This is a genomic window from Pseudoalteromonas sp. '520P1 No. 423' (genome assembly GCF_001269985.1).
Taxonomy (GTDB): Bacteria; Pseudomonadota; Gammaproteobacteria; order Enterobacterales; family Alteromonadaceae; genus Pseudoalteromonas.
Genome location: NZ_BBZB01000001.1, coordinates 2941248 through 2998918, shown reverse-complemented (window position 1 = coordinate 2998918; position 57671 = coordinate 2941248). Strand labels below are relative to the sequence as shown.

General features: G+C 35.5%; 44 protein-coding genes and 2 pseudogenes. 25 read left to right on the top strand and 21 right to left on the bottom strand.

The window, feature by feature from the left end; translation table 11 throughout:
* Positions 1 to 55: 55 nt before the first annotated feature.
* Positions 56 to 637 carry a Fe-Mn family superoxide dismutase gene (locus PSA_RS13660; RefSeq protein ID WP_042148763.1) on the bottom strand — a complete coding sequence of 194 codons (582 nt, stop codon included), beginning with the start codon at positions 635 to 637 and terminating at the stop codon, positions 56 to 58.
* Positions 638 to 826: 189 nt separating this feature from the next.
* Here PSA_RS13660 and PSA_RS13655 point away from each other — a divergent pair, with 189 nt between their 5' ends.
* From PSA_RS13655 to PSA_RS13645, 3 genes are all read left to right on the top strand, one after another.
* A complete protein-coding gene (locus tag PSA_RS13655) occupies positions 827 to 1171 on the top strand; it encodes a Grx4 family monothiol glutaredoxin (protein ID WP_042148766.1) in 345 nt (114 codons plus the stop codon).
* A 537-nt stretch (positions 1172 to 1708) separates the two neighbouring features.
* The gene (gltB, locus tag PSA_RS13650) at positions 1709 to 6166 is read left to right on the top strand and encodes a glutamate synthase large subunit (RefSeq protein ID WP_042148767.1); all 4458 of its coding nucleotides are present in this window, start codon (positions 1709 to 1711) and stop codon (positions 6164 to 6166) included.
* A gap of 10 nt (positions 6167 to 6176) precedes the next feature.
* On the top strand, positions 6177 to 7592 hold the full coding sequence (locus PSA_RS13645; RefSeq protein ID WP_042148770.1) for an FAD-dependent oxidoreductase: 1416 nt from the start codon (positions 6177 to 6179) through the stop codon (positions 7590 to 7592).
* A gap of 89 nt (positions 7593 to 7681) precedes the next feature.
* Here PSA_RS13645 and PSA_RS13640 read toward each other — a convergent pair whose 3' ends face one another.
* Positions 7682 to 8236, bottom strand: a complete 555-nt coding sequence (locus PSA_RS13640; protein ID WP_042148773.1) for a hypothetical protein — start codon at positions 8234 to 8236, stop codon at positions 7682 to 7684.
* Positions 8237 to 8293: 57 nt separating this feature from the next.
* Positions 8294 to 9175: an NAD(+) kinase gene (gene nadK / locus PSA_RS13635; RefSeq protein ID WP_042148775.1), complete on the bottom strand. Its 882-nt coding sequence runs from the start codon at positions 9173 to 9175 to the stop codon at positions 8294 to 8296.
* A 106-nt stretch (positions 9176 to 9281) separates the two neighbouring features.
* Between nadK and PSA_RS13630 the strand changes: the two genes are divergently transcribed.
* Positions 9282 to 10232 carry an HrcA family transcriptional regulator gene (locus tag PSA_RS13630; protein WP_042148779.1) on the top strand — a complete coding sequence of 317 codons (951 nt, stop codon included), beginning with the start codon at positions 9282 to 9284 and terminating at the stop codon, positions 10230 to 10232.
* A gap of 108 nt (positions 10233 to 10340) precedes the next feature.
* Positions 10341 to 10952: a nucleotide exchange factor GrpE gene (gene grpE / locus PSA_RS13625; RefSeq protein WP_042148782.1), complete on the top strand. Its 612-nt coding sequence runs from the start codon at positions 10341 to 10343 to the stop codon at positions 10950 to 10952.
* A 71-nt stretch (positions 10953 to 11023) separates the two neighbouring features.
* Here grpE and PSA_RS13620 read toward each other — a convergent pair whose 3' ends face one another.
* Complete coding sequence (locus PSA_RS13620; protein WP_042148784.1) at positions 11024 to 12220, bottom strand: multidrug effflux MFS transporter; 1197 nt, start codon at positions 12218 to 12220, stop codon at positions 11024 to 11026.
* 504 nt (positions 12221 to 12724) lie between these two features.
* On the opposite strand from PSA_RS13620, the gene PSA_RS27230 reads away from it, so the two are divergent.
* The 3 genes and pseudogenes from PSA_RS27230 to PSA_RS13610 all read left to right on the top strand — a co-directional run bounded on the left by PSA_RS27230 (position 12725) and on the right by PSA_RS13610 (position 13970).
* Positions 12725 to 12823 carry a transposase gene (locus PSA_RS27230; RefSeq protein ID WP_197276825.1) on the top strand — a complete coding sequence of 33 codons (99 nt, stop codon included), beginning with the start codon at positions 12725 to 12727 and terminating at the stop codon, positions 12821 to 12823.
* Between the two features lie 13 nt (positions 12824 to 12836).
* A pseudogene (tnpA, locus tag PSA_RS27225) lies at positions 12837 to 13117 on the top strand (IS200/IS605 family transposase).
* 55 nt (positions 13118 to 13172) lie between these two features.
* Positions 13173 to 13970, top strand: a pseudogene (locus PSA_RS13610) (M48 family metallopeptidase).
* 813 nt (positions 13971 to 14783) lie between these two features.
* Here PSA_RS13610 and PSA_RS13605 read toward each other — a convergent pair.
* The gene (locus tag PSA_RS13605) at positions 14784 to 16100 is read right to left on the bottom strand and encodes a Na+/H+ antiporter NhaC family protein (protein WP_042148788.1); all 1317 of its coding nucleotides are present in this window, start codon (positions 16098 to 16100) and stop codon (positions 14784 to 14786) included.
* Between the two features lie 278 nt (positions 16101 to 16378).
* On the opposite strand from PSA_RS13605, the gene dapB reads away from it, so the two are divergent.
* From dapB to PSA_RS13570, 7 genes are all read left to right on the top strand, one after another.
* Positions 16379 to 17179, top strand: a complete 801-nt coding sequence (dapB, locus tag PSA_RS13600; RefSeq protein WP_042148791.1) for a 4-hydroxy-tetrahydrodipicolinate reductase — start codon at positions 16379 to 16381, stop codon at positions 17177 to 17179.
* A 204-nt stretch (positions 17180 to 17383) separates the two neighbouring features.
* Positions 17384 to 18514 (top strand): glutamine-hydrolyzing carbamoyl-phosphate synthase small subunit, encoded by a 1131-nt coding sequence (gene carA, locus PSA_RS13595; RefSeq protein ID WP_042148794.1) that lies wholly within the window; start codon positions 17384 to 17386, stop codon positions 18512 to 18514.
* A 35-nt stretch (positions 18515 to 18549) separates the two neighbouring features.
* Positions 18550 to 21768, top strand: a complete 3219-nt coding sequence (gene carB / locus PSA_RS13590) for a carbamoyl-phosphate synthase large subunit (protein WP_042148796.1) — start codon at positions 18550 to 18552, stop codon at positions 21766 to 21768.
* A 107-nt stretch (positions 21769 to 21875) separates the two neighbouring features.
* Positions 21876 to 22352 carry a transcription elongation factor GreA gene (gene greA / locus PSA_RS13585; RefSeq protein WP_042148798.1) on the top strand — a complete coding sequence of 159 codons (477 nt, stop codon included), beginning with the start codon at positions 21876 to 21878 and terminating at the stop codon, positions 22350 to 22352.
* A gap of 244 nt (positions 22353 to 22596) precedes the next feature.
* Entirely contained in the window at positions 22597 to 23832 is a 1236-nt protein-coding gene (locus tag PSA_RS13580; RefSeq protein ID WP_042148801.1) for a tetratricopeptide repeat protein, read from the top strand.
* Between the two features lie 107 nt (positions 23833 to 23939).
* A complete protein-coding gene (locus PSA_RS13575) occupies positions 23940 to 24809 on the top strand; it encodes a LysR family transcriptional regulator (RefSeq protein WP_042148804.1) in 870 nt (289 codons plus the stop codon).
* A 160-nt stretch (positions 24810 to 24969) separates the two neighbouring features.
* Positions 24970 to 26478, top strand: coding sequence for a leucyl aminopeptidase (locus tag PSA_RS13570; RefSeq protein WP_042148809.1), 1509 nt, complete (start codon positions 24970 to 24972; stop codon positions 26476 to 26478).
* A gap of 69 nt (positions 26479 to 26547) precedes the next feature.
* Here the strand turns inward: PSA_RS13570 and PSA_RS13565 are convergent, their stop codons facing one another.
* The 3 genes from PSA_RS13565 to PSA_RS13555 form a co-directional block, all read right to left on the bottom strand.
* Complete coding sequence (locus PSA_RS13565) at positions 26548 to 29703, bottom strand: efflux RND transporter permease subunit (protein WP_042148812.1); 3156 nt, start codon at positions 29701 to 29703, stop codon at positions 26548 to 26550.
* Between the two features lie 3 nt (positions 29704 to 29706).
* Positions 29707 to 30906 carry an efflux RND transporter periplasmic adaptor subunit gene (locus tag PSA_RS13560; protein ID WP_042148815.1) on the bottom strand — a complete coding sequence of 400 codons (1200 nt, stop codon included), beginning with the start codon at positions 30904 to 30906 and terminating at the stop codon, positions 29707 to 29709.
* A gap of 291 nt (positions 30907 to 31197) precedes the next feature.
* Entirely contained in the window at positions 31198 to 31764 is a 567-nt protein-coding gene (locus PSA_RS13555) for a DUF4136 domain-containing protein (RefSeq protein WP_042148818.1), read from the bottom strand.
* A gap of 151 nt (positions 31765 to 31915) precedes the next feature.
* Here PSA_RS13555 and PSA_RS13550 point away from each other — a divergent pair, with 151 nt between their 5' ends.
* Positions 31916 to 33685: a DEAD/DEAH box helicase gene (locus PSA_RS13550; RefSeq protein ID WP_042148821.1), complete on the top strand. Its 1770-nt coding sequence runs from the start codon at positions 31916 to 31918 to the stop codon at positions 33683 to 33685.
* Between the two features lie 60 nt (positions 33686 to 33745).
* On the opposite strand, the gene PSA_RS13545 is transcribed toward PSA_RS13550, so the two are convergent.
* Entirely contained in the window at positions 33746 to 34087 is a 342-nt protein-coding gene (locus PSA_RS13545) for a ribonuclease E inhibitor RraB (protein WP_042148824.1), read from the bottom strand.
* Positions 34088 to 34209: 122 nt separating this feature from the next.
* On the opposite strand from PSA_RS13545, the gene PSA_RS13540 reads away from it, so the two are divergent.
* From PSA_RS13540 to PSA_RS13520, 5 genes are all read left to right on the top strand, one after another.
* On the top strand, positions 34210 to 34758 hold the full coding sequence (locus PSA_RS13540; RefSeq protein WP_042148828.1) for a type II secretion system protein: 549 nt from the start codon (positions 34210 to 34212) through the stop codon (positions 34756 to 34758).
* Positions 34759 to 34793: 35 nt separating this feature from the next.
* Complete coding sequence (locus tag PSA_RS13535) at positions 34794 to 36524, top strand: autotransporter assembly complex family protein (RefSeq protein ID WP_042148857.1); 1731 nt, start codon at positions 34794 to 34796, stop codon at positions 36522 to 36524.
* Positions 36525 to 36637: 113 nt separating this feature from the next.
* Positions 36638 to 40186 carry a translocation/assembly module TamB domain-containing protein gene (locus PSA_RS13530; protein ID WP_193216544.1) on the top strand — a complete coding sequence of 1183 codons (3549 nt, stop codon included), beginning with the start codon at positions 36638 to 36640 and terminating at the stop codon, positions 40184 to 40186.
* Between the two features lie 26 nt (positions 40187 to 40212).
* A complete protein-coding gene (locus PSA_RS13525) occupies positions 40213 to 41058 on the top strand; it encodes a transporter substrate-binding domain-containing protein (protein ID WP_059364941.1) in 846 nt (281 codons plus the stop codon).
* Positions 41051 to 41938: a peptidylprolyl isomerase gene (locus PSA_RS13520; protein WP_042148839.1), complete on the top strand. Its 888-nt coding sequence runs from the start codon at positions 41051 to 41053 to the stop codon at positions 41936 to 41938. The genes PSA_RS13525 and PSA_RS13520 overlap by 8 nt, the downstream gene beginning before the upstream one ends.
* A 51-nt stretch (positions 41939 to 41989) precedes the next feature.
* Here the strand turns inward: PSA_RS13520 and PSA_RS13515 are convergent, their stop codons facing one another.
* The 3 genes from PSA_RS13515 to PSA_RS13500 form a co-directional block, all read right to left on the bottom strand.
* Entirely contained in the window at positions 41990 to 42673 is a 684-nt protein-coding gene (locus PSA_RS13515; protein WP_042148843.1) for a hypothetical protein, read from the bottom strand.
* 23 nt (positions 42674 to 42696) lie between these two features.
* Positions 42697 to 43880, bottom strand: a protein-coding gene (locus PSA_RS24630) for an IS3 family transposase (protein WP_157575782.1) whose coding sequence is annotated in 2 segments (ribosomal slippage) — positions 42697 to 43613 and positions 43613 to 43880 — 1185 coding nt in all. Because the reading frame shifts where the segments join, the coding sequence is not laid out codon by codon here.
* A 42-nt stretch (positions 43881 to 43922) separates the two neighbouring features.
* Positions 43923 to 44807, bottom strand: a complete 885-nt coding sequence (locus tag PSA_RS13500; protein WP_042150913.1) for a winged helix-turn-helix domain-containing protein — start codon at positions 44805 to 44807, stop codon at positions 43923 to 43925.
* 187 nt (positions 44808 to 44994) lie between these two features.
* On the opposite strand from PSA_RS13500, the gene PSA_RS13495 reads away from it, so the two are divergent.
* Together PSA_RS13495 and PSA_RS13490 are read left to right on the top strand one after the other, a co-directional pair.
* The gene (locus tag PSA_RS13495) at positions 44995 to 45903 is read left to right on the top strand and encodes a serine hydrolase (protein WP_052380205.1); all 909 of its coding nucleotides are present in this window, start codon (positions 44995 to 44997) and stop codon (positions 45901 to 45903) included.
* Positions 45831 to 46436 carry a tetratricopeptide repeat protein gene (locus tag PSA_RS13490; RefSeq protein WP_052380204.1) on the top strand — a complete coding sequence of 202 codons (606 nt, stop codon included), beginning with the start codon at positions 45831 to 45833 and terminating at the stop codon, positions 46434 to 46436. Before PSA_RS13495 ends, PSA_RS13490 begins: the two co-directional genes overlap by 73 nt.
* Positions 46437 to 46494: 58 nt before the next feature.
* On the opposite strand, the gene queF is transcribed toward PSA_RS13490, so the two are convergent.
* Positions 46495 to 47343 (bottom strand): NADPH-dependent 7-cyano-7-deazaguanine reductase QueF, encoded by an 849-nt coding sequence (queF, locus tag PSA_RS13485; protein WP_042150920.1) that lies wholly within the window; start codon positions 47341 to 47343, stop codon positions 46495 to 46497.
* A 67-nt stretch (positions 47344 to 47410) separates the two neighbouring features.
* Here queF and syd point away from each other — a divergent pair, with 67 nt between their 5' ends.
* A complete protein-coding gene (gene syd, locus PSA_RS13480; RefSeq protein ID WP_042150911.1) occupies positions 47411 to 47962 on the top strand; it encodes a SecY-interacting protein in 552 nt (183 codons plus the stop codon).
* Positions 47963 to 48033: 71 nt separating this feature from the next.
* Here the strand turns inward: syd and PSA_RS13475 are convergent, their stop codons facing one another.
* The 7 genes from PSA_RS13475 to PSA_RS13445 all read right to left on the bottom strand — a co-directional run bounded on the left by PSA_RS13475 (position 48034) and on the right by PSA_RS13445 (position 55213).
* Positions 48034 to 48705 carry a M15 family metallopeptidase gene (locus tag PSA_RS13475; protein WP_042150910.1) on the bottom strand — a complete coding sequence of 224 codons (672 nt, stop codon included), beginning with the start codon at positions 48703 to 48705 and terminating at the stop codon, positions 48034 to 48036.
* Entirely contained in the window at positions 48702 to 49832 is a 1131-nt protein-coding gene (dapE, locus tag PSA_RS13470; protein ID WP_042150908.1) for a succinyl-diaminopimelate desuccinylase, read from the bottom strand. Before dapE ends, PSA_RS13475 begins: the two co-directional genes overlap by 4 nt.
* A complete protein-coding gene (locus PSA_RS13465) occupies positions 49829 to 50182 on the bottom strand; it encodes an ArsC family reductase (protein ID WP_231665258.1) in 354 nt (117 codons plus the stop codon). The genes dapE and PSA_RS13465 overlap by 4 nt, the downstream gene beginning before the upstream one ends.
* A 347-nt stretch (positions 50183 to 50529) precedes the next feature.
* Positions 50530 to 51036 (bottom strand): PTS glucose transporter subunit IIA, encoded by a 507-nt coding sequence (locus PSA_RS13460; RefSeq protein WP_042150906.1) that lies wholly within the window; start codon positions 51034 to 51036, stop codon positions 50530 to 50532.
* On the bottom strand, positions 51036 to 51425 hold the full coding sequence (locus tag PSA_RS13455) for an ACT domain-containing protein (protein WP_042150904.1): 390 nt from the start codon (positions 51423 to 51425) through the stop codon (positions 51036 to 51038). The genes PSA_RS13460 and PSA_RS13455 overlap by 1 nt, the downstream gene beginning before the upstream one ends.
* Before the next feature lie 450 nt (positions 51426 to 51875).
* Positions 51876 to 54014 (bottom strand): phosphate acetyltransferase, encoded by a 2139-nt coding sequence (pta, locus tag PSA_RS13450; RefSeq protein WP_042150894.1) that lies wholly within the window; start codon positions 54012 to 54014, stop codon positions 51876 to 51878.
* Complete coding sequence (locus PSA_RS13445; protein ID WP_042150892.1) at positions 54014 to 55213, bottom strand: acetate kinase; 1200 nt, start codon at positions 55211 to 55213, stop codon at positions 54014 to 54016. Before PSA_RS13445 ends, pta begins: the two co-directional genes overlap by 1 nt.
* Before the next feature lie 169 nt (positions 55214 to 55382).
* On the opposite strand from PSA_RS13445, the gene yfbV reads away from it, so the two are divergent.
* Positions 55383 to 55829, top strand: a complete 447-nt coding sequence (gene yfbV, locus PSA_RS13440; protein ID WP_042150890.1) for a terminus macrodomain insulation protein YfbV — start codon at positions 55383 to 55385, stop codon at positions 55827 to 55829.
* Positions 55830 to 55922: 93 nt separating this feature from the next.
* Here yfbV and sbcB read toward each other — a convergent pair whose 3' ends face one another.
* Positions 55923 to 57374, bottom strand: a complete 1452-nt coding sequence (gene sbcB / locus PSA_RS13435; protein WP_042150888.1) for an exodeoxyribonuclease I — start codon at positions 57372 to 57374, stop codon at positions 55923 to 55925.
* Positions 57375 to 57671: the final 297 nt, after the last annotated feature.

The following is a 57671-nucleotide window of genomic DNA, read 5'->3' as shown; positions in this document are numbered from 1 at the left end:
AGCAAGCATAAAAAAAGACACTCAAAGAGTGCCTTTAAATCTATAAAAATTGAAATTAAGCAAAGTTTTTATTTGCGAATTCCCAATTAACTAATGCCCAAAAGCCATTTAAGTAGTTAGGGCGCACATTACGGTAATCGATGTAATAAGCATGTTCCCATAAATCTACAGTAAGGATAGGTGTTACGCCATCTTCAGTTAATGGTGTTGCAGCATTTGAAGTATTTACGATATCAAGAGAACCGTCAGCAAGTTTAACTAACCAAGTCCAGCTTGAACCAAAGTTATTTACAGCTTTATCATTTAATGCAGCTTTGAATTCTTCAAAAGAACCCCATTTAGCATTAATTGCATCAGCGATTGCACCAGTTGGTGCGCCACCTGCATTTGGAGCAAGTGAGTTCCAGTAGAAGGTATGGTTCCAGATTTGTGCTGCGTTGTTAAATACGCCGCCTTCTGAAGAACACACGATTTCTTCTAATGATTTATTAGCGAAATCTGTACCTTCGATTAATCCGTTAAGCTTAACAACATAAGTATTATGGTGTTTTCCGTGATGGAATTCTAAAGTTTCTTGTGAAATATGCGGTGCAAGTGCATCGATTGCATATGGTAGTGACGGTAGTTCAAATGCCATTTTATTCTCCATGGTATTTTGTTAAGTACAATTGCTTTGTGTTACAATACCTGAGTATTTTACTCAAGTTTTAATAAACAGCAATGTTAATATACTCATGATTAAGTTACTTTTTTATTAATAGTGCAAATAAAGTACTATTTTAAATACATTTTATTGTAGTCAATTTTAAGCGTTTTGAGGTTGTAGATGGAAACCATAGATAAAATTAAACAACAGATTTCTGAAAATCCAATTATTCTTTACATGAAAGGCTCACCAAAATTACCAAACTGTGGCTTTTCATCTCAAGCATCACAAGCTTTAATGTCTTGTGGCGCACAGTTTGCTTATGTTGATATCTTGCTAAATCCTGATATTCGTGCTGAATTACCAGCATATGCAGATTGGCCTACATTCCCGCAGTTATGGGTTGATGGTGAATTAGTTGGTGGGTGTGACATTATAATTGAAATGTTCCAAAAAGGTGAATTACAGCCTTTAATTACAGAAACTGCTGCGAAATATAAAACAGAAGATGATTCTGCAGAATAATTAACTTTATTCATATGGAAAAGCGAGCTTGGCTCGCTTTTTTTATGCCTCTATTTTATTTCTTCAAACTCCACACAAAAACTAGCACCTATAAAGCAATCTTTAATCAATCTCATTCCAATTATGCGTTTTAGTATTAATGATTATTCTGTGCATTTCAAAATGATTTTAATGTTGTTTATAGCTTAAATAATCCCATTAGGGTAATTGGTATTACCATGCATAACTATTCATAATCTACCCAACTTACGTTTACGTAAACGTATATTGCAAATTAATCTCATTTGCAAAAGTAACAATATGACACCAGTGTCATAAAAATTATGGTGGTATTTTCACTGTATTTAATGAGTTTGTTAAATTTATTGTTCGATTGGCCGTTGTGAAAAATATTCATGGTCATGAATATATATGCACAAAATGTTTGACTATGTATGATTTTATGGTTAATTTTACTGTCTGCTAGAGTTCCTTTTATTTAAAAGTGAGCACGTCGCATTTTCAAACTCTAGTAATAGCAAGGGGAGGGGGACATACATGTTATATGACTCAAGATACGAAAAAGATAACTGTGGATTTGGATTAATTGCTCATATAGATGGGCAACCAAGTCATAAATTAGTACGTACAGCCATCACTGGTTTAGATAGAATGCAACATCGTGGCGGTATTGCCGCAGATGGTAAAACGGGCGATGGTTGTGGTTTATTATTACAAAAACCTGATAGTTTTTTTCGTGCAATCGCACAAGAAAATGATTGGCATTTAGGTAAAAATTACGCTATAGGCATGGTTTTTTTAAATCTTGATTCAGAAATTGCAACTCGCACTCGCGCTATTATTGATGAAGAACTAGAAAAAGAAACTTTATCAATTGTTGGTTGGCGAGAAGTTCCCACAGATACTGCGAGTTTAGGCCCTATAGCAATAGAGCAATTACCTAGATTTGAGCAAGTATTTATTTGTGCCCCTGAAGGTTGGCGTCCAAAAGATTTAGAGCGCCGCTTATATATCGCGCGTAGAAGAATAGAAAAACGAATAGATTTTGATAAAGATTTTTATTTTGCGAGTTTATCTGGTTTAGTAACTATCTATAAAGGCTTAGTTATGCCAGCTGACTTACCAAATTTTTATTTGGATTTAGCTGATATGAGAATGCAATCTGCGATTTGTGTTTTCCACCAAAGGTTTTCAACCAATACTCAACCGCGTTGGCCGTTGGCGCAACCTTTCAGATATTTAGCACATAACGGTGAAATTAATACCATTGAAGGAAACCGTCAGTGGGCAAGAGCAAGAGAATATAAATTTTCATCTCCTTTATTGCCAGATTTAAATTCAGCAGCGCCTTTTGTTAATGAATCAGGCTCCGACTCTTCATCACTAGATAATATGTTAGAAGTATTTTTAGCTGGTGGCATGGATATTTTCCGTGCTATGCGCATGTTAGTACCACCTGCATGGCAAAAAAACCGTGCTATGGATGATGATCTACGTGCATTCTATGACTTTAACTCTATGCATATGGAACCTTGGGATGGTCCTGCGGGTATTGTGATGTCAGATGGCCGTTTTGCAGCGTGTAACTTAGATAGAAACGGTCTTCGTCCAGCAAGATATGTTATTACGCAAGATGGTTTTATGACATTAGCCTCAGAAGTTGGTATTTGGGATTATTCTCCTGATGAAGTTGTTGAAAAGGGCAGAGTAGGACCTGGTGAATTACTGGTTATTGATACTTTACATGGTAAAGTTTGGCAATCAGATGAAATTGATCAAGATCTTAAATCTCGTCATCCATATAAAGACTGGTTAGAAAAAAATGTAAAACGTTTAGTGCCATTTGAGAAAATGGATAATGCACTTGATAGCGCGCGCAAATGGGATGATGAACAATTACATCTATATCAAAAAATGTTTGGTTACTCTAATGAAGAATTAGATCAAGCTTTACGTATTATGGGTGAAAACGGACAAGAAGCGACTGGCTCTATGGGTGACGATACGCCATTTGCTGTGCTCTCAAGCAAAGATCGTTCTTTATTTGATTACTTCCGTCAAAAATTTGCACAGGTAACTAATCCACCGATTGATCCTTTACGTGAAAACCATGTTATGTCTCTTGCGACTTGCATAGGTCGTGAACAAAATGTATTTAATGAAACAACTGGCCATGCCCAGCGATTACAGTTTGATAGCCCTGTATTGATGTGTTCTGACATTGAGCAATTAGTAACTGAAGATCAGGCGCATTATTCAAATGCAACGATTAATCTTAATTACTTGCCAAGTGAAGGTTTAAAATCTGCGGTAAAGCGTATTTGTGATGAAGCTCAGCAATTGGCAAAAGATGGTACAGTTTTAATTATCTTATCTGATAGGAATATTACCAAAGAGACTTTGCCTATTCCTGCAGCTATGGCTGTTGGCGCCGTGCAAAGACGATTAGTAGATAATAGTTTACGTTGTGATACTAATATTGTTATTGAAACGGGTTCATGTCGTGACCCACATCAGTTTGCTGTTTTATTAGGGTTTGGTGCAACAGCCATTTATCCATACTTAGCTTTTGCATCTCTTGCAAAAATGGTGCGTGATAATATTATTAATAAAGATGATGCTCAAGTATTTGTATCTTATAGAAATGCAATAAATAAAGGGCTCTATAAAATAATGTCAAAAATGGGTATTAGTACCATTGCAAGTTATCGCTGCTCTATGTTATTTGAAACAGTCGGTCTAGCAGATGAAATTGTTGATTTATGTTTTAAAGGCGTAAGCAACCGTATTCAAGGCGCTGATTTTAGTGATTTTCAACAAGATTTAACTAATTTATCTCGTAAGGCATGGATCAAACGTAAACCTTTAGATCATGGTGGCTTGTTAAAATATGTTCATGATGGTGAATATCATGCGTATAACCCTGATGTTGTTGGTACATTACAAACTGCAGTGAGATCAGGTGATTATGCTGATTATTTAAAATATGCGGACTTAGTTAATAACCGTCCAGCAACAACTTTTAGAGATTTATTAACACTTAATACATCTGAACACAGTATTGCTATTGATGAGGTTGAACCTGCAACCGAATTATATAAACGCTTTGATTCTGCTGCGATGAGCATAGGTGCATTATCTCCTGAAGCGCATGAGGCACTTGCTATTGCAATGAATACCTTAGGTGGTCGTTCAAATTCAGGTGAAGGCGGTGAAGATATTAAGCGCTATGGTACGGTAAAAAATTCTCGTATCAAACAAGTTGCATCAGGGCGTTTTGGTGTAACAGCACACTATTTACGTAATGCCGATATTATACAAATAAAAGTTGCACAAGGTGCAAAACCAGGAGAAGGCGGGCAATTACCTGGTGATAAAGTAACGCCTTATATCGCAAAATTAAGGTTTTCTGTGCCGGGAGTGACATTAATTTCACCTCCACCGCATCACGATATATATTCAATTGAAGATTTAGCGCAACTTATTTTTGATTTAAAACAAGTTAATCCACAAGCTTTGATTTCGGTTAAATTAGTATCTGAGCCAGGTGTCGGCACAATCGCAACAGGTGTTGCAAAAGCTTACGCCGATTTGATCACAATTTCTGGTTATGACGGTGGTACAGGGGCAAGTCCGTTAACCTCGGTTAAATATGCAGGTAGCCCTTGGGAGCTTGGCCTTGCTGAAACACAGCAAGCGTTAGTTGAAAATGGTTTAAGACATAAAATACGTTTACAAACTGATGGTGGTTTAAAAACTGGTTTAGATATTATTAAAGCGGCTATCTTAGGTGCTGAAAGCTTTGGTTTTGGTACTGGTCCTATGGTCGCTCTTGGTTGTAAATTCTTAAGAATTTGTCATCTAAATAACTGTGCAACCGGTGTTGCCACACAAGATGAAAAGTTACGCCAAGATCATTATCACGGTTTACCTGAAATGGCGATGAACTACTTTAAATTTATCGCACAAGAAGCCCGTGAAATCATGGCAAGTTTAGGTATAACACGTTTAGTTAATTTAATTGGTAGAACGGATTTACTTGAAGTATTAGAAGGTAAAACATCTAAACAAAGTAAAGTTGATTTGTCAGGTTTACTTGCTAAGCCAAATAATAAATCTGGTGAAACTTTATATAACTCGGCTGAAAATATCTCTCATTATAGTGGCCAGTTAAATGAAACATTATTAGCACAAGCCACTGATGCAATTGATAATAAGTCTGGCTTAAAGCTCAGATCTGCTATTTGTAATACTGATCGATCAGTTGGCGCTATGTTATCTGGTTATATTGCTGAAAAACACGGTAATCAAGGTCTGGCATCAGCACCAATACATATTGAATTGACCGGTACTGCAGGGCAATCGTTTGGTGTATGGAATACTGGCGGTTTAGATATGACCTTGGTAGGTGATGCCAACGATTATGTAGGAAAAGGTATGACTGGCGGTAAATTAGTTGTACGGCCTCCTGTTGGTTCAGCATTTAATTCACACGAAGCAACTATTCTTGGTAATACCTGCTTATATGGTGCAACTGGCGGTAAATTATTAGCGGCAGGCCGTGCAGGAGAGCGTTTTGGCGTACGTAATTCAGGTGTTATTGCTGTAGTTGAAGGTTTAGGTGATAACGGTTGTGAATATATGACTGGCGGAATTGTGTGTGTACTCGGTGTGACAGGCATTAACTTTGGTGCCGGTATGACGGGTGGTTTTGCATACGTGTTAGATGAAGCAAAAGATTTTGAAAAACGCATGAACTCTGAACTCGTAGAGATAGTTGAGATGGAAACCCTAACGATCCATCATGAACATTTACGTGGTCTGATTGCTGAGCATTTAGATGAAACAGGTTCATGTAGAGCAGAAATGATTTTAGAAGATTTTGAGAATTACGTATCAAAATTCCGTTTAATTAAACCTAAATCTAGTGATATAAGTAGCTTATTAGGTCATCGTGCAAGAAGTAGTGCCGAATTAAGAGTTCAGGCGCAATAGGAGAATTTTGATGCCAAATAATGTTTACCAATTTATAGATGTGCAAAGAGTTGATCCGCGTAAAAAGCCAATATCAACACGTAAAAAGAAATTTGTAGAAATTTATGAACCATTTTCGAAAAAACAAGTGGATTCACAAGCCGATCGTTGTTTAGATTGCGGAAATCCTTACTGCGAATGGAAATGTCCGGTTCATAACTATATTCCACAATGGTTAAAACTTATTAAAAGTGGTCGTGTTTTAGAGGCTGCTGATTTATCTCACCGTACTAATAGTCTGCCTGAAGTATGTGGTCGCGTATGTCCACAAGACAGACTATGTGAAGGTTCATGTACTATAGATGAAGATTTTGGTGCCGTCACCATAGGTAATATCGAAAAATATATTACTGATACGGCACTGGAAATGGGTTGGAAGCCTGATATGTCACATGTAGTCTTTTGTGATAAAAAAGTCGCTGTTATTGGCGCTGGTCCTGCAGGTTTAGCATGTGCGGATATTTTAATTCGCAATGGTGTAAAACCTGTTGTTTATGATCGCCACCCTGAAATTGGTGGGTTATTAACGTTCGGTATTCCATCATTTAAGCTTGAAAAAAGTGTGATGCAAAAGCGTCGAGAAATATTTGAAGAAATGGGTGTTGAGTTTCGTTTAGACGTAGAAATTGGCCAAGACATTAGCATGAGTCAATTAGAACAAGATTATGATGCTGTTTTCTTAGGTGTTGGTACCTATAAAAATATGCGTGCGGGTCTAGAAAATGAGGATGCCCCAGGCGTATATGATGCCTTGCCATTTTTAATCTCAAATACTAATCGTGTAATGGGATACGAAAAAACAGCCGACGAATATGTCGATATGGCGGGTAAAAAGGTCGTTGTTTTAGGTGGTGGTGATACCGCGATGGATTGTGTTAGAACATCGATTCGTCAAGAGGCAACTGAAGTGATTTGTGCTTATCGTCGTGATCAGGAGAATATGCCAGGTTCCAAGCGTGAAGTAAAAAATGCTCAAGAAGAAGGTGTAAACTTTATGTTTAATCTTCAACCTTTAGGGATTGAACTCAACGCTGAAGGAAAAGTATCTGGCATTAAAATGGTTAAAACACAACTTGGTGAACCCGATGAAAAAGATCGCCGTCGTGCTGAAGTAGTACCAGGTTCTGAACACACACTTGAAGCTGATGCTGTGATCATGGCCTTTGGTTTTCAACCACATGCAATGCCTTGGCTAGAACCATTAGGCGTAGAATTAGATCAATGGGGCAGAATAAAAGCACCAGAAGATGCTGTATTCACGCATCAAACTACCAACCCTAAAATCTTTGCTGGTGGTGATGCTGTTCGTGGTTCTGACTTAGTAGTAACAGCGATATTTGAAGGTCGAAATGCAGCTGAAGGTATCATGGACTACTTAGAAGTCTAAAATCTAATAAAGTTGTTATCCAATAAAAAAGGTTTGATAAATATATCAAACCTTTTTTGTTTTCTTACTTTAGAACTATAAGCAAAAATTTATTCTTTATCTGCTGTTTCTGCTGTTTCTGCTGTTTCTGCTGTTTCTGCTAGTTGTTCATCATCTTCAGTTGTTTCTTCAAATGATAAATCAGGAGTTTGCAGCGAAACAATTAAAGCCGGCAAAATTTGAGCATAAAAAGTCTTATTATAATCTCTTGCGCTTCTTGGTAGTTCATTGATAAAAGTCAGAATGTTATTAGCAATTATCTCCTTATTGCCAGTTATATTTGTTTTTGCAAGTTCAGTGTTTAAGCTAGACGTTAGATTCTCTAAAGTGGCTTCTAATATAGTTAAATTGTCTTCATTATGCGCTTGTACAACAAAAAAGTTAGTCGCTACAGCGTTTAAGTTTTGGCTATGTTTAGGTCTTAAAATTTTAGCTTCAACATATTGTGCAATTTGTTCTTTAAAATGGGCATTAGCTTGATTTTGTCTGTCAGTAAAAACTTGTTTTTTTAATTGTTCAGCTTTCTTTTTAGAGCTTTCAATTGATAGAAAAACACCAAGCAGTACGATAAGTAAAACAATGGTGAAAAAGACGATATAAGTCATAAAAATTCCGAATAAAAGTAATAAGAGGGAAATATCCTTCCCTATAAATTAAATACGTTAGTATAAAGGGTTACCCCAATTTAGTTTTTTTCTTAGTACATTATAATAAGAGTAATCTTTTGGGTGTACTAATCTCAGTGGAGAGTCTCCTTTTTTGATGACAATCTCATCACCTGGCATAACAGCAAGTACGATATGACTGTCACAACTGACTTGTAAATTATCATCATTGTTTAAACTTAATTTTAAACGTATTTCACTTTGTGCATCTACTACCAAAGGCCTGCTTGATAGTGTATGTGGGAACATGGGCACTAAAGCCATCGCATTTATGTCAGGCGTTAAAATTGGGCCTCCTCCAGAAAGAGAATAGGCTGTAGAGCCTGTAGGAGTCGATATAATTAGGCCATCAGAGCGTTGTGAAAATACAAAGTCGTTATTAATAAAGGCTTCAAACTCTATCATATGTGCAACTTTATCAGCATGTAACACGGCTTCATTCACTGCTGAATTTGAGCTTTTTAATTTTTCATGTCGGTAAACTTCGACTTCTAATAAAAAACGATTTTCTTCACGATATTCGCCGCTGATAACTTGCTCTAATGCACCTTGAAAAGATTCGGGGTTTAAGTCGGTTAAAAATCCTAAGTTACCTCTATTTACACCAATCACGGCAATATCAAAGCGAGAAAGTACTCTTGCTGCACCCAGCATATTACCATCACCACCCACGACTATCGCCAGATCACATAATTTACCAATCTCTACAACATCAACCAATTTTTTATCTTCGATTGGCATTTGTTGACCTGCTCTTTTTTCTATCAGTACTTCACAGCCTAAGGCTAAAAGGAAAGAATGTAGGCTTTGTAAAGTAGAATTAGCGCCATCATGGTTAGGTTTACCAATTAAGCCTATTTTTTTAAATTTTTGTTTCATAATTCATCTACAAATTATTGGGTATATAACTGAGTTTTAAGTATATAGAAACGTTAAGTTAAAAACACCTCTTGAAATCAAATGTTCTTGCCCCATATCTTTGAGTATGAAGTTAAGCGCCCGCGATCAACAAATATTTACAGCAATAATGAGTCTTTACTGTGATGGTGAAGGAACAGCGATTGCCTCATCAAGAATAGTCAAGCAAAAAGGCATGTCAATGTGTTCTGCTACAGTCAGAAACGCTATGGTGCGCTTGGAGAAGCTTGGTTATATTTATTCACCTCATACCTCAGCTGGTCGTATACCAACTAAAAAAGGGTATCAATATTGGTTTGATGAATTTTTTTCGTTATCTGAAATTGCGACTTTTTGGCAGCCAAATCAAGAAACTTTAATCGAGTTTTCTCATTTGATCAGCCAAAAATATCAAGTGTGTGTTTTTGCAGGTTTACCGCAAAAAATTTCACAAACAGTATTTCGTGTTGAAGTATTAGACTTTGATAAAACCCACTGGCTGATTTTATTAATAGATAGACAAGGTCAAAGCCAAAATATAAAAATAACAAAACCACTTGAAGCCAATGAAGAGATTAGAATTCAATTTAATTCATGGTTAAACATGGTATTTGGGCAACAAACACTCGCCGAAGGATTAAAAAGAATGCAAGCAATGGCAAATACAGCGCCTATGTTTTGTCATGGTTCTTTGGCTCAGTGGACCCGTGCATTAGCCGAGAAATTAGCGGATGAAGATTGCATTGTTGTAGGGGATAGTTATTTATTCAATCATATAAAGCAATCTGAGCAGCCTTTAATTGGCTCTCCATTATTAAATTATGTCGAAGATAAATTAGCGTTAAAACAAGGTATATCAATTATTTGTGGGGATGACTTGCCTTATTCGGGTTTTGATGGGTTATTTTTAATCAGTATTCCCTATTTTTCACAGCAATATTATCAAAGTCGCTTTACAATTATGTGTGAAAGCTCTGCTGAAATTGAAGCAATTATAAATGAATTTGCCATATTTGATGAGATAGCTGTTAACGCTTAAAATAATTTTTAAATTATACTTGAAACTATATTTTCAATCCCCATCTTAGTATTATAAATTTTGCCAAATGCAAATTATGCACAATAGAATTACAATCGGAGAACATTAATGTCTGAGCAGTCAAACCAGACTTCACCTGAAGTAGAAAACACTGAAGAAGTAGTATTAGAACAAGTTGAAACTACTGAGCAAGAAGCTTCTTTAGAGCAAAGCCCTGAAGCAGAGATTGCAGCTTTATATGCTGAGTTAGAAGAAGCAAAACAAACGATTGCTAATCAAACTGAAACTATCGCTAATCAAAAAGATAGCGTAATACGTGCAGCTGCAGATGTTGATAATGCACGTCGCCGTGCAGCATTAGATATTGAAAAAGCACATAAATTTGCACTTGAAAAATTCGTAAATGAGTTATTGCCAGTAGTTGATAACTTAGACCGCGCGATTGAATTTTCAGATAAAGAAAACGAAGCATTAAAGCCATTAATCGAAGGCATTGATATGACTTCTAAAAGTTTTGTTGATGCAGTTAAAAAGTTTGGTGTTGAAGTAGTAGACCCACAAGGTGAAACATTTAACCCTGAATTCCATCAAGCAATGTCAATGCAACCAAGTGCTGATGTCGCACCAAATACAGTTATTGCAGTAATGCAAAAAGGCTATACTTTAAGTGGTCGTTTATTACGTCCAGCTATGGTTATGGTTTCTAAAGCAGCTGAATAATATTTTAGCTGTTTAAAAACTAAAAAAGGGTTTAACTTTATAAGGTTAAACTCTTTTTTATGCTTAGCTATTTATTCTTTTGATAAATCGCGCTGCTCATTGAGCCTTATTTTAAGTTGGCATAATACAATTAATATTACAGCTGTTAACATTAAAGTTGTGAAGGGCAAAGTGTTTTTAACCCAAAATAGCGCAAGTAAAGGTCCTGCTAAGGCACCAATGCCAAATCGCAATGTGCCAATCACGGCCGTTGCTGTGCCTGATTTCTCTTCGAACCTTAATAATACTAGTGCATCTGAATTACTTGCCATAATGCCTAAGCTCATCATTAATGGTGCAAGTGCTGTAATAGTATAATAAAGGCCAGAATCTAAAATACTGGTTGTAAATAATAGGCTTGCTGATATCACAGCTAATAATAATCCTGCATGTAACATTTTACGAGAACCTACTTTGGGCACTAGCCGAGTATTTAAGAAGTTACCGAGCATAAGTGCAAGAACATTAAAGGCAAATAAAAAACCGAAGCGACTTTCTGATACTTGAAAATAATCTAAATATATAAACGGTGCTGACGTTAAAAAACAAAAGAAAGCAAATGAAGCCAATACTGAAGTGGTAATATCTAAACGCGCTTTTTTATTTTTAAATACAGCTGAGTAGCTATCAAGGAAAAGACGAATACCTTTTTTATCGGATTTAAAAATCGGAATTTCAATAAAAAATTTTGTGGCTAGTAATAAGATTATTAGGCTATAAAGTGCTAAAACAATAAAGATACTCGACCAATGCCAGTAACCTATTAAAATACTGCCTATTGTGGGTGCTATTAATGGGGCAATCATCATGATCATTGAGACATAAGACATGCCTTTAGCGGTATCTTTTTGATATATGTAGCGAATAACGCCAGGTACAACAACAGTTGCCGCAGCGCCGGTAAATGCCTGTATAGCTCTAAAAATAAAAAACACTTCTATTTGTCGCGTTAAGGCTAATACCAAAGAGCTAATGCAAAATCCGCTTAATCCAATCACAGCAAGTTTTCGCCTACCAAATTGATCGGCTAGTGGGCCAAAAAATAACATACCTAAGGCATAACCGGCTAAATAAACACTTAACGACATTTGAATATTACTGATAGGTGTATTTAAATCTTGGCTCATGATCAGCATTGCAGGTAAATACATATCAATCGCCAATGGCGTGATTGCAACTATGCTTGCGAATAAAGGCAGTAATATTCGCTTATTAAAAACATCATTCATTTGAGCTTCTTACTGAGGGAGAAAGTTGAGATTGCGTATCATACGCTTCGAATTTTAAAGATAGTAGATAAAATTGGTTTTTAATTGTATTTATACCCAAGCTACTTCAAAATGCGAGCTTCAGTTGGAATTAAAAACGATTTAGACAAGGCATTGATTGTAGTGAATGGTCGTTCCCTTATCAAAAATTAATAACGCTGCATAAATCGATTTTAAACCAACCTTTTAGGCCTTTCACAGGAACCTAACTCTCTACGTTCCAACTTTTTTAAAGAGACTAACCATTTCTGAATCGTGGGCAGTTTGGGTATATTTGTGATTTTTCAATACAATATATACCGAATCTTCAAATTGATTTAAAATAGTTGCAGACTTGGTTTAACAGAGCGTAGCGAAAATCTCGGGGGCTTGCCCCTGTGCTGGATAGTGTAGACTGAGCTTGCCTCAGTCTTTAGTATCCACTACATGGAAATTTAAAGAAATTCTCATCATGTTTTCAGATTAATGTATCACTTTGTGTGGATACCTAATTATCGACGTAAAGTTTTTTCTGAGCCTTACCGTGAAGCGATGAAAATTATCATTAAAAAAAATTGGCTATGACTACGATATAGATATGGTCGAATTGGAAATACCTGAAGACCATATTCATATGGTGGTAAGAAGTGAGCCAAAGTTGTCACCAAGTCAGATCATGCAGGAGATAAAAAGTATTTCAGCCAGAGAGTTTTTCAAATTATACCCAGATATCAAAAACGTTATTTCTGGGGAGGTAAACTTTGGACTCAGAGTTATTTCGTTGAAACAATTGGAAATGCAACGGAAGATATAATTCGAAAATATGTGCAAACCAATTGGTTGAATTGGATAAAAAAGAAGCTCCCGGAAATCGGTTAGGACTCTTTTAAACTCGGTCGCTTGCGGCCGATTCTTTTATAGATGGAATTATTTGATGAAAAAAACAGTTATTGTGCTGGTGACATTAGCAGCGCTAGCAGGATGTAAAACATCGCCGACTGGCAGAACACAAATTGCTTTATATTCAGATAGCGAAATGAATACTATGGGTGTGCAAAGCTTTAAACAGTTGAAAGAGTAAAAGCCTATTAATTCAGATAAAAAAGTAAACCGTTATGTGCAGTGTGTTGCTGATAATGTCATTTCTGTATTACCAAAAAAATATGCAGCTCAACAGTGGGAAGTCGTTGTATTTGAAGATGACTCAGCAAATGCATTTGCACTACCTGGTGGTAAAATAGGTGTTCATACAGGGTTATTGAAAATAGCGACAAACCAAGATCAGTTAGCAACTGTATTAGGCCATGAAGTAGGGCATGTGATTGCTGAGCATTCAAATGAGCGTGCATCACAAGGTAACTTACTACAATACGGAATGCAGGCAACAAACGCTGTTTTACAAACTCAAAATGTAAAATATCAAGCTCAAATCATGTCAGCTTTAGGTGTAGGTGCACAATATGGCGTTGTTTTACCATTTAGCAGAACACATGAAACTGAAGCTGATAATGTAGGTTTAGATTTGATGGCAAAAGCGGGATTTAATCCAAAAGAATCTGTAACGCTATGGCAAAATATGGCAAAGGCAGGAAGTGGTGCAACACCAGAGTTTTTATCTACTCACCCGGCACCAACAAGTCGTATCAGTGAATTGAGATCAAAAATGCCAGATGCAATCAAATACAAAAATGCTGCATCACAATCAGGTTTAAAACCAGGTTGCAAAATATAAATTTTTTTATTGAATAATGTATGAAGGCGTATCAGATATACGCCTTTTTTTATTTAAAATATATAATTAAGAGAAAAAATAAACACATCAGTTTGAATAGCAGTTTTTATACCAAAACCTTTGTAGTGAAAATTTATTGTTGGAGATATAAGCGGGGTTATGCCAAAAAGTTGAACGCTATTTTCTTCTTTTGTATAGCCAGTGGTCCACCCAAGTCTATAACCGACATCTATCTAATCATTATGATGCCATTGTTTATGATATAAAAACGTAAGAACGATTATCAAAGCTGTTTATCATAGTAGAAACCTCATATCCTTTATATTTTATTCCACAAATATAATTATCTTGATTTCTGTTTCTGCTACTTAAATGATAAGTCCAACCTGCATAAGTAATGGCCTTGAAGTGCTTAAGTGAGTCAGTGAAGTTAAAAACTTAACCTTGCCTCCCGTTATTATTTATACGAATAAGGATATTAGCAATGATGAAGAGATATAATTATTAAAGTACTCAGCTTCAGTGGTTATTAAAGGTGATGGAAATACAGAGCGACTACTTGATGATGTTTCTTTGTTTTACACAATATTGATTCACAATTACAAAAAGAAGATCACAATGTTATTCAACGTCTGCATAATGAAAATGAAATGCTAAAAGATCGTAGAATTTTATTAGTTGATATCAATAATGCGGATCTGGCTGTTTAAGCCGCATAGCTAAATTCATTATTTTAAATATTAAGAAACTTAAAAAGAGCAGGTATTATGCTCTTTTTAAGTTTGGGCATGACTGCTTATTCTAAACTGTGTTTTAAGCTTTTTTATTACTTCTAAAACAAATAACTACAATGGCAGTGACCGCTAATATAAAGCAGTAATATGCGGAAGTTGAAACCTCCCATGGCGATAATCCAAATGTAGCACCTAATAACAATGCTTGAGCACCATAAGGTAATATTCCTTGAACTACACAAGCAAAAATATCAAGTAAACTTGCAGAGCGTTTCGCACTTACGTCAGCGTCTTGCGCTAGTTTTTTAGCGATAGGACCAGAAACAATAATGGCAACAGTGTTATTTGCTATACATAAATTAGAAGCAAAAACTAAAGCTGCAATACCAAATTGGTCAGCAACTTGTCGGTTATATTTAGCTATTACCTTAGTCACACCTTGAATCTTTTTAGCAATATAATCTAAACCACCATTAATGCGAATAAACTCTGATAATCCACCTATCAACATAGATAATAGAAATATTTCATGCATGTTCGTAAAGCCTTTATAAATGTCTTTTACAAAAGTGCCGGCCTCATAATCTCCTGTAAAACCAATCAGTGCAGCAAATAAAATACCACTAATCAATACTGCAAAGACATTAAACCCCATTACAGCTAATATTAGAATAAATGCATAAGGTAAGACTAAAAGTAAATCATAATCCTGAATCTCAATGGCTTGAGATTGTGGGCTTAGAATAAATAACAAAGTAATCGTTAAAATAGCAGCAGGAACGGAAATAGATAAATTCTCTTTAAATTTATCTTTCATTTCACACCCTTGTGTACGTGTTGCTGCAATAGTTGTATCTGAGATTATTGAAAGGTTATCACCAAAGATAGCCCCAGATATCACTGTGCCTGCGACTAAGGAAGGGTCGATACCTGTTTTAACAGATACCGCATAAGCAATCGGCCCAATTGCACCAATCGTACCCATAGAAGTACCCATAGCAGTTGCGATAATACCTGATATTAAAAATAAACCAGGTAATAACAGTCCAGCAGGTATTACATCAAGTCCTGCATTTACGATTGCATCAACACCTCCAGTTGCGCCTGCTACGGTAGAAAATGCACCCGCTAATAAATAAATTAAACACATGGTAATAATATTACTGTGCCCAGCGCCTTGAACAAAAGTTTCAACAGATGAATTGATTGTTTTTTTGTTTAGAAAAAATGCTAAAAAAATAGCGGGCAAAATAGCAACAGGCGCAGGCAGTTGATAAAAAGCATAATTAACGCCATTAGCTTGCAAATAAAGCCCAGTGCCTAAAAATAGACTGACAAATATTAATAAAGGAAGCAAAGATAACTTAGCTTGCGTTTTGTTGTAATCAAGTTGCATAAACAGCCTATCAATTATTATTGTTTTCCTATTCTTTACTGAATTTGTTTGATATTTCAAGCGAAACAAAGAAAAGGAAGCACATAATGTAAAATTGGATGCTTGAATGTATAGACGTCTAGATGTTTTGTCAATCAAATCTTGCTAGACTAGCTTGAAATATTTGTTTTAGAGATAGGTAGAGATCAGATTTGTTAATCTCTATTATTAATAGACTCTAGCCGAGAAATTTATAAACGGGTAAAATATCGCCCATCAAAATACAATGGAAATAATAAATGAATCAAATCGGAATATTTGGCGCAAATGGTCGCATGGGTCGTGCTTTATTAGAAGTTGTTTCAAAAGATCAAAATAGTGAACTAACAGCTTTTTGTCGTGCGGGTTCTGATCATATCGGCACAGACTTAACTGCAACTGTATCGGGTGCTAAGGGTAATATAATACTGCAGGATGAAAATACAGCAGATGACAACCTTGATGTGCTAATAGACTTTACACTACCACAAGGCTTAAAAAAGCATTTAGCGGATGCAATAAAAAACAAAACGGCTATGGTTATTGGTACGACAGGTTTAACACCTGATGAAATGATTGAACTTGAACAAGCAAGTAAAGAAATTCCAATTGTTTTTTCACGTAATTATAGTGTTGGCATTAATGTTTTACTTAACTTAGTAAAAACAGCCGCGACTACTTTAGGTGAAGATGTTGATATTGAAATATTTGAAGCGCACCACAGACATAAAATTGATGCGCCATCAGGTACTGCGTTAGCGATAGGTGAGTCTATAGCAGATGCAAAAGGCTGGGATCATAATGAAGTCGCAAAATATGACAGAAGTCATGATGAAGTCGAAAAAAACCAAAATGAAATAGGGTATTCAGTGGTCCGAGCTGGTGACATAGTTGGTGAACATACGGCTTATTTCGCAACTATGGGCGAAAGGCTGGAATTAACTCATAAAGCAAGTTCGCGCATTACCTTTGCACAAGGTGCTGTAAGGGCTGCAGCATGGTTGAAAAATCAACCAATTGGACTTTATACTATGCAAGATGTACTAGGTTTGACACAGTAAACTGTTTTTTATAGGGCTTTAATGCCTTTTTTAGTTCGAAACGGCTATTTTAGGTTTTTTATTATTTTTAATTAGACCTTTTGCGGTTTTTATTCTAAAATACGTCGGATTTGCCAAAATTTTGTTTTATGTGTCTTTAAATGCTTTATATGTGTTGTGAATCGTCAGTTTTCACAACGGATATTTCCCTGTTAGGAGGTTAACTTGACTAAACCCGCTTTGTTAGTTTTAGAAGACGGTACAGTATTTCGCGGTACTGCTATTGGTGCTGAAGGTATTTCAGTTGGAGAAGTAGTATTTAATACGTCTATGACGGGCTATCAGGAAATCCTGACAGATCCATCATACGCGGAACAAATTATTACTTTAACTTACCCACATATCGGTAACACAGGTACTAATAGCGAAGATGAAGAAGCGAATAAAATCTGGGCTAAAGGTTTAGTAATTCGTGATTTACCTTTATTAGCAAGTAATTTTCGTAATGAACAGTCATTAGATGAATACTTAAGACAACGCAATATTTTAGGTATTGCTGACATCGATACACGTAAACTTACACGTATTTTACGTGATAAAGGTGCGCAAAACGGCTGTATTATCGCCGGTGATATCGATGAAGAAAAAGCATTGGAAGCAGCAAAGTCATTTCCTGGTTTAAAAGGAATGGATTTAGCAAAAGTAGTAACAACAGCTGAAAATTATCAATGGACTGAGTCAAGCTGGACATTAGGTAGTGGTTTTAAAACACTTTCTGAAGAAGACACAAAATTTCACGTAGTTGCATATGACTTCGGTGTAAAACGTAACATCTTACGTATGTTAGTTGACCGCGGTTGTAAATTAACGGTTGTCCCTGCAAAAACATCTGCTGCTGATGTATTAGCATTAAATCCAGACGGTATTTTCTTATCAAATGGACCTGGTGACCCAGAGCCGTGTACATATGCAATTGAAGCAATTCAAAGCTTTTTAGAAACTGAAACCCCGGTATTTGGTATCTGTTTAGGGCACCAATTATTAGCGTTAGCTTCAGGTGCTAAAACAAGCAAAATGAAATTTGGTCACCACGGTGGTAACCACCCAGTTAAAGATTTAGATAAAGGTGTTGTGATGATCACTGCACAAAATCATGGTTTTGCAGTTGAAGAAGACAATCTTCCTGAAAACTTACGTGCAACACATAAATCTTTATTTGATGGCACATTGCAAGGTATTCATCGTACAGATAAGCCTGCATTTAGCTTCCAAGGACACCCAGAAGCAAGTCCAGGTCCACATGATGCTGCGCCATTATTTAACCATTTCATCGACTTAATGCAAGCTCGTAAATAATAATTTAAGACTGATACTTTAGGAAATAGAGAATAATGCCAAAACGTTCCGACTTAAAAAGCATACTTATCTTAGGTGCAGGTCCAATTGTAATTGGTCAAGCCTGTGAGTTTGATTACTCTGGCGCACAAGCATGTAAAGCATTAAGAGAAGAAGGTTACAGAGTTATCTTAGTTAACTCTAACCCTGCAACAATAATGACAGATCCAGAAATGGCTGATGCAACATACATCGAGCCAATTCACTGGGAAGTTGTTGAAAAAATTATCGCTAAAGAAAAGCCATGTGCCGTTTTACCTACTATGGGCGGCCAAACAGCACTAAACTGTGCGCTTGATTTAGAAAAGCACGGTGTACTTGAGAAGTACAACGTTGAAATGATTGGTGCAACAGCTGACGCAATTGATAAAGCTGAAAATCGTGAGCGTTTCGATGCTGCAATGAAAAACATTGGTCTTGAGTGTCCAGTTGCTGAAATTGCTCATTCAATGGAAGAAGCTAAAGATATTAATAAGCGTATCGGCTTCCCATGTATCATTCGCCCTTCTTTCACTATGGGCGGCACCGGTGGTGGTGTTGCTTACAATATGGAAGAATTTGAGGAAATCTGTACTCGTGGTTTAGATTTATCTCCAACAAGTGAATTATTAATTGATGAATCACTGATTGGTTGGAAAGAGTATGAGATGGAAGTTGTTCGTGATAAAAACGACAACTGTATCATAGTATGTGCAATTGAAAACTTTGACCCTATGGGTGTGCACACAGGTGATTCAATCACAGTTGCACCAGCACAAACCTTGACAGATAAAGAATACCAAATTATGCGTAATGCTTCTTTAGCAGTACTACGTGAAATTGGTGTTGAAACAGGTGGTTCAAACGTACAGTTTGGTGTTAATCCTGAAGATGGCCGTATGGTTATCATCGAAATGAATCCACGTGTATCACGTTCTTCTGCTCTTGCTTCAAAAGCGACTGGTTTCCCAATCGCTAAAATTGCAGCTAAATTAGCAATTGGTTATACGCTTGATGAATTACAAAATGATATCACAGGTGGTAAAACGCCAGCATCATTTGAACCATCAATCGATTATGTTGTAACTAAATTACCACGTTTCAACTTTGAAAAATTTGCAGGCGCAAACGATCGTTTAACAACGCAAATGAAATCAGTTGGTGAAGTAATGGCGATTGGTCGTAACTTCCAAGAATCTTTACAAAAAGCACTTCGTGGTCTTGAAGTGGGTGCCAATGGTTTAACACCTATTGTTGACTTGGCTGAATCAAATGCTAAATCTAAAATCATTCATGAATTACGTGAACCAGGCGCAGAGCGTATTTGGTACATAGCTGATGCTATGCGTTCAGGTATGAGCATTGAAGAGATTTTTGAACTTACTAAGGTTGATCTTTGGTACTTAGTTCAAATGGAAGACATCATTAAAGATGAAGCGACCATCTCTGAAACTGGCATGGCTGGTTTAAATAAAGAATTTTTACGTAATTTAAAGCGTAAAGGTTTTGCTGATTCACGTATCGCCCAAATCGCGGGTGTGTCTGAAGCTGAAATTCGTAAAAAACGTGTTCAATTAGATATTACACCTGTATACAAGCGTGTAGATACTTGTGCGGCAGAATTTAGCTCAGATACAGCTTACATGTACTCATCTTACGATGAAGAGTGTGAAGCAAATCCATCTGATAAAGATAAAATAATGGTAATCGGTGGTGGTCCTAACCGTATCGGTCAAGGTATTGAATTTGATTACTGTTGTGTTCACGCTGCATTAGCTATGCGTGAAGATGGTTATGAAACGATTATGGTTAACTGTAACCCTGAAACTGTATCTACCGATTACGATACATCAGATCGTTTATACTTCGAACCAATTACATTAGAAGATGTACTTGAAATTGTTCGTATCGAAAAGCCTAAAGGTGTAATCGTACAATACGGTGGCCAAACACCATTAAAACTAGCCCGTGAACTAGAAGCGAATGGTGTGCCAATTATTGGTACTTCTCCAGATGCAATTGACCGTGCTGAAGACCGTGAACGTTTCCAACAAATGGTTGAGCGTTTAGATCTATTACAACCTGAAAACGCAACTGTAACATCAACTGAAGAAGCAATTGCTAAATCAGCTGAAATTGGTTTCCCACTTGTAGTACGTCCTTCGTATGTACTAGGTGGTCGTGCGATGGAAATCGTTTATGATGAAGCTGATTTACGACGTTACATGACTGAAGCTGTTTCGGCGTCAAATGAAGCGCCTGTATTACTTGATCGTTTCCTTGATGATGCGATTGAAATCGATGTTGATGCGATTTGTGATGGTGAACAAGTTGTGATTGGCGGTATTATGGAACATATCGAACAAGCAGGTGTTCACTCTGGTGACTCTGCATGTTCATTACCTCCATATACGCTAAGCCCACAAATTCAAGACGTAATGCGTGATCAAGTAACACGTATGGCACTTGAATTAGGTGTTGTTGGCTTAATGAATACACAGTTTGCTGTTAAAGATGGTGAAGTGTACTTAATCGAAGTTAATCCTCGTGCAGCACGTACAGTGCCATTTGTTTCAAAAGCAACCGGTCTGGAATTAGCGAAAGTAGCAGCTCGTTGTATGGCTGGTAAATCACTGGCTGACCAAGGAATCAAAGGCGAGATTATCCCTCCTTATTACAGCGTAAAAGAAGTTGTACTTCCTTTTGCTAAATTCTTAGGTGTTGATCCAATCCGTGGACCAGAAATGCGTTCTACTGGTGAAGTTATGGGTGTGGGTGATAACTTTGCTGAAGCATTTGCTAAAGCGCAATTAGGTGCTAGTAACGTATTACCGCGTGGTGGTCGTGCTTTATTATCTGTACGTAATGCAGATAAAAAACGTATCGTTGAACTTGCCCGTATAATGAAAGACTTAGGTTTTGAATTAGATGCAACTGGCGGTACAGCAAAAGCAATTGAAGCTGCAGGTATTGAAGTTCGTCATGTGAACAAAGTATTTGAGGGTCGACCTCATATTCTTGACCGCATTAAGAATGAAGAGTACAGCTATATTGTAAATACTACTGAAGGCCGTCAGGCTATCGAAGATTCTAAAGTGCTTCGACGTGGTGCATTGCAACATAAAACAAACTATACTACGACGCTTAATGCTGCTTTTGCTAACTGTAGAGCAAATGCTGCAGATGACAGATCTGTTGTTACTTCGGTACAAGAACTGCACAAAAGAATAAAATAAGCTCCTAGAGTAAAACAAATATGCCTTTATTTTTCATTTTAAAGGCAGAAATCAAATAACCTGAAAGTTGAATTTCAGGTTTTTTGTTATAAAAAATGGACAAGTTTATGCAAAAAATACCAATGACAGTTCAAGGCGAATTACTTTTACGTGAAGAGCTTGTTGAACTTAAAACTGTTAAGCGCCCAAGAATTGTAGCTGATATCGCTGAAGCACGTGAGCACGGTGATTTAAAAGAAAATGCTGAATACCATGCAGCACGTGAAGAGCAAGGTTTTTGTGAAGGTCGTATTCAAGAAATTGAAGCTAAGTTATCAAATGTACAAGTAATTGATGTTACTAAAATGCCGAATACAGGTAAGGTTATTTTTGGTACTACAGTGACTATCGTTAATGTAGAAACTGATGATGAAGTAACCTATAAAGTAGTAGGTGATGATGAAGCGGATATTAAAAATAATTTAATTTCTGTTAACTCTCCTATTGCACGTGGTCTTATCGGTAAAGAAGTAGATGATGAAGTAAACATTGCGACACCAAAAGGCAATGTTGGTTTTGAGATCATAGAAGTGCAATACGTTTAGAAATACCAATTCTAATAAATATGTGATCAATCTAAATGGTTTAAATATACAATAGCTGCGTTGCTAATCAAGCGCCTTGCTCTTGAAAATTTATCCTAATTTATATTAGACCACTAACTTAATAGAATTGGTATAATTTGCTTAACTAAGGTTAAATTGATAGCCTCAGATAATGTGAAAAAAAGCTCGGTTTTCACCGAGCTTTTTTGTATCTAAATTTTAATTGAACCAGAAGGATTTTGTTTTGTTTAAGTATTTTGCTTTTTTTATTCTGAGTTTATTATCTCTTTCGGTTTTTGCTGATTGTAAAAGTGAGTTTGAGAAGGGAAATTTCGTTGAAGCATTTGGTGTATGTCAAAAAGAAAGCCTAAATGACGCATCACCTGATGCACAATTCATTATGGCCAAAATCTATGCAAAAGGGTTAGGCGTAGGGCGAGATACAACCCAAGCAATAAATTATTTAAGTCAAGCTGCACAAAATGGACATATTGAAGGCATGTTTAACTTAGGCATGGCCTTTGAATTGGGTAAAGGTGTTGATAAAAATATCAATGCAGCATTTGAATGGCAATTAAAAGCGGCACAGAAAGGTTGGTTAAAAGCACAACGTAAAATTGCAACAATGTATGAGCACGGTAGAGGTGTGAATTCTGATCCTATTGAAGCGTATAATTGGTATCAAAAAGCGGCAGAGCAAGGGGATGCTGATAGCCAATTAGAATTAGGTGCTATATATATGCAAGGAATATCTTTGCCTAGTAAAGTGATCCCCCGAGACAGTGAAAAAGGGTTGCATTGGATCAGAAAATCAGCAAATCAAAATAATGCAGAAGCCCAATTTGCATTAGCAAGTTTAATCATTGATGAAAAAACAGCAGAAGGTATCGAGTTTTATAAAAAATCAGCAAAAAATGGCAATAAATTCTCAATGCATAATCTCGCTTCTATATATTTAAAAGGCGATATTGTAGAGAAAGATTTAGTGACTAGTAAATATTATGCGCAAATGGCGCTGGATGTGGGCCAAAAATCAAGTCAAAGTATCCTTGACCATATTAATAAAATTGAAGGTATAACTACTCAAACAGCAAGCGTTGAAAAAGAAGAACCCGTTAGCGTACACTCAAATAATAAAGAGTTAGTAGTTAATAAACCCATAAATGATATCACTCCGATAGTTCTTGAAACAGCTCCAACAGATAATACACTTATCTCATTATTAGAAACATCAAACTATATTATCCAGCTAGCGAGTATGGAAAAACAAGCCAGTGTAAATGCATTCATAAAAAAATATAATATAAAAGATAAAACCCATATTTTATATCTTTCGAATAAAAACCGATATCTAGTGCTATCAAAACCTAAAGAATTCTTGACTCAAGCCAGAGCATTACAAAATGAATTAAATGAAATACTAAGTGGTACGTCTTGGCTTAGAAAAACGCCTGATATTTTGTCACTTATCCAAGAATAAAAATAAATGAATTCATATATTCTAAAAGCTATATTCTGTGTTTGTGAATAGTCAAATTAAAGCAAGACGATAAAATAGTTTTAAATAGATAAATAAAGAGCATAAAAATGGAGTTCTACCACTTAAGATCATTTGTAGTTGTAGCTAAAACTGGTAATTTAACACTGGCAGCAAAGCAGTTATGTACAACACCTCCAGCAGTGAGTGCGCATATCAAAGGTTTAGAGTCAGAACTTAAAACTGTATTATTTGAGCGTTCAAGTCGTGGCATGTCTATTACTTTAAAAGGTGAAGTGTTACTAGAAAAAGCGAAAATCATCTTAGACAGTGCTTTAGATATGGCCAATTGTGCATTAGAAAATCAAAATGAATTAATAGGAGACTTTAAATTCTCGATTAATCAAAGTCCAAAACATCTTAAAATAACTGACTTATTATCAAATATAGCAGAGCAGTTTCCAGGTATAAGCACTCAGATTGTTAATTTTTCATCGGGTAAAGCCATTAAAGCGATAAAATCAGGTGAAATTGATGGCGGGTTTGTTTATGGTGTAATACCTGAAGACCTTGAATTTATAGAAATAAAAAAACAAAAAATTACCACCATATCACCAGTTGAATTTTTAGCTAATAATGATAGCTTGATCACTGAACTAAGCGCGTATCCTTGGGTCACTATGGGCCAAGAGTGTCCATTTGATCTGTTTTTAAAGCAAAAGCTTGGTGAAAAATTCTCAGAAGTTTCAAAAGTGAATGATGATAATTGTCGTGTGGAATTAGTAAAAGCGGGTTTAGGTCTAAGCTTTATTGAACTTGAAGAAGCCTTGAGCGATAAAAATAAAAGTAAATTGAAGGTGTTGAAACAACTCGATTTCGAAGCACAATTATATTTTGCAGTTTTAAAGAGTCGTTTAGATGAACCTATTATTAAAGCCATGCTTCAAGAGTTCAGAGTCGCTTGGTCTATCAAATTATAATGTCCCTTTAATCGTTTAAGTTATATTTAATTTCAGGTTATGAAGAATTTAGTCAAAGAAAACTAACGGAAAAAACGGCATGTTCATCTCTATTTTATTCTAAATAAAGTTGATTTAAGGTAAAACACTGGCAAATTTTGCTCTTAAATAGGTATTCTTCATGCATCTTAAAAAATCACTACTTGCGCTTGCGCTTTGTAGTTCAACATTTCTTGCAAATGCTGAGGTTATTCATTTCGAAAATAAAATAACAAAAGACTCAGACACTTTAGTTGTTTTTTATCATAAAGATCAGGCAAGCTCAGATTTTAAAAAATATGATAAAAAAACCCAAGGGCAATTAAAGCGTTCTATTAAAGCAAATGAATTTAGTGGTAAATATGGCGAGATGCTTGAATTAACTGCACCGCATAATATCTCTGCTAATCGAATCGTTATTGTTGGTTTAGGTGAAAAGAAATCATTAAACAAAGCTAAAGTGACTAAACTTGGTGGTAATTTAAGCGGTAAACTAGAAAAGAAATTTATCGACAAAGTGACAGTTAAAAGTGATGGCATCAAGATAAAATTTGGTGATTTTTCTGCATTACTAGCGCAAGGTATCAGCTTACGTTCTTACCGTTTTGAGAACTACCATAATGAAAAACGTAATGAAAAATCGTATTTCTTTGATGTTGATAGCGCAAAGACTTCTAAAAATGCATATAAAACTTTAGCGAATATTGAGCAAGGTGTTGTATTAGCACGTGAATTGATCTCTGAAACTGCAACAGAAATGACGCCAGTTGACTTTGCTAATGCAGCAAAAGAGTTAGCGTCTTTAGGTGTTGAAGTTAAAGTATTGAAACCTGCAGAGCTTAAATCGCTAGGCATGGGAGCTTTAGAGGCGGTAGGGCGTGGCAGTAATGAAGGTGCCCGTTTGATTGTTGCACATTATAAAGGCAACTCAGACACTCCGATTGCACTTGTTGGTAAAGGTATCACATTTGACTCAGGTGGTTATAGCATCAAAACAGGTGCTTCAATTGCACGTATGAAGTCTGATATGGCTGGTGCGGCAGCAGTGCTAGGTACTGTAAAGTCTTTAGCATTAAATAAAGTAGATACCAATGTAGTTGCTGTAATGGGCATGGCTGCAAATATGGTATCTGAAAGCTCAGTGGCTCCAGGTGATGTAGTAAGGACTGCTGAAGGCTTAACAGTTGAGATTGTAAATACTGATGCTGAAGGGCGCTTAGTACTTTCTGATGCTATGTGGTATGCGAGAAAATTCTATGAACCAAGTGTAATGGTTGATGTTGCAACACTAACGGGTTCAAAAATACGCGCTGTTGGTAACGACTATGCTGCTATTTTCTCAGAAGATGAACAATTAATCGCTGATTTAACTTTCTCAGGTAAGCAAGTTAATGAAAACCTGTGGCGTTTACCTTTAGGCTATAAAGATATGTTAAAGACTGATATAGCAGATCTTAAAAATACGGGATCAGGTGGACCAGGTGCAACAACTGCAGCAAGCTTTTTACAATACTTTGCTGGAGATGTGAAATGGGCGCATATTGATATTGCTGGTAACGCACTTGCAAGCAAAGCCAAAGGTGAAATCTCTACAGGTGGTACAGGTTATGGTGTAAGATTATTATCAGATTGGATCATGAATAAGGAGTAATTTAATCAATAAAAACAAAAAAGGCGCATATGCGCCTTTTTTAATATGTATAGATAAATTCAGATAACTTTACTGAATAACCGTATCTAACTTATCAGTTTTAGTCCCATCAATATCTACTTTTTTTTTACGACGTATTAAACGCTTAAAGTCTTCAAGAGCCACATATTGACACGGGATTAATAACAAGGTGATCACTGTCGCAAACAATACACCAAAGGCTAAAGATACTGCCATAGGTATTACAATTTTAGCTTGTAGGCTTGTCTCAGTAATAATTGGTATTAAACCTATAAACGTAGTAATTGAAGTTAAGAAAATCGCTCTAAAGCGTTTACAGCCTGCTTCAACAACTGCTTCTTTGATAGGTACTCCGGCAGCGCGTGCTTTATTAACAAAATCTACCATAACTAATGAATCATTAACTACCACACCAGCTGCAGCGATAATGCCAAAGAAAGATAAACTACTCATTGTCATACCTAAAATAATATGACCAAACATCGCACCAATTACACCAAATGGGATCACTGACATGATTAAAAATGGTTGTGAATATGAGCGTAATGGAATGGCAAGCAATGCAAAAATAAGCATCATAGATAAAGCAAAGTTACGAATTTGCTCATTCATGCTTTCCATTTCTTCTTGAATTTTACCTGCCACTTCAGTACGAATACCCGCATGAGATTTAAGGAGTTGTGGTAAGTAGTTATCTCTGATGTCATTTGCAATTTTAAATGGTTCAGCTTGTTCTGTATCTACAGAAGCCCAAACATTAATTGTACGCATCGCATTTTCACGACGTATGCTATTGACACCTTGAACAAGTTCAATTTCAGCTACTTCAGATAATAATACTTCACCGCCAGCTGGCGTACTAATACGTACATCTTGAATTTGGCCTATTGAATTACGTTCTTCAATTGGGTAACGGATCATGACTTTTAACTCTTCACCATCACGAAGAATACGTTGCGCTTCTAAGCCATAGAAACCAAAACTTACTTGAGAGGCGATATCAGCTAAAGTTAAACCTAAGCTATGTGCCACAGGTTTTAAATCTAAGCGAACTTCATCAGTTGCAGTTTGCATTGAATCGTTAACATCACCAATACCTTTAATTGTATTAAGTTTCTGTTTTAACTGATTTGCGGCTAAACGCAGTGTTTCAATATCTTTGCCTTCAAGGCGGAAACTAATATCACCGTCATCACGACCATTGCCACCTATACTATCTCGGATATTTAAACTTTTTAAGCCAGCCATTTGAGGCATTTGCTCACGCCACATATCGGCAAGCGCAAAAGTGTCCATAACACGAAGTTCAGGAGAAACAAGTTTCGCCATGATACGTGCACGGGTTCTGCCTTGTAAGCGTACAGTTAACGCTTCAACCATTTTTGAACCGTGTTCTTTTTCAATTTGGTTATCAACATCAACGATCAGTTGTTCAAACTGGAGCGCGGCTTTTAGAGTTGCAGCTTCAGAAGAAGATAGCGTCATATCAATATCTACATTTGCAAAATCATGCGGTATTTTAGGTGTGGCAACAAATTTAACTAAACCACCTGCAAATAAACCACCACTTATAATCAAGATACTGATAAAGCCCATAATAACTGTGTATCTGTAATGTATGGCTTTTATGATAGTAGGGCGGTAAACATTTTCGACAAAACGTTTTAAGTTAGTATCGATTAACTGTCTAACCATATGAAGTGGATTTTTAGGGTTATGAGGTCTGGGTGTCATACGCGCTAAATGTGCTGGCAAAATAAGTTTAGATTCTACTAATGAGAAAATAAGACATAAAATGATTACACCACCAATGGCCATTGAAAATGCACGACCTGGTCCATCATCTAGCATCATAGGTAAGAAGGCTGCAATTGTGGTTAAAACACCAAAGGTCGCAGGCATAGCAACACGTTTTACACCTCTAACAACACTTTCTAAGCTGTGGCCATGCTCTTCAATTTCAGCATGGGCCGATTCTCCTATGACTATGGCATCATCGACCACAATACCTAGCACTAAGATAAACGCAAATAATGATGCGATATTAATGGTAATATCAAGTCCGGCAGTTGGCATTAACAAAAATGCCCCTAAAAATGATACTGGTAACCCCATCATTACCCAAAATGCTAAGCGTATACGTAAGAACATTGCCAACATCAAAAATACTAATAAACCACCCCAAATCATATTGCTGATCATCATATCTAAACGGCCATTTAGATAATATGTCATATCAATAAATGATTCTAAAGTTACATTTTGCGGTAATTCTTTTTCTTTAGCTTCCAGATAGTTATACATCACTTTAGCTACTTTGGTAATATCTTGATCCTTTGAAGCACCAATTGAATAAGTTAACGAGTTTTCACCATTAAACTTAGAGTATTGAATGCCTTCTTGGAAACCATCGTTGATAGTTGCAATATCACCTAAACGAATTAATGTACCATCTTCTAAAGTGATCAGAGGTAATTGTTCGAACTCATGGCCTTTATATGCTTGATTTTCTACACGTAAAGAAATATAACCGTTTTGCGCTTTGATCTGGCCTGCAGACATATTAGCTGAAAAACCTCGCACCTTAGCTGCGATATCTCTAAAGCTTAAGCCATATTCTCTTAGCTTATCAGGACTGATTTCAATGCCAATTTCATAAGCTAATCCACTGTAAAATTCGGCAACATTGATACCAGGTAAAGCTAAAATTTCATCGTGGATTTTATTACCTAAATCTTTTAACTCATGATTTGTTAAATCACCATGTAGGCTCAAAAACATCACTTCTTGAGTGAATTTTTCTTGGCTTACAATGGGGCGTTCCATACCATCAGGGAAGCTTGAAATTGTATCTACTTGTAGCTTTACTTCGTCTAATACTTCTTTAGCGTCATAACCTTCATCTACTTCAATCCAAGCTTGAGAAAAGCTGCGACGAGAATACGTTATGACACGTTTTAAACCTTGCAAACCTTCTAAAGCATCTTCGATTTTAACTGTGATCCCTTCTTCCACTTCTTGTGGTGCTGCGCCAGGATAAGCAACCTGTACTTGAAGCCAGTTACTTTCAAAATCAGGAAACATTTGCTTTCGTATGGTGCCAGCCGTTAAAAGCCCGCCCACTAAGATGAATATCATTAATAAATTTGCTGCAACTGAATTGCGAGCAAACCAAGCAATGATACCTTTGTTAGTATCAATCATGGTTTAGTCCTTCTTCATTGCAAGTTGTGTATCATCTTTTTTATCAGAATCGAGCGTTTTAGGTTGGGCATACTCAGTTGTTAATTTCATGCCTTCACTAGGATAATCAAGTGCTGTAGTGATTACTTTGTCGCCACTATTTAAGCCATTACTTAAAACAATTTGATTGTCAAACTCTCTTAATATATCAACGGTTTGATAAGTTAAAGTATTATCTGAACTTAAAACTGCAATTTTGTTATTTTTAACTAAATGACGGGCAACTGTGGTTGTATTGTTAATTTCTAAACCTTGGATTTTAGCATTAACGTAAGCTCCAAACCTAAGTGGTGGAAAATCAGAATTTTGAGCATATGGGTCTTGAACTTGTGCTACTAAATAGCTCATACGACTTTTTTGATTGATGACACCTTCACTACGCACAATCGTTGCCTGCCAGTCGTAATCTTTACCTGAATATTGTGTGGTTAATACAACATTGGCATTTATGCCACCCTTTATTAGGTATTGCATATCTTTATCGGCAACTGGAAGTCTTACCTCGGCTAAACTAATTGAGTTTAACTCTCCAATATTACTTCCTGGGCTTACAACACTGCCTAGACTTACTGCGCGTTGTGCGATAATTGCATCATAGGGAGCGCTGATATAAGTACGTTCTAGATTGCGTTTTGCACGTTTTAAAGACGCTTCAGATGCTTTAAAACGGGCTAATTTTTCTGCTAATTGAGGTTTTCTTAAATACAGTTCAGATGGAATAAATTCATTACTATTTTTACGAATTCTTTCCCATTCAGATTTAGCAACATGTCCTTGAGCTCGCTCTACTTCAAGCGCTGAGCGCGCTTGTGCTAAAGTCGCTTGTGCATCTATTAATGCTGCTTCATAGTCATTTGGATCGATTCGGGCTAATACATCACCCTTTTTTACAAATCCACCTTTTACAAAGGCTTCAGATACTTCAACAAGTTGGCCACTTAGTTGTGCAACAAGCTGCGTTTGATTTTTTGGTGTGATCAGACCATAGGAGCTGACGTCTAATGTGATAGATTCAACTGATGCAGGTTGAACTTGAACCAAAGGAAGAATTTCTTTCTCTTCTTTTTTCTCTGGTGGTTTCTTCATAGCTGAGAAGCTGGCCGAAATTCCAACTCCTAGCACTAAAATTCCGACTGGGAATAATATTTGTTTTTTAGTAGCCACAGTGCATTCCTTAGTAACTCATATTGATGACACTTATAGGATAATCAATATATTGTTTACATAGTGCATGAAGATGTAACACAGTATTTCATAATTATAGTTGTTAATAGGTAAACTATCTTGGCTTAAAATATACCCATCTGATTTAAAAGGAATAATATAATTTTAGGATATTTCTTAAGAAGAAATTTAATTTTACAATTGTATGTAAACTATTTTGGAAATGAGAATTGTTTAACTATTTGATATTAAAGATAAAGCCACAAGGTGGCTTTATTCAATATTATTTGTTTAAAGTACTTCTGTTGCTTGAGGAGGGAAGTTACTCAAAATGTTGATCACAGTGTCATTAATGACTTGTGTTCTTTTTTCTGGTTTTTGATTTTTCTTTAATCTACCTTCTTTAGCACCACGCCAAATAAGTTGATTTGAGTTTTGATCAACGATATCAATAATTAAAGTACCTACTTCATATTCACGTACTTTATTATCAGCATGAATACTTGTGCCCCATGGATTACGCCAGTGATTCCAAGTTGCACTGTAATGAGTAGAGAATGTATCTATATCAATTTTTTTATCAACAGAGGCATGGTAATTGATCAAAACATCTGCTTCATCAATTGAAACCATAGAGAGACCTTTTTGAGTTAAGTCAGAATTAACAGCTTCTCTAACACGTTTTTCCATAATAGGGTTGATTTGATAATTTTTTACATCCTTAGTGAGACTGGCATCTTTAACCCAAGCAAAGGTTTTGAAGTTGCTAAAATTCGCAGACTGATCATAATCCCAATCAGGGGTGTGTGAACATGCAGCCAAAAGTAACACTGTGGCTGCTATTAATAGGTTTCTCATGATTTTTACTCCTAAAATCTAATCTGCCAAGAACATATCATAAAAAATGAAAAATGTGTGTGTTTTAGTCTAGTTAACTCAAATGAACCTAAGATGAACTCTTTATAGAAAACTTAAGTTATAATGCCACTATAAAGATTTAGCGCGAGCAATGACTATCTATCAGTTAAGACCTTATCAAAGTGAAGCGGTTCAAAATACCGTGACACATTTTAAAAAATCAGATGATGCAGCTGTTATTGTATTACCAACTGGAGCGGGTAAAAGCTTAGTAATTGCAGAGTTAGCACGCATAGCAAAACGAAAAATTTTAGTGTTAGCGCATGTTAAAGAACTGGTTGAACAAAATAGTGAAAAATATATAAGTTATGGCCTAGAGGCCAGTATATTTTCTGCGGGTTTAAAACAAAAATCTTTAATCCATCAGGTAACATTTGCCAGTATTCAATCGATAGCTAAAAATTTAGATAAGCTGGATGAAGCTTATTCATTGGTTATTATAGATGAATGCCATAGAGTTAACTTAGAAACAAGTTCACAATATGCGCAAGTAATCAATCAGTTAAAAACCCATAATAAGTCATTAAAAGTATTAGGCTTAACAGCTACACCTTATCGTATGGGCATAGGGTGGATTTACCATGAACATTACCATGGATTTGTAAGAGGCTCTGATGATGCGCCATTTAAAAAGTGCATATATGAATTACCACTTAGATACATGATAAAAAATGAATTTTTAACACCGCCAAATATGATAGATGCTGCAATTAGTCATTATGACTTTTCATCTATTACTACAGATAGTTTTGGACGCTTTGATAATCAAGAAATGAGCTTATTACTTAAAGATTCACAAAGGGTGACGAAAGCCATTGTTGAGCAAATAGTTGATCTTGCTAAAAATCGTTTAGGTGTGATGATTTTTGCCTCTACCATTGAACATGCCAAGGAAATTTTAACCTATTTACCGCAAGACGACTGTGCTAAAAGTATAGCTGCATTAGTGATAGGCGATACAGAGTTATCGCAAAGAGATCGCATTATCACTGAGTTTAAAAAACAAAAAATCAAATTTTTAGTGAATGTATCAGTATTAACGACAGGCTTTGATGCCCCGCATGTTGATTTTATTGCAATATTACGTCCTACAGAATCGGTCAGTTTATATCAGCAAATTGTGGGTAGGGGATTGCGCTTAAGTGATAACAAAAAAGACTGTTTAGTGATAGATTATGCTGGTAACGGTTATGACATTTTTTACCCTGAAGTGGGCTCTAAAAAGCCAGATAGCGATAGTGAACCTGTGCAGGTTTTGTGTCCTGGGTGTGGTTTTGCGAATATGTTTTGGGGAAAAACGGATAACGATGGCAAAGTCATAGAGCATTTTGGTCGTCGTTGCCAAGGTATGTTAGAAAGTGAGGATACATCGCAGCAATGTGATTTTAGATTTAGATTTAAACAATGTGATAGTTGTGGTGCTGAAAATGACATAGCAGCACGTAAGTGTCATGAATGCGGCTGTGCGATTGTTGATCCTGATGATAAACTCAAAGCGGCACTTAACTTAAAAGATGCGCTTGTTTTAAGGTGTTCAGGTATGCAGTTTGAGGCAATAAGTGAATTCAAAATAAAAATAACTTATTTTGATGAAGATGGTGCCAGTTGTGATGAGGTATATAATTTCGAAAACTCGGGCTCCACTTATTATTTTAATAAAGCATTTGGAAAACGTTTATTAGCCGGACAAGAGCCCACTTACTTTAAATCATTATCACAAGTTATCGATAAACAAGCCTTTTTTACAGCCCCAGATTTTGTAATAGCCAGAAAAATGAATAAAAAGAATCGCGGAGCTTGGAAAATTGTAGAAAAGCTATTTGATTATGAAGGTAATTACAGAAAGGCGAATCAGATGTAGTTTATGTTCGCCTACAATAAAAGTAGGCGAATTTTTTTAGCAAAAACGATTAGCTTATAGCTATTCTTCAGCCATTATTCCCCAACCATCACCATAGCCATTTAATGGATTAGCAAAGCTTTCAAAATACTGTTCCATTTGGCCTAATAAAGTATGTTCTGGAACCATTTTAATAGAAGTGATCACTTCCCAAACACCCGTTTCAGAACACTTTTGTAATTGCGTTTTTGGTGCTAAATCATCTTTGGCAATTTCAATCTCAAATTTTTCCGCATCTGGCTTTTGCTCAAATAAGATAAAAAAATCAATAACGTGAAGTTGGCTAAGATCTATGCCTGCTTTTGCCATATCAGCGAGTAATTCACCGTTCTCATCGTTTGGAAATTGTACTTGATTGCTCATTATTTGACTGCTCTTTGTTTCAATTGCTTATATTGTCTTAGAAAATGAGAAAAATAGAAAGATGCAGAGCTAAATATGTTATATTTGGCTGAAAATTATGAGTGAAAGGTGGTTTTTATAATATGTACTTTCATAACAATAAAAAGAATTTAAGTGGGTTCACTTTAATTGAACTTATTATGGTTATCATCATCCTAGGCACTATAGCTATATCTGCAGCAACGCTATTTTTAAATGTTCAAAGTGAAGCAAAGGTTTCAAAAATAAAAGCGATTTCAGCGGCAATGAAATCAACGTCAGATCTGGTTTATGCTAAAGCAATAATAAATAATGTTGTTACGGGCAATATGGACTTTAATGGTACAAATATTTCAGTGATTAATGGTTATATTGGTGCTCATTGGAATAAGTCGTGGCGTTATGCATTAGATATAGGTAAAGAAATATCATACACATCAAAAAATAGTTCTTGTTCTAAACATTCATTGTGTGGTGTAGGTCAGCAAAATTCAGCTCCTAGTTTACCTTTTGTGGTGTTATCACCTGGTAAAGTCGCTTTCATCTGGCTGCAAGGCGAAAAGTTGGCTGATAGGTGTTATGCGTTTTATTATAATCCCAACGATGTAAATAAAACTTCACCTGAGATAGGAACAGTCACTTCAGGCTGTTAATGAGTTTAATTAACTTAAGTTTTAAAGGAATTAAAATGTTACGTTATTTTTCATATCTTTGGTTATTTTTATTAAGTATGTTTTTACAGGCCAAAGAAAATAATATTTCAGATTTTGAACTATCTGGAATTAAAGGCCAGTTACTTTATAATGTCAGTTTTTATTTAGCAAAAGTAAAAAATGAATCTGCAACTAAACAATTAAAACGCCACAGCATAGATCAAATTAAGACTAGCTTGAAGGCACTTGGTTATTATGAACCTAAAATAACACTCTCTTTTGAACAAGATGGTGAAGTGCAAGACAAGCTAGTGATAATGAAAGTTGATATTGAGCCCGGCACAGAAGTGAGAATTGCAAAGTTAAATTATCACCTTCAAGGAGAAGGTAAAGACGATAATGCTTTAACTCAGGTTATTAAAAAGCTTCCTTTGGTTCAGGGAGATGTAATAAATCATGCAATATATGAGAAATCCAAATCTATGATTGAAAGCCAGTTACTCGAACTGGGGTATTTTGATGCCCAATGGCAAGTAAATGAACTGGGTATATCACTAAAAAATCACAGTGCTATCGTGACTTTTGATATCAATACGGGTCCTCGTTATACCTACGGACCAATTGTTATTTCATCAGATACGCCTGCGGTAAAATATATACGTTCATTAGCATCTTTTAAAACAGGTGAAGCTTATCAAGCACATATCATTTCACAATATAATTTAGATATAGCGAGCACCCCTTATTTTAAAAGTGTTCGTGTATATGCAGATATTGAACATAGAGAAAATAAGCAAATTCCCATCAAAGTTGACGTATTACACAAACCTGCAAATAGTTATGAAATTGGCGGTGGTTTTTCAACAGACTTAGGAGCGAAAGCAAGAATAAAATGGAGTAAACCTTGGGTCGGTACTGACGGCCATTATTTTGAGACTGATGCTGTCGTTACAGATTATGAGAAAGAATTTGAATTCGCATATACAGTACCCGTAGATGATCCTGTAGATGATGTATGGCGTTATGCATTTGGTTATAAAAGTGAAAATAACTCACATACTCAGAAGTATATCCGAACATTGACCACACAATTACAAAGACAGTGGGTTACTCAGTCTAATTGGGTACGCACAGCTTTTATAAAACATGAGCGAGAAGATTTTGAAATAGCTGATGATCCGGGCAAAACAGAAATGTTATTACCGGGTATTAGTTTTGCAAAAAAGAAAACAAAAGGTGGAACAACACCATTTTGGGGTAATCAATGGCTACTGTCGGCTGAAGTGGGATTAGATGGTGTATTATCTGATACTGATTTGTTAAAACTGCAATTTCAAACAGCGCTGTTAAGAACCTATCGTAATAACCACCTTTTTTATGTTAAATCAAAGTTAGGCGCAATTTTGGTTGAAGATATCAACGACGTACCTGCATCAATGCGCTTTTTTGCTGGTGGCGATCAAAGTATTCGAGGATTTAAATACGAATCAATTTCACCAGCAGATGAGAAAGGAAATCTTGTTGGTGGTAAATATTTAGTCACAGGCACGTTAGAGTATAACTATCAGTTTGCGCCATCATGGCGGGCGGCTTTGTTTGTAGACGGAGGTACGTCAACGAACGATTTTTCAGAGGATATTGAAGTTGGAACAGGAATTGGTATTCGATGGTTAACACCCATTGGTCCAATTAGAATTGACCATGCTTGGGCAATAACAGATAACAATAATACTCGGTTCAGTGTGACAATAGGGCCGGAAATATGAGCCGTAAATCACCAAAAAATCAGAATAATTCAAAAGAAACAAAGTCTGTCTTCAAAAAATTTAAACGTTATCTCACATATATTTCGTTGATTCTGTCAACGTTAATATTTTGCATGTTATTTACTAGTCCTGGCAATAAGCTAATTGCTTTTACTGCGAATAAGTTAGTCGCTGGCTTATCAATAAAATTAGATGATGGACGTTTTTTATATCAAGACCCGTTTTCAGTGACATATGAAAATAGCGAGCTTAATGCCCATATTGAAAATGTTACGATAGGTTTAAATATCTGGCAATGTGCCTATGGTTATCTTAAAAATGAAAATGCAGTGTGTTTAGATGCTTTAGCGTTAAATTCAGCTGATATTACACTGTCTGATGGCGATCTTAATATTGAAAAACTGTCATCACTTATAGGAGTTGATAAAGGTGTTAACCAACCAATCCTGAACGTCAAAAAACTACAAGTCGAAAAGATTCGTTTTAAACAAAAATCGGCAGTTGAAATAGCCAAAGCTAAACAACCGCTTATTTTTGAACCAATTGATGATGTACTGTTTAAAACACCTATAGATTTTATTTTAACTGAATTGAAATTAAATCGTCTGGAGGTTCATCAAGAAAAACAGGTTCATGTTATTAATAATATTAATCTAGCCGCAGATTTTTTTGATAGTCAGCTCAATTTAAATAATTTAGCTTTGTCTTATCAAGATATTCAGCTCTCGTCACAAGGCATTATTAACCTTATTACGAATAATCCATTAGATGTTAACCTAGATATAAAACAAATTAAAAATAAAGAGCTTCTCCATGGTTTTACATTTAAGGCACAGGGAGATTTAGCTGCACTTAATTTTGATTTACAAACAATAGGGCAGTATCCATCAACAACAAATGGCAAGTTAAATTTAAAAACAAAAAATTACCCATTTAATTTAAATACGCAAATACAAGACTGGCAGCACTTTGCAGATGATAAAAATTATAAATTAAATCACTTGTCTCTAATATCTGGTGGTTCACTTAAAAATTATGATGTAAAACTGGTCAGTGAACAAGGGGTTAATGCTTATCCATTAATAGACTTAACGCTTTTAGGTAAAGGTGACTTAACACAATTTACATTAGAGCAGTTATCTCTAAATACTCCAAAAAGTGCGGTATCAATTCAAGGTGATGTGACGTTTAAAGATGATTTATTGGCGAATATATCAGGAGAGCTGACTAAATTAAACTTGCAGGAATTTGCAGCCAATATAAATACAGATCTAAATGGTGCATTTGATTTGAACTTTAAACAATCAAAATCAAACTGGTTATTATCGGTTAGTAACTTTGATTTAGGTGGTTCATTCGCTTTAGGTGAAGGTAATACAGTACCCTTTGAGCTCAATACCCAGTTTAATTTGGACAATCAGATAAATGCAAACGTCGATTTAATTAGCTTAATAAGCGGTTCAAATACACTGAGTTTAAGTGGTGAGATAAATAATATATGGGATCTTAAAGGTAATTTAGATATAAACCAGCCAAGCAACTTTTTAAATGAATTAGCGGGTAAAGGTTATGGCAGTTTAGCGATAACAGGTGAGCGAATAAAACCTGAGATAAACTGGGAGTTAGGCTTTAGTGATTTAAGTTATCAACAAATTAAAATACAACAAGCAAAAACCCAAGGTTTTATATCGGTAGCTGATAACTTTAAAACCCACATCAATTTATTAATAAATAATGGTGAACTTGAAGGAAAAAAATTACAAACACTTGATTTAAATATCAAAGGTGATAAATCAAATCATCATGCGAATTTTAAACTGAATTCTGATTTAGTAAAAAGTGCCTTTAAAATTACAGGCGGTGTAAATAATAAAAATGTATGGCACTCGGTTATATCTGATTTGTATATCACTGATAATGTTCAAGTCGTTCGACCAAAAAAAAATATTGATTTACAGCTTGATATTAATAATAAAGCAATACAAATTAAGAGTCATTGTTGGCAATCAAATGAATCAGACCTGTGTATTGAACAATTAACGGCAAGTGAGCAACAAGGCGATATCAAAGTAGACTTAACTAAATTTAATTTAGCCAGCATAGCGCATTTATTACCAGAAGATTTAACTGCTACGGGCTCATTTACAGGTGGTTTAAATGTAAATTGGCAACAAGGTAAATTAGAGAAACTGGATATGAATTTAGCTTCTCAAGTATTAGAGTTTGCACTACAGCAAGAAGAGAAACACTTTGTTTTACCTGTAAAAGAAATCAAAATTAATGCAAACTCAACTTCACAAAAGGCATATTTTAATGGATTTTTAAATTCAGATTTATTTGGCTCAATATCAAGTGAAATGATCATTTCAGATATCACTGCTGCAAAAAATCTAGATGGCATAATTAAAATGAATGGCTTTAAGCTTGATAAGTTTAAGCCTTTTATTCAAAAAATAGATACTTTGTCTGGAGATGTTTTTGCAGATATAAATATTTCAGGGCCATTAAATAAACCATATTTATCAGGCGAATTAAGTGCAAAAAACATCGATATATCAGGGGATAATATTCCTGTTGCGATTAAAGGTAGCCATTTTAATATTGGGTTTAAAGAGCAAAAACTGGTACTGAATGCTGATATATCTGATGATCAACAAGGCAATGCAAAACTAAAAGGCGAATTAGATTGGCAAGGTACGCGTCTTGGTGGTCAATTAAATGTAATAGGGCAAGACTTTAATTTAAAACTGGAACAAGGCGTTAAAATACGATTGAACCCTGATTTACAAGTTGTAGTGGCAAATAATGAGTTAGATATTAAAGGTAGAGTTGAAATTCCCTATGGGCGCATTTCGATTGAATCCTTACCTGAAGGAGCTGTAAAAGTCAGTGAAGATGAAGTGATTTTTGAACATGAAAAACAAGTGAAAGACCCCGGTTTTTTCTATTCATTAGATTTGTCTTTAATCGTAAAAGATGATGTTAAAATAGATTCGTTTGGTTTAATTTCAGAGCTTGAAGGTGACTTATCCCTTAAAAAAGGCTATCACAGCCCTTTACTGACAACGGGCGATATTAATTTAATCAATGGTGTATACCAGTCTTTTGGCCAAGATTTACACATTCAAACTGGTCAAGTCGGTTTTAGTGGTGCGATTGATAAACCATATTTAAATATTAAAGCCATTAGAAACTCGGAGAAAACAGCTGATGATGTGATTGCTGGTATTACGCTTACTGGTAATGTAGATAAACCTAAGTTATCGATTTTTTCTGAACCAAGTAAAGACCAAGCAGAGGCGTTATCTTATTTATTAAATGGTCAACCTTTAGGTGAAGGCGAAAGTAACTCTAACAGTGCGATGTTAACCCAACTCTTACTTTCTCAAGGACTTGCTATAGGGGAGGGACTTGTGAGTAAAATTGGTTCTCGACTTGGTGTAGAAGATATTGCTCTTGGTTCAACAGGATCAGGAGATGATACCAAGGTAGAAATCTCTGGTTACTTAATGCCAGGTGTGCAAGTAAAATATAGTGTTGGTGTATTTGAGCCACTCACAGAAATTATTATTCGTTATCAGCTATTACCTCAGCTATATATAGAGGCTATAAATGGAGTGAATGACTCTTTAGACATCCTTTATAAGTTTGATTGGGATTAACACTAATTAATATAATAGAGGTTAAAATGAATATGAAAGTTGTTTGTTTACTGTTTTTTTTCATGGGCACCTCAACTTATGCAAATAATGACGTTTTAACTATACGTTATCAATCACCTGCAAATGATTATATTGCAGAGCTGTTTGTTTTGGTGCTTGATAAGTCAGGTCAAAAATTTAATTGTATACCGGTAAAAGACTTACCAAGTCAAAAAAGAACCATTCTATTGTTAGGTAAAGATAAATCGCTTGACCTATTTTGGACTGTTACGAATGTTAAGAGGGAAGAGCAAGCTTTAGCTGTTAAAATCCCACTAGATCGAGGGTTGTTGGGATATCGAATTCCACTTATTAATAAGCGCACTCCCGACTTATTTAAAAACAAACAAAATACGATAGACATTAGAAAAGTCCATTTTGGCCTTAGATTTGATTGGCCAGATTTAGAGATTTTCAAGCAAAATGAATTATCAATATTAAGTTTTTCATCTCATAGTCAGGCAAATAATTTGTTAAAATCCGGACGGATAGATGCAATTCCTGATGGCTTACTAGAAGTCGGTTCTTATAAACTCCAACCTGAATTAACCTATGATAAACATGTTGTTTTATATTACCCATCAGCAGTTTATTTCTTTGTGGCAAAAGAAAATCAAGTGCTTCATGATGCACTAGAAAAAGGTCTTAATTTATCTCTAAAAGATGGCAGCTGGCAAAAGTTGTTCGATAAACATTTTTCTCATGTGATAGAAAATGTAAATTTAGCTAAAAGAACATTGATTCGATTAGATAATCCAACACTGCCAAGAACGGCACCAATTGATATATCTGAATATTGGTATAATACAAACAATAAGGTTTCAAATGAATAAAGTTAAAAGTTTTATTGCTTGCAGTATCTTAGTTGCAAATTTTGCATCAGCGAGTAATCAAGTTATTGAAAAAGTAGCTTCTCCTGCCGAAATTATCAAAAAGGCACCTACAACCGACTGGCGTAAATTGGATCCAGAAAATACTTTATATCTTGAGCTTGAAGAGGGCACTGTTGTAATCGAACTTAACCCAGAACTGGCGCCTGGACATGTAAAAAATATAAAACAATTAGCCAGAGAAGGCTTCTATAAAGACTTAAATGTTTATCGTTTTGTTGAAGGGTTTGTCGCCCAAGGTGGAGATGCCAAAGAAACCAAAAAACCAAAAGTTGGAAAATCAGCCATTAAAGCCGAATTTTATAAATTAACACAATCAGCACAGGTAATCACATTAGTTGATGATAAAGATGGTTATGCAAGTCGTACAGGCTTTTTAAATGGTTTTGCTGTTGCGCAAAATGATGATGCGACAAAAACATGGCAAACTCACTGCCCAGGCACTTTTGCTATGGCCAGAGGAAACTCAGCTGATAGTGGCGGTACTGAGTTTTACGTGGCTTTAGGTGCGATTAGATACCTAGATCATAATATTACTTCTTTTGGTCGTGTGATCACGGGTATGGAGCACATTCAACGTCTCGAACGCCAACCAAAAGATGATACTGATTTAGCATTTAAAAATTACAATGTGATCAAAGATGTTAAAGTGGCAGCTGACTATTTAAAAGAAAGACCTTTAGTAATCGATATTATGAAAACAGAATCAGAGTCTTTTAAAACCTTAATTAAAGCAAGAAGAAACCGCCCTGAAGATTGGTTTTTAGCGACACCAAATTACACAGATATCTGTGCTGTATCTGTACCTATGCGTCAAGGCTAAATATGTTTTGATTTCCCTTTAAATACTCATTTAAAGGGAAATCAAAAAAGACTATCTAGGCACTCGCTTTAATCTATTTAGTCTATTTTTTTGAGTTAATTTATGAAGAACATTTTTAAATTTAGACTCCTGATCAATACTTAAAAGTATAGATATATTTTCAAAGCGATATTCGAGGGTGAAACCCGACTCGATAGCAAGGATCAGTTCGCCTATTGCTTTTTCGGTGGCGTTATTGGCAAATAATAAGAGTCCTTTAATAAATTTAAGCTCAGGCCACTGATTTCCTTTCTCTATCTCATTTTCAATTTGTTGTGTTAATAGTTTGACTTGATATTTATCTTTATTAATAACTGAAATATATACTTGAGCAGGTAAGCTATATCGACCACCTAATAAGGCGGCTTGTTCAAAACTGTTTTTGGCTAATTGCAGGTTTTCGGATTGTAATAAATGTTGCGCTATAAGCCAGTGATCAAACTGAGAAGTTGTATTTTTATCGTCATCTATTTGTGTAATTATCTTGGATAATGAGGCATCATTGGTAATTAGATTTAACTCAGTGAGGTAGCTTTGAGATAATCGATAATCAGGGTTAAATTCTAAAGATTGCTCTAGTGTCGCTTTTGCATGATTAGGCATACTTAATTTTTGATATGTCTGAGATAAAATAAGCATTACCTCAGGATTATTAGGAGATTTATCTATGGCTTTTTTTATAAGGGGATAAGCCATTATAGGATTGCCAACTGTAGTGGTCAACTAAATTTGGCCACAGTTTTAGAATTTAACCAGAACCTTCGCTCTGATTCATTTGGACTTAAGCCTGCATTATAGTGATGAGGCCTGATCTCGCTGTAATAACCTATTACGTAATCAGTAATTGCACCTTTGGCTTCTTTAAAATCGATGTAACCCTTTTTCGGCATCCATTCAGTTTTAAAGCTCCTAAAAAACCTTTCCATTGGCGCATTATCCCAACAATTTCCTCGTCGACTCATACTTTGCTTTATTTGATATTTCCATACCCTCTGACGATACTTTAAGCTTGTGTAATGACAGCCTTGATCTGAGTGAAACATGATACCTTTAGGTTTTCCTCTGCTTTCATAAGCCATATCTAAAGCGGCTATTGTTAATTCACTATCTGGAGACAAGGAGATAGCCCAACCAATTGGCTTCCTTGCAAATAAATCAATTACAACGGCTAAATATGCCCACCTGTGACCAATCCAAACATAGGTCACATCACCACACCAATACTGATTGGGTTCAATTACATCAAACTGTCTGTTTAATAAATTGGGTATTGAAACATGCTCTTTCTTTGCTTTTTTGTACTTATGATTTGGCGGTTGAGAGCTAACCAGCCCTAATTTTTTCATAAATTTAGCCGCTCGATACCGACTTAAATTAAAACCACGATAAGATGCAATATCAGAGATAGTTCTGGCACCCGCAGAGCCATTACTTTCTTTATGTATTGCTTTGATTTCAATAGATAACCTTAAATCATCAGTTGATACTGATTTATCTCTGTTAACCCAATATTTATAACTACTGCGATGTACGCCAAATACATCACATAATGTTTTAACTGGGTGACTATTGCTCTTATTGAGTTTCTCGATTATCGAGAATTGTTCAGAGAGTCCGACATCAATAGAGCTGTAGCCTTTTTTAATATATCCTTTTCTAATTCAATTCGCTGTATACGCTTTTTCAGTTCTCGAATTTCAATTTGTTCAGGCGTCATAGGTGATGCTGAAGGTGATTTTCCGCTTCGCTCAACCTTTAACTGGGCAACCCATTTACTCACAGTTGATTTACCCACATTCATAGCTTTTGCTGCTTCTTCTTGAGTATAGCCTTGGTCAATTACTAACTGAGCTGTTTCAAGTTTGATCGCTGCAGAATATGTTACACGGTTTTTCTTTATCATATGTCACCTAAATTGGTTATGAAATAATCATAACATTTCTTATTAGGTGGCCAAAACTACTGTACCACTACAAACCTCAAGGTATATTAATGCTTGATATGCTAAGGGTACTCCCCAATTAGGAGCAAGTTCACTTGCTTTTTCGAATAAATTTATAGATTCAGTAAAGTTGCCCTTAAGGTAAAGTGAAAAACCTAATGATTGGTATCCCCAAGGTTTGTTTGGCTCAAGAGTTATTGACTTTTTAGCGAACTTTATAGCATTTCGTAACCAAGGATCAGCTTTTCCAAACTGATAATAGCCTTGTGCATACACATTAGCTAATCCACTATTGATTGAACCTTTGTTTGGATTTAACTTTATTGATTTTTGATAAAGTGAAAGTGCTTTATCGTTATCTTTTTGGTTAAAGCGTGCATAATATTGTGCTGCTTGAAACTCATAATCAAAGTTACTGATATTGGTCTCTTCTTCTTTTGGGCTTAGAAGAAATAATGCGATTATTAATGTTATAAATATCAAAAAGAAAGTAACAAATTTGAGCAAGTTTTTATTCGTTTTGATTTTTAAAAGGTCATGTGACTTTTCAGAAAGATCTTTTTTAGTATTAGGGGCCTTGCATACAGTTGAAATGCATCGGTAACCGAGTCCGCGTTCGGCAACAAAATATTTGGGATTATCAGAAGAGTCTCCAAGAGAATCTCTTAGTCTAGATATTCGTTTTTTTAGGTTTTCATCAGATACGACCCGATCTGGCCAAACAGCTTTCATTAACTCATCATGACTTACTGTATTTGGGGTATTTTGAACTAGCGTCAGTAATAAACGATATGATAGCTCTGAAAGGTTAAGCTCAATGTCGTTTTTCAAGACTGATCTTTCGCTTGGAGTTATAACTAAACTATCGCCTACTAATAATTTATCCATTTATTATATGCTATTTTATTTCCATTAATACAATATGTTACAAGGTTTATTTTAGGTTGTCACTTTATGTCACCGAAAAAGACTTTGTTTGTCAGCTAGATTCTTACTTTTTTATATACAGTAATATTGATCAGCTAATGAGCATCATTTCCAGCTGATTGTATGTTTAATATATATAAGGAAAGTTATGAAAATTAAATCGCAATGTCTGATAATTATTCTATTTCGAATCATGGTTTGGCCGGCTTTGGCATATGACAAAGCTATTGAAATTGAAAAATTCGTAAGTGAATTTCACAACATTAAAGAATTTAACGGTACGGTTTTGGTTTCACAAAATAATGAAGTGATATTTGAAAAAGCATATGGTTTTGCTAATTTTGAATGGGATATAAAAAATACGTTAGATACTAAGTTTCGTATCGCATCTTTAACAAAACAGTTTACAGCCATGTTAATAATGCAGTTGGTTGAAGAAAATGTATTAAAACTAGATGCACCTATAAGTGAATATTTAAAAGGTTTTCGTAAAGATATAGGCGATAAAGTGACAATACATCATTTACTAAATCATACTTCGGGTATACCGAATTATTTACGGATTAAAAATTTTAGAAAAGATATTAGTCGTAATAACTATTCTGTAGATGAGTTTACTAAGCAATTTTGTAGCGATGATTTAGACTTTGAACCAGGTACAAAATTCACATATAGCAATTCTGGTTATTTTATACTTGGCAATATAATTGAAAAAGTAACAAAGCAAAGTTATGAATCTGTGCTAAATGATAAAATATTGAGCCCTTTAGGCATGAATAACACAGGTTATGATAATAGTTCTGTAATTATAAAAAATAGAGCAAGTGGCTATGACAAAAAACTTAATGGCTATGTCAATACAGGTTACCTTGATATGTCGATACCTTATGCGGCAGGTTCTATGTATTCAACCGTAAGAGATTTATCACTTTGGGATAATGCGTTATATACCGAAAGCTTATTAAGTAAAAATTCAATAAAAAAATGTTTAAAGTATCAAAACACAGAAATTATGCTTATGGATGGGAAGTTAACGAAATACCAACATCTGAATTAGGTAAAAAAATTACAAGTATTAACCATGGTGGCGGTATAAATGGTTTTAATTCAAGTATTACTCGCATTCTACAAGATAAATTATTAATTGTGATTTTAAACAATACAGGTGGTGTACCAATGCGTGCGCTAAATAAAGGAATTACCAATATTTTATATGGAAAACCTTATGAGTTAGCAAATAAACACCTTAAAAATAGACTCTATGATTGGATTATTGATGAGGGGGTCAATGTTGCTTTACAAAAGTACACTCAGTTAAATAAGCAAGGTGAAAGTTTGAGCGAAAGAAGGTTAAATTACTTTGGTTATGAGTTACTTAATTTAAACTTGATTGAAGCCGCTATTGAAATATTCAAGTTGAATGTTGTAAATAACCCTGAATCAGCGAATGCCTACGATAGTTTAGCCGAAGGGTATCTATCTATAAATAACAATAGGCTAGCATTGAGTAACTATAAGAAATCTTTAGCTTTAGATAAAGAAAACAAAAATGCGAAACAAGCAATTAAAAAGTTAAAAGCATTGCTTTAACTATGTGATATGAAGATAAAGCGGGTAAATAAATTTGATTTATTTACCCGGAATTAATTTACTGACGATTAGTTTTTATTACAAATGGGATTTCATCATTATTTGTAGCACGGTATGGATTGATATCTAATCCGCCACGTCTGGTATAACGGGCATACACTTCTAACTCTTTTATGCCTAATTTACTTTGTATATCACAATAGATACGTTCAACACATTGTTCATGAAATTCATTATGGTTTCTAAATGATATTAGATAACGTAATAGACTTTCGTGGCATATTTGCGTGCCTGAATAACGAATTACAATACTTGCCCAATCAGGCTGAGATGTGATCAAGCAATTAGATTTTAATAAATGACTATGTAGCATTTCAGTTACTTGCTCATTGCTATCGCTTAGCTTTAATAAATTACTATCAAATTGATAATCATCTATTTCTATATCTAAATCATCAATACATAAGCCAGGAAGGGCTGTCAGCTGTAGTGATGATAACTCATCTGCTTTATATAGTTTTATTTGAACTGGAGCATTTACAGCTTGAGATAAATCTCGAACTAAATGTGCTTGAACTGTTTGCCAATCAACAAATCGGGTTTGATTAAAACTATTTAAGTATAGTTTAAATGACTTAGACTCAACTAAATGACTGCTTTGACAAGGAAAAATAAACTCAGCAACCGCAACTTGTGGTTTGCCTTTTGAGTTTAACCAAGACATTTCGTAGCCAGTCCATAAGTCTTGACCTTTAAAAGGTAAGTCAGACTCAACAACATTTAACTGATCACGATTAAGCTTTCTAGGAATCGGAAAAAGTAAACTTGCATCGTATTGATCTTTATATTCAGTTTGTTGGCCTAAAAGCGTGCCTTTTAGTGCTTCAGAATTGTCGTATGCTGTCATATATATAAATTTTGCTTTTAAGGTTACAATTGCGTCCATTGTAACGAAAGTTAAGTGATCATGCAGTATGTCAGTTTATAAAAAATTAGAAACCCTATTTAATCAATATCAAAATCAAGCAAAACAAAAAACAGATCAACTTCCTGTTGTAGCCCATGACCCGCAATGGCCTAGCCCTTGTGAAATAACTGATACCTTAGTAAATGGTCAAATTCAGTGGCAAGCAATTGAGAAAGCGCCAAAAACTGATATGGAAAATTTAAGTCGCGCTCTAGAAGTTCAATTTCCTGAACAAATAAGCCAGTACTATGGTAGCTTTTATGCTGATAATATTACGGTAAGCTCTCCATGGGGACAATTAGTTTTGCTTCAGGCTTGGAGTGAAGATGATTATGACCAATTACAGCAAAACATCACAGGCCATGTATTAATGAAGCAAAAATTAAAACATGATGAAACAGTTTTCATTGCGTTAACCCAAGAAGATGATTTATTAGTGACCGTAGAAAACTGTACGGGTTATGTTTGGCTTGAATATGTGGGTAAACGTCCGCACCAAAAAATTGCGGATTCTGTATCTGAATTTTTAGAACAGCTTGAAGCAGACTTTATTGCTTAGTGAGATGCCTGTTGTATTTTAATAAAGACAACAGACAAGACTCCCGATAAAGGTCATCGGGAGTGACTTTATTAAGCGTTTATATTCATAACAAACTGGGTATATAGCTCAGGTAAATTCGATAAAACGGCTTCTTTTCCAGCAAAGTCATATTGCTTTAAAACCTTTTCTAACTTTTTAACTGAGAACTTTTTAAGCATCATATCTGCAGTAGATTTATGACTAATATGCCAAGGTTCGACAGCGATGCCTCCACGGTATTCATCGTAAGGTTTATAAAAACCAAACTCTGCCATATTGTCATCTAACCAAGCAGTTAAAGCCGCAAATCTGCCACCTTCACTATATTCATCTTGTTGTAAACGAATTTGATACTTATCTGTGATCGCGGCTTTATCATAAAAATCAAAGTCAGTGCCCCAATGGTGCCGACTCGCACCTGGCAGGGCGGAGAACAACATAATAGCTTGGCATTTTTCTAAATCAGATAATCCATTTAACTCAACAGGGTTATCATTGATATCAAATACAGGGTTAATGCCATTGTATTTCTTTTGCCAAATCATCAACTGTCTATCAAAACCTCTAAAGCTTGAAGCAATTGCTAAATCAAAACCAGCATTTTTAGCGGCAATAGTTAATGATTGCAAATCACTGACTATTGCCCAATTAACAAGTGAACCATGAAATTCAACTAAGTGCTTTTGGGTTTGACCGGTTAAAATTTCAGATGAAAACATCATGTTAAAGTCTCAATTAAAATTTGTTCATAAACATCTGTTAGTATCTCAAGATCATCTGCTTTTACACATTCATCAACTTTATGAATAGTGGCATTACAAGGTCCTAATTCTATTACTTGCGCGCCAGTTTGAGCAATAAATCGACCATCAGAAGTACCACCTGATGTTTCTAGCGAAGTATCTATATTTTGAATATGCTTAATTGCTTTTACAGTCGCATCTACTAATGGTCCGCTATCAGTTAAAAACGGTAAGCCATTTCTTACCCAGTTTAACTCATAATTCACATTATGTTTTTTTATGATCTCATTTACTTTCGTTTGTAGAATTTCCATTGTCACTTCAGTACTGAATCTAAAGTTAAATTGAACCTCTATAGAGCCTGGTATCACATTACCTGCACCTGTGCCGCCATTGATATTAGAAACTTGAAAGCTGGTGGCAGGAAAGTATGCATTACCTGAATCCCAATGGGTATTGGTTAATTCTTCAATAATAGGCGCAGCTAAATGGATTGGATTTAGAGCAAGTTGCGGGTAAGCCACATGGCCTTGAACACCTTTTACAGTTAAAAAGCCGGTTAATGAACCACGGCGACCATTTTTAACAACATCACCTAAAACTTTGGTAGAAGAGGGTTCACCAACGAGGCACATATCCATTTTTTCGTTACGCTTTTCCAGCTCATCAATCACACGAGTTGTGCCATTAATAAATGGACCTTCTTCGTCAGACGTAATTAAAAATGCAATTGAGCCCTTATGATCTGGATATTTAGCAATAAAACGTTCTGTTGCGACAACCATAGCAGCCAAAGACCCTTTCATATCAGCAGCGCCACGACCATGCAAATAGCCTTCTTTAATTTCGCCGCTAAAAGGGGGGATTTGCCATTCATTTTCTGGCCCTGTTGGCACGACATCTGTATGACCTGCAAAACAAAAAACAGGTGACTTATCACCTTTTCTGGCCCACATATTTTGGGTATCGACAAAAAACATGTTTTCGATATTAAAACCGACATTAGTTAAACGCTCAGCCATTAATTGCTGACAGCCTTCATCTAATGGGGTCACTGAAGGGCGCTGAATAAGTGCTTGCGCTAAAGCGATAACAGGTGAGGTCATTTATTAAAGATCTCTTTATATTGCGCGTCTTTAAAAGCTAAATGAGCGGCATCGTTATGCACTAATAATGGACGTTTAATCATTGCTGGGAACTCCACTAATAATTCAAGCGCAGTGTCTTTATTTAAGCCATCTTTTTGCGCTTGAGTTAGTTGGCGATACGTTGTGCCTCGTTTGTTTAATAACAGTTCCCAGCCAAATGCAGCTTCAAACTCAACTAACATCTCGCTTGTTAAACCTTGTACACGATAATCATGAAACTCAAATGCAATATCATTGGCTTCTAGCCACTTTTTAGCTTTTTTGATGGTGTCGCAGTTTTTTATACCGTACATAACTGTTTTGTTCATTTTTAATTCCAGTTCTTTGAAGTCTTTTAATTACCGACATTTAAACATATTTATAAGTGATTTTCAGCTAATCAATTATTCCTATGCTGGACTACAAAACATGTAACTCTGATTACAACAATTTATCTAAACTTGCTATAGATGGAATTAATTGTGAGTTACATCATGAGCACACGGGCAATTTTGTTTTGAGCATGATTGAAATTGTAGGGGTAAAGAAAGTTAAAGCCTATGCAAAAAGTGATTATGCTAAACAACAAATTCGTCAATATGAAAGAAGTCGGTTTTCTACAACAAGATAATAGAATACAACTTATAAAATATGATTAGTGTTCTAGGCTCAGTTATTAACGTTTTTTAGCTGTAACTTTAAATAGTACATCTTCTCCTGCGGTGATTTGATTGTGAGAATAATATATCGCACCTAACTTTTGGTAGTTTAAAATAGTCACCGAAGAAATGATAGGAGTGGGTACTTTTCTTAAATCAAAATGAACGATAGCTTCTGAAGCTTTAACGTTTTGGTTTTCATGTTTTATGATTGCTAAACCTGGTAATGGAAAATAGCTAGGATCAATATTTAGCGCTACTAAAAGCCTTAAGCCATTTCTAGCTTTAAAATATACTTCAGTTCCACCCATTTTTACTTTTTCTATTATGCCATCAAATGGTGCTATAATTTTATGACTACTGATCTCAAGTGCTAAACCACAGCCAAGTGCACCTGAAGAAAAGATAACTTCAGGGTGTTCTTCTAGAGGTTTAATTCTGCCTGATAAGGGTGACATTACAGGGAAGCCGAGATTGACGACTTGTTGTTGTGTTGCAAAAATGATTTGTTTATGAATCGACATTATTGACCGCTGATAACGTTATATCCGTTTTTTTTAAGACTATTAATTGCATTATCCATAAATTCTTGTTTAATTAAAATATAATCAGTATCAAAAGTTGAGATAGCAAAAATAGAGATTTTTTCTTGTGCTAATATACCTGAGATATTTGATAAAATTCCCGTCATTGAGAACCCTAAAGGTCCTAAAACTTCTAAAGCTGCCCAGCCGGACTCAGATTCATTACTATTGAGCTTTAAATAATCAGGACACACAATGGAAAGTTCATCGTAAGTTTTTGCGATAAAATATACCGGTGCATTATAGACTTGTTCAGGTATTTGCTCTGAAGGATCAAAACTATGGATTGTAAATGCTTCTTTCATTAACTCTAAGGATTGTTTTGACATGAATTTCCTTATTTAAAATTACGATACTAAAAATTTTAGTCTAGAAAGCTATTTATTAAAATTACGCGCATTAACCAGTTTAGGCAAGTTTAACTTACTTTAATTTTAATGAAAATTTTTATATAAACTGTTTTTCTACTTTGTTTAGTTTAATTTTAGTACATATAGCCCAAAACAGATGCTTTATAAAAAGTACTTTATTTAGGTCACATTGAATTGTTAGCGCTTTTGTTTTCCACAGAATCTGTGGATAACCTTGTTGTTAACTTGGTGGTTTCTATTTAAGCTTATGTTATTTATAGCTAAAATGATATGGCACAAAAATTGATTGATTTTGTTATCAGTAAAAAGAGAAATAAACAGAGTAAACAAACAGTTTATTTCTCTTAACTTAAGTTTTAATGTTATTTCATAAAAAAACACCATTTAACTCATACTTTATATGTACTTTTATTGCGTAGCCTGTATTGCCGTTAATGCGATGGTGTAAATAATATCATCAACTAAAGCGCCACGACTTAAATCATTTACTGGCTTCTTCATACCCTGAAGCATAGGACCTATGCTTATAAGGTCAGCACTTCGCTGCACAGCTTTGTAGGTTGTATTACCAGTATTTAAGTCTGGGAATATAAATACAGTAGCTTGACCAGCTACAGGGCTATCAGGTGCTTTTTTACGAGCAACATTCTCCATAATAGCCGCATCATATTGTAAAGGACCATCTATGACTAAATCAGGGCGTTTAGATTGTGCAATTTCGGTCGCTAATCTGACTTTTTCAACATCAGCACCAACACCAGAACTACCAGTACTATAACTTATCATAGCGACTTTAGGTTCAATTCCAAAGGCGGCTGCGGAATCAGCTGATTGTATTGCAATATCAGCAAGTTGTTCGGCTGTAGGGTCTGGGTTGATTGCACAATCACCATAAACCAATACTTGATCTGGTAATAACATGAAAAATACAGAGGATACTAAAGAAGCATTTTCAGCTGTTTTAATTAATTGCAGTGGTGGGCGTATGGTATTTGCTGTGGTATTAACTGCACCTGATACTAAACCATCAACTTCATTATTTGCTAACATCATAGTGGCAAGCACCACATTGTCTTTAAGTTGCTCAGCGGCTACGACATCTGTTAGTCCTTTGCTTTTACGTAGTTCCACCATATTTTCTATGTAGTTTTCACGTATATCACTCGGGGTCAGTACAGTCACATTTTCGTTTAACTGAACTCCTTGCTGCTCTGCAATTCTGTATATTTCTTCTTTATCGCCTAATAAAATTGTTTTCGCGATATTTCTTTCGCCACATATTGCCGCAGCTTTAACTGTTCGAGGTTCTTCACCTTCAGGTAAAACAATCGTTTTTTGAGATTTACTTGCTTTACTTGCAAGTAAATGACGAAATGCTGGAGGCGACATTTTACGAGTGGTCGCAACACCATGGGTAAGGCTTTTTAACCAATCGGCATCTAAAAAAGCTGCATTGTGATCTTTTACTTTTTCAATACGTTGCTCATCATCTGCTGGTACTTCCATATTAAAGTTATGCAATAATAGGGATGTGCGCCAAGTATCAGTTTGAGTTGAAATGATGGGTAAGCCAGTTTGCATTGCCTGCTCACATAATTTCATGATACTCGGTTCAGGTTTAAAACCGCCTGTTAATAATATGGCACCAAGCTTAGTGCCATTCATTGCTGATAAACACGCAGCAACCAGAATATCGGTTCTATCTCCAGGAGTAACTAATAAAATACCCGGTGTAAAATGACTTAACATATTTGAAACTGTTCTTGCACAAAATGCCACGCGACGTAAACGTCTATGTTCTAAATCACCTTCATTGATAATTTCAGCATCTAAGTACTTAACTAAGTCCATTACACGCGGTGCTACTAAGTCAAAGTTCCAAGGAACACTGCCAAGTAATTTAAAAGGGTGCTTTCTAAATAATGGTAAAGCAGCCAGTCTATGCTGCTCGCTTTCTAACTTTTCAACATCAAATTGTTCAGCTAAATCGGCACGCGCTCTACCTTCTTCGTCAACGGGTGCATTGATTTTATTAAAAATACAGCCTAGTACACGTTTATGTTCTACACCGCCATAATTGCCTGAAGCGATTTCTAACTTTTCTTCAAGTTGTGCATTAGTATCATTACCTGGCGTAATAACAAAAATGATTTGGGCACCTAAAGCTTGTGCGATTTCTCTATTGACACGCCCAGCATAAGGCTGTTTACGAGTTGGTACCATACCTTCAATGATAGCCACATCGCCTTTGGTAATATGTTGCTCAAAACGCGATACGATTTCCTCTAATAAAACATCACCCTTACCTGTGCTGATCATTTGTTCAGCATAAGCCAAGTCAATTGAAGGTGGAGGCTGGATCAAAGAGCCAATCTTAACTATTTCAGTTGATTTTTCAGGACCTTTATCATTGCTTCTAGGTTGTGCAATAGGTTTGAAAAAGTTAACTTTAACTGCTTTTTGCTCAAGGGCACGTACTAAACCAACAGAAATAGATGTTAGACCAACACCTGTAGATACAGGAATTAACATAATACGATGAGACATTATTTTGCCTCCTTAACTAGCTGAGCAGAATCTTGTGCGATTACCCATTCTTCATTTGTAGGAATAACAAGTGCAATAGGACCTGAATTGTTATTGGTGATGATACCCGACTTGCCAAAACGCGCTTTTAAATTTTTATCGTTATCAACTGATAAACCAAATATCGTTAGCAAGTTAAGTACTTTTTCACGAATTAAATTCGAGTTTTCACCTATGCCACCAGTGAAAATAATGGCATCAAGTTCACCTAATGGCACAGTATAAGAAGCAATATATTTAGCTAAACGATAACAAAACACATTTAAAGCCAGCATTGCTTGTGGGTTTTGTTTTTCGTATTGCTCTTCTATGGTACGGCAATCATTTGATAGTTGGCTTAAACCTAATAAACCACTTTCTTTGTTTAGTAAGTTATCTATTTTTTTTGCACTGTAGCCTAAGTTACTTAAAAAGCTAAACAAACCTGGATCTACATCACCACTTCGGGTACCCATCACTAAGCCTTCAAGTGGTGTAATACCCATACTTGTATCAACACTTTTACCACCTTTAATAGCGGTAACAGAACAGCCATTGCCTAAATGCGCACTGATTAAATTAATATCTTCGATTGGTTTTTGTAAAACTTCAGCAGCTTGTCCAGATACAAAATAATGACTAGTGCCATGAAAGCCATATCGGCGAACACTATGTTCTTTATATAAAGCGTATGGCAATGCATATAAATAAGCTTTTGAAGGCATAGTTTGGTGAAATGCGGTATCAAATACTGCAATTTGAGGTAAAGAGCCAAAAGCTTTGGTTGCGGCTTCAATGCCAACTAAATTAGCTGGGTTATGCAAAGGTGCTAGGGCAGATACTTTAGTAATTGCCGAAATTACTTCTTCATTGATAATAACAGAGCCGGTAAATTGTTCGCCGCCATGAACAACACGATGACCAACGGCAATAAGTTGATCTGATAATTTATTCTCATTTATAAGTTGCACTAATACGGAAATAGCTTGAGCGTGTTGTGCATTTTGAACCAAAGAAACGGTATGTTTATTGCCATTCAATTTATATTTTAAGCTTGCATTTTCAAAGCCTAAGCATTCAGCTAAGCCTGATAGTGTTTCCTTACCAGCTTGCGCATCTATTATTGCAAATTTAAGACTAGAACTACCGCAATTTAAAACAAGTACATACTGCTGGGGCATGATTTTTCCTGATATGAGAGTGGTTTTATATAAAAACCATAAGTTACAAAATAAATTAACACTAAGGCGATAAAGACAATTCCCCTAGCTGTGGTATAGTCTATACTATATATGGATTTTATAATTGATTTAGACCAATTTTTAGTAAGTTATTTTATGAGGAGTCACTATGCAAAAAACTTTGATGGTGCAAATTAGAGAAGGCCAAAAATATTGTAAGTTATGGCCCGATCGCATTGAGTTAGCTCCTATATTTATAGAACGACGTGTGATTAAGGCAACACAATTAGCAATGCTGGTTATGCCTGCTTTGGCATTAATTAGCATGTTGGTTCAAATTCAATATTTTGGTGCCGATTATTTACCGCAAGCTTTAGCATGCAGTTTGTTTTTTTTATCTTTACCTGTTCAAGGTTTATTATGGCTAGGTAAACGTTCAGATACTGATTTACCACCGAGTTTAGCAAGCTGGTACCGTGAAATAGAAGTTAAAATGCAAGAAAATGGTCATCAGCCTAAAATAAGCAGTGCAAGACCCAAATACTTTGAACTTGCGATTTTATTAAAAGAGATGTTTGATAAAATGGATCGCGCTTTTACTCGCGATATGTTTTAAGCCTGTTAAATAAAATAATCATTTAATTAAATAATCCCCATAGCAAAAGCATGGGGATTTTTTGTGGTTGATAACCAAAAAGCTAAAATCGTTTTATAGATTTTGTGCGTAATGGTAAAGCGATTTTAAAATTGTCAGTTTCTTATCATTCCCATCATGCTCATGTACTAAGTTTTCAAGGGTGAGCATAAAGTCTTGCACATCAATAGAGGGTTGATCTTCACCATTCATGATCTTATCTTTACAATAAGTACGCCACGTATCTAGTTCATGTGCTTCAAGTGTTTCAGGCCAGTTACGAGCGCGATATCTAAAAAATAAAGTTTCAAACTTTTTATCTTCAAAATCGAGTTGTAAATTACCTAAATGTTCAGGTTTGGTTTCATGGATTTCATCAAATAACTGTTTGTCATTACGTGAAGTGAAACCGTTATATAATTGATAATCAGGATTGGAAGTTTCGCCAAAATCCCTTTGCTCTGAAAATACATCAATTACTTTTTGTCTTAGAGCAGAGTCGGCTTTTAAATTAGCCAGGTTTTTTAAACATTGTTCTCTATCTATACCTAAACGGGTTGCGTTTTCAGGTAATAACGTTTTTGCTGGTGCCACAACTGGGCATTTATTGATATGAACTAACTTTAAACCTATTGGTAATTCATCAGAAGATAAATCTGCTTTTGGCGTATACAAACGGGTTTGTATTTCTTGAGCGCTTAATTCAAGTAATGGCGCTGGATCATAAGTTAAGTTATAACAAATAACCGCATTTTTATTGACTGGATGAAATGCCATTGGCGCCATCCAACTTGTACAGCCTTGCGTCGAAGGGATCATAGAAGATGTATGCACAATAGGCGTCATATTATGAATATCTATCAGCTCAGCGACTTGCTTTTTAGTTCTTAAATTAAATATAAACTCATATAATTTAGGTTGTTTTTGTTTGATAAGCTTAGCCAACTCTATTGTCGCTAATACATCTGATAAGGCATCATGGGCTGCGACATGTTCAATACCATTGGCTTTAGTCAGCTCTTCTAATCTAAAACTAGGGCTGCCATCTTCTTTCGTTGGCCAATTAATACCTTCAGGGCGAAGTGCATAACAGGCTCTTACTAAATCAATGATATCCCAACGACTATTACCGTTTTGCCATTCTCGAGCATAAGGGTCAAAAAAGTTACGATATAACGTATAACGTGAGACTTCATCATCAAACCGAATACTGTTATAGCCTGCAACACACGTTTGGTTAACACTGAATTCATCATGAATTTTTTTAATAAACTCAGCTTCTATCAAACCATGTTTTTGTGCATGTTGCGGTGTAATCCCTGTTATTAAACATGCTTCTGGATGAGGTAAAAAATCAGGTGCAGGTTTACAATAAATAATAAGCGGTTCACCAATAATGTTTAAATCAAAATCAGTGCGAATGCCTGCAAATTGGCTAGGACGATCCTTTTGTGGGTTAGCTCCAAAAGTTTCATAATCGTGCCAGTAGATGGTATTTTGATTTGTGCTGTTTTCGAATGTTTCCATATCGGGATAAACTCTTTATTTTCAGTGCTTTAATTGCTTTCTGATGAATTTTGCAGTTCGTTTTAAATATAATATAAAGTGTAACAATAATAGTATCAAAAACGGGACTATCTCTGTTGACCCGCGGGTAAGCAAGTTATTGTTTCTATGGGGTGTTGATTATATACCAAAGCTTGGAGAATGGCTAAAAGGGATAAAATCAATAGCTACTAGAGTTATTATTGTTCAAGGGTCTTTGAAACTTTACTTACTCTACAAAATTAAGAATAACTACAATTGGAAATAATTACCATTTAG

Bases quoted from the DNA above. Each gene is read 5' to 3' on its own strand.
- PSA_RS13565 (WP_042148812.1), bottom strand. From the start codon at position 29,703: ATGATTGATACTAACAAAGGTATCATTGCTTGGTTTGCTCGCAATTCA.
- carB (WP_042148796.1), top strand. From the start codon at position 18,550: ATGCCAAAACGTTCCGACTTAAAAAGCATACTTATCTTAGGTGCAGGT.
- PSA_RS13475 (WP_042150910.1), bottom strand. From the start codon at position 48,705: ATGATGTTTTCATCTGAAATTTTAACCGGTCAAACCCAAAAGCACTTA.
- PSA_RS13515 (WP_042148843.1), bottom strand. From the start codon at position 42,673: ATGGCTTATCCCCTTATAAAAAAAGCCATAGATAAATCTCCTAATAAT.
- PSA_RS13490 (WP_052380204.1), top strand. From the start codon at position 45,831: ATGTTTAAAGTATCAAAACACAGAAATTATGCTTATGGATGGGAAGTT.
- yfbV (WP_042150890.1), top strand. From the start codon at position 55,383: ATGCAAAAAACTTTGATGGTGCAAATTAGAGAAGGCCAAAAATATTGT.
- PSA_RS13570 (WP_042148809.1), top strand. From the start codon at position 24,970: ATGCATCTTAAAAAATCACTACTTGCGCTTGCGCTTTGTAGTTCAACA.
- greA (WP_042148798.1), top strand. From the start codon at position 21,876: ATGCAAAAAATACCAATGACAGTTCAAGGCGAATTACTTTTACGTGAA.
- PSA_RS13445 (WP_042150892.1), bottom strand. From the start codon at position 55,213: ATGCCCCAGCAGTATGTACTTGTTTTAAATTGCGGTAGTTCTAGTCTT.
- PSA_RS13540 (WP_042148828.1), top strand. From the start codon at position 34,210: ATGTACTTTCATAACAATAAAAAGAATTTAAGTGGGTTCACTTTAATT.
- nadK (WP_042148775.1), bottom strand. From the start codon at position 9,175: ATGAAACAAAAATTTAAAAAAATAGGCTTAATTGGTAAACCTAACCAT.
- PSA_RS27230 (WP_197276825.1), top strand. From the start codon at position 12,725: ATGTATCACTTTGTGTGGATACCTAATTATCGACGTAAAGTTTTTTCT.
- syd (WP_042150911.1), top strand. From the start codon at position 47,411: ATGTCAGTTTATAAAAAATTAGAAACCCTATTTAATCAATATCAAAAT.
- PSA_RS13520 (WP_042148839.1), top strand. From the start codon at position 41,051: ATGAATAAAGTTAAAAGTTTTATTGCTTGCAGTATCTTAGTTGCAAAT.
- PSA_RS13500 (WP_042150913.1), bottom strand. From the start codon at position 44,807: ATGGATAAATTATTAGTAGGCGATAGTTTAGTTATAACTCCAAGCGAA.
- PSA_RS13545 (WP_042148824.1), bottom strand. From the start codon at position 34,087: ATGAGCAATCAAGTACAATTTCCAAACGATGAGAACGGTGAATTACTC.
- dapB (WP_042148791.1), top strand. From the start codon at position 16,379: ATGAATCAAATCGGAATATTTGGCGCAAATGGTCGCATGGGTCGTGCT.
- PSA_RS13575 (WP_042148804.1), top strand. From the start codon at position 23,940: ATGGAGTTCTACCACTTAAGATCATTTGTAGTTGTAGCTAAAACTGGT.
- pta (WP_042150894.1), bottom strand. From the start codon at position 54,014: ATGTCTCATCGTATTATGTTAATTCCTGTATCTACAGGTGTTGGTCTA.
- PSA_RS13640 (WP_042148773.1), bottom strand. From the start codon at position 8,236: ATGACTTATATCGTCTTTTTCACCATTGTTTTACTTATCGTACTGCTT.
- PSA_RS13550 (WP_042148821.1), top strand. From the start codon at position 31,916: ATGACTATCTATCAGTTAAGACCTTATCAAAGTGAAGCGGTTCAAAAT.
- PSA_RS13525 (WP_059364941.1), top strand. From the start codon at position 40,213: ATGAATATGAAAGTTGTTTGTTTACTGTTTTTTTTCATGGGCACCTCA.
- grpE (WP_042148782.1), top strand. From the start codon at position 10,341: ATGTCTGAGCAGTCAAACCAGACTTCACCTGAAGTAGAAAACACTGAA.
- PSA_RS13555 (WP_042148818.1), bottom strand. From the start codon at position 31,764: ATGAGAAACCTATTAATAGCAGCCACAGTGTTACTTTTGGCTGCATGT.
- PSA_RS13460 (WP_042150906.1), bottom strand. From the start codon at position 51,036: ATGTCGATTCATAAACAAATCATTTTTGCAACACAACAACAAGTCGTC.
- PSA_RS13495 (WP_052380205.1), top strand. From the start codon at position 44,995: ATGAAAATTAAATCGCAATGTCTGATAATTATTCTATTTCGAATCATG.
- gltB (WP_042148767.1), top strand. From the start codon at position 1,709: ATGTTATATGACTCAAGATACGAAAAAGATAACTGTGGATTTGGATTA.
- PSA_RS13645 (WP_042148770.1), top strand. From the start codon at position 6,177: ATGCCAAATAATGTTTACCAATTTATAGATGTGCAAAGAGTTGATCCG.
- PSA_RS13455 (WP_042150904.1), bottom strand. From the start codon at position 51,425: ATGTCAAAACAATCCTTAGAGTTAATGAAAGAAGCATTTACAATCCAT.
- PSA_RS13535 (WP_042148857.1), top strand. From the start codon at position 34,794: ATGTTACGTTATTTTTCATATCTTTGGTTATTTTTATTAAGTATGTTT.
- sbcB (WP_042150888.1), bottom strand. From the start codon at position 57,374: ATGGAAACATTCGAAAACAGCACAAATCAAAATACCATCTACTGGCAC.
- PSA_RS13630 (WP_042148779.1), top strand. From the start codon at position 9,282: ATGAAGTTAAGCGCCCGCGATCAACAAATATTTACAGCAATAATGAGT.
- PSA_RS13465 (WP_231665258.1), bottom strand. From the start codon at position 50,182: ATGAACAAAACAGTTATGTACGGTATAAAAAACTGCGACACCATCAAA.
- PSA_RS13655 (WP_042148766.1), top strand. From the start codon at position 827: ATGGAAACCATAGATAAAATTAAACAACAGATTTCTGAAAATCCAATT.
- queF (WP_042150920.1), bottom strand. From the start codon at position 47,343: ATGACAGCATACGACAATTCTGAAGCACTAAAAGGCACGCTTTTAGGC.
- PSA_RS13530 (WP_193216544.1), top strand. From the start codon at position 36,638: ATGTTATTTACTAGTCCTGGCAATAAGCTAATTGCTTTTACTGCGAAT.
- PSA_RS13605 (WP_042148788.1), bottom strand. From the start codon at position 16,100: ATGCAACTTGATTACAACAAAACGCAAGCTAAGTTATCTTTGCTTCCT.
- PSA_RS13620 (WP_042148784.1), bottom strand. From the start codon at position 12,220: ATGAATGATGTTTTTAATAAGCGAATATTACTGCCTTTATTCGCAAGC.
- dapE (WP_042150908.1), bottom strand. From the start codon at position 49,832: ATGACCTCACCTGTTATCGCTTTAGCGCAAGCACTTATTCAGCGCCCT.
- PSA_RS13660 (WP_042148763.1), bottom strand. From the start codon at position 637: ATGGCATTTGAACTACCGTCACTACCATATGCAATCGATGCACTTGCA.